Origin of the sequence: Paenibacillus harenae DSM 16969 (assembly GCF_000422465.1) — a bacterium.
In the GTDB taxonomy this organism is placed as follows: domain Bacteria; phylum Bacillota; class Bacilli; order Paenibacillales; family Paenibacillaceae; genus Pristimantibacillus; species Pristimantibacillus harenae.
Genome location: NZ_KE383846.1, coordinates 350,787 through 408,457 on the forward strand (window position 1 = coordinate 350,787; position 57,671 = coordinate 408,457).

47 protein-coding genes, 2 pseudogenes and 1 other annotated feature (2 of these 50 cut by a window edge) are annotated in these 57,671 nt (G+C 51.7%); of the genes and pseudogenes, 12 read left to right on the plus strand and 37 right to left on the minus strand.

All coding sequences use genetic code 11. From position 1 onward, the window contains the following. Positions 1 to 649 carry the 5' portion of an aspartate-semialdehyde dehydrogenase gene (asd, locus tag H581_RS0132100; RefSeq protein WP_029192826.1) on the minus strand. It extends 437 nt beyond the left edge of the window, so only the first 649 of its 1,086 coding nucleotides appear in the window; it begins with the start codon at positions 647 to 649; its stop codon lies off the left edge, out of view. 180 nt (positions 650 to 829) lie between these two features. Then, positions 830 to 1,092 (minus strand) — a binding site (T-box leader). Between the two features lie 117 nt (positions 1,093 to 1,209). On the opposite strand from asd, the gene H581_RS38550 reads away from it, so the two are divergent. Beyond that, positions 1,210 to 1,362: a hypothetical protein gene (locus H581_RS38550; RefSeq protein ID WP_169507566.1), complete on the plus strand. Its 153-nt coding sequence runs from the start codon at positions 1,210 to 1,212 to the stop codon at positions 1,360 to 1,362. 81 nt (positions 1,363 to 1,443) lie between these two features. Here the strand turns inward: H581_RS38550 and H581_RS0132110 are convergent, their stop codons facing one another. Continuing rightward, on the minus strand, positions 1,444 to 1,962 hold the full coding sequence (locus tag H581_RS0132110; protein WP_029192827.1) for a cupin domain-containing protein: 519 nt from the start codon (positions 1,960 to 1,962) through the stop codon (positions 1,444 to 1,446). A 179-nt stretch (positions 1,963 to 2,141) separates the two neighbouring features. After that, positions 2,142 to 3,062 (minus strand): DMT family transporter, encoded by a 921-nt coding sequence (locus tag H581_RS0132115; RefSeq protein WP_029192828.1) that lies wholly within the window; start codon positions 3,060 to 3,062, stop codon positions 2,142 to 2,144. Positions 3,063 to 3,188: 126 nt separating this feature from the next. Here H581_RS0132115 and pdxR point away from each other — a divergent pair, with 126 nt between their 5' ends. Continuing rightward, on the plus strand, positions 3,189 to 4,592 hold the full coding sequence (pdxR, locus tag H581_RS0132120; protein WP_029192829.1) for a MocR-like pyridoxine biosynthesis transcription factor PdxR: 1,404 nt from the start codon (positions 3,189 to 3,191) through the stop codon (positions 4,590 to 4,592). A 212-nt stretch (positions 4,593 to 4,804) separates the two neighbouring features. After that, on the plus strand, positions 4,805 to 6,424 hold the full coding sequence (locus H581_RS0132125; protein WP_051251522.1) for an S-layer homology domain-containing protein: 1,620 nt from the start codon (positions 4,805 to 4,807) through the stop codon (positions 6,422 to 6,424). Positions 6,425 to 6,599: 175 nt separating this feature from the next. Here H581_RS0132125 and H581_RS0132130 read toward each other — a convergent pair whose 3' ends face one another. The 16 genes from H581_RS0132130 to H581_RS0132205 all read right to left on the minus strand — a co-directional run bounded on the left by H581_RS0132130 (position 6,600) and on the right by H581_RS0132205 (position 28,694). Then, a complete protein-coding gene (locus H581_RS0132130) occupies positions 6,600 to 7,616 on the minus strand; it encodes a LacI family DNA-binding transcriptional regulator (protein WP_029192831.1) in 1,017 nt (338 codons plus the stop codon). A gap of 94 nt (positions 7,617 to 7,710) precedes the next feature. Continuing rightward, a complete protein-coding gene (gene iolB, locus H581_RS0132135) occupies positions 7,711 to 8,520 on the minus strand; it encodes a 5-deoxy-glucuronate isomerase (protein WP_029192832.1) in 810 nt (269 codons plus the stop codon). Next, entirely contained in the window at positions 8,517 to 9,569 is a 1,053-nt protein-coding gene (gene iolG / locus H581_RS0132140) for an inositol 2-dehydrogenase (RefSeq protein WP_029192833.1), read from the minus strand. Before iolG ends, iolB begins: the two co-directional genes overlap by 4 nt. A gap of 63 nt (positions 9,570 to 9,632) precedes the next feature. Next, on the minus strand, positions 9,633 to 11,093 hold the full coding sequence (locus H581_RS0132145) for a CoA-acylating methylmalonate-semialdehyde dehydrogenase (protein WP_029192834.1): 1,461 nt from the start codon (positions 11,091 to 11,093) through the stop codon (positions 9,633 to 9,635). 20 nt (positions 11,094 to 11,113) lie between these two features. Next, a complete protein-coding gene (gene iolC / locus H581_RS0132150) occupies positions 11,114 to 12,118 on the minus strand; it encodes a 5-dehydro-2-deoxygluconokinase (protein WP_029192835.1) in 1,005 nt (334 codons plus the stop codon). A 3-nt stretch (positions 12,119 to 12,121) separates the two neighbouring features. Then, the gene (iolE, locus tag H581_RS0132155) at positions 12,122 to 13,042 is read right to left on the minus strand and encodes a myo-inosose-2 dehydratase (RefSeq protein WP_211231519.1); all 921 of its coding nucleotides are present in this window, start codon (positions 13,040 to 13,042) and stop codon (positions 12,122 to 12,124) included. Positions 13,043 to 13,100: 58 nt separating this feature from the next. After that, positions 13,101 to 14,963 (minus strand): 3D-(3,5/4)-trihydroxycyclohexane-1,2-dione acylhydrolase (decyclizing), encoded by a 1,863-nt coding sequence (gene iolD, locus H581_RS0132160; protein ID WP_029192837.1) that lies wholly within the window; start codon positions 14,961 to 14,963, stop codon positions 13,101 to 13,103. A gap of 626 nt (positions 14,964 to 15,589) precedes the next feature. Next, a complete protein-coding gene (locus tag H581_RS36115) occupies positions 15,590 to 17,842 on the minus strand; it encodes a glycoside hydrolase family 88/105 protein (protein ID WP_036720745.1) in 2,253 nt (750 codons plus the stop codon). Positions 17,843 to 17,846: 4 nt separating this feature from the next. Continuing rightward, positions 17,847 to 19,616, minus strand: coding sequence for a hypothetical protein (locus H581_RS0132170; protein WP_036720746.1), 1,770 nt, complete (start codon positions 19,614 to 19,616; stop codon positions 17,847 to 17,849). 73 nt (positions 19,617 to 19,689) lie between these two features. Then, positions 19,690 to 20,562 carry a carbohydrate ABC transporter permease gene (locus tag H581_RS0132175; protein WP_029192839.1) on the minus strand — a complete coding sequence of 291 codons (873 nt, stop codon included), beginning with the start codon at positions 20,560 to 20,562 and terminating at the stop codon, positions 19,690 to 19,692. 57 nt (positions 20,563 to 20,619) lie between these two features. Then, on the minus strand, positions 20,620 to 21,522 hold the full coding sequence (locus tag H581_RS0132180; protein ID WP_029192840.1) for an ABC transporter permease: 903 nt from the start codon (positions 21,520 to 21,522) through the stop codon (positions 20,620 to 20,622). Positions 21,523 to 21,606: 84 nt separating this feature from the next. Then, positions 21,607 to 23,220: an extracellular solute-binding protein gene (locus H581_RS0132185; RefSeq protein ID WP_029192841.1), complete on the minus strand. Its 1,614-nt coding sequence runs from the start codon at positions 23,218 to 23,220 to the stop codon at positions 21,607 to 21,609. A gap of 220 nt (positions 23,221 to 23,440) precedes the next feature. Then, positions 23,441 to 25,702 (minus strand): helix-turn-helix domain-containing protein, encoded by a 2,262-nt coding sequence (locus tag H581_RS0132190; RefSeq protein ID WP_029192842.1) that lies wholly within the window; start codon positions 25,700 to 25,702, stop codon positions 23,441 to 23,443. Between the two features lie 171 nt (positions 25,703 to 25,873). Next, the gene (locus H581_RS0132195; protein WP_029192843.1) at positions 25,874 to 26,761 is read right to left on the minus strand and encodes a sugar phosphate isomerase/epimerase family protein; all 888 of its coding nucleotides are present in this window, start codon (positions 26,759 to 26,761) and stop codon (positions 25,874 to 25,876) included. Between the two features lie 20 nt (positions 26,762 to 26,781). Then, positions 26,782 to 27,639: a sugar phosphate isomerase/epimerase family protein gene (locus H581_RS0132200; protein ID WP_029192844.1), complete on the minus strand. Its 858-nt coding sequence runs from the start codon at positions 27,637 to 27,639 to the stop codon at positions 26,782 to 26,784. Beyond that, positions 27,636 to 28,694 (minus strand): Gfo/Idh/MocA family protein, encoded by a 1,059-nt coding sequence (locus H581_RS0132205; RefSeq protein WP_029192845.1) that lies wholly within the window; start codon positions 28,692 to 28,694, stop codon positions 27,636 to 27,638. Before H581_RS0132205 ends, H581_RS0132200 begins: the two co-directional genes overlap by 4 nt. Before the next feature lie 174 nt (positions 28,695 to 28,868). Between H581_RS0132205 and H581_RS0132210 the strand changes: the two genes are divergently transcribed. Beyond that, positions 28,869 to 29,750, plus strand: coding sequence for an AraC family transcriptional regulator (locus H581_RS0132210; RefSeq protein WP_029192846.1), 882 nt, complete (start codon positions 28,869 to 28,871; stop codon positions 29,748 to 29,750). A gap of 32 nt (positions 29,751 to 29,782) precedes the next feature. Here the strand turns inward: H581_RS0132210 and H581_RS0132215 are convergent, their stop codons facing one another. The 10 genes and pseudogenes from H581_RS0132215 to H581_RS39835 all read right to left on the minus strand — a co-directional run. Beyond that, positions 29,783 to 30,682, minus strand: a complete 900-nt coding sequence (locus tag H581_RS0132215) for an alpha/beta hydrolase fold domain-containing protein (RefSeq protein ID WP_029192847.1) — start codon at positions 30,680 to 30,682, stop codon at positions 29,783 to 29,785. A gap of 388 nt (positions 30,683 to 31,070) precedes the next feature. Beyond that, positions 31,071 to 32,333, minus strand: a complete 1,263-nt coding sequence (locus H581_RS0132220; protein ID WP_051251523.1) for a serine hydrolase domain-containing protein — start codon at positions 32,331 to 32,333, stop codon at positions 31,071 to 31,073. A 257-nt stretch (positions 32,334 to 32,590) separates the two neighbouring features. Next, positions 32,591 to 33,943: a sensor histidine kinase gene (locus tag H581_RS0132225; RefSeq protein ID WP_029192849.1), complete on the minus strand. Its 1,353-nt coding sequence runs from the start codon at positions 33,941 to 33,943 to the stop codon at positions 32,591 to 32,593. Next, a complete protein-coding gene (locus tag H581_RS0132230; protein ID WP_029192850.1) occupies positions 33,936 to 34,619 on the minus strand; it encodes a response regulator transcription factor in 684 nt (227 codons plus the stop codon). Before H581_RS0132230 ends, H581_RS0132225 begins: the two co-directional genes overlap by 8 nt. A 482-nt stretch (positions 34,620 to 35,101) precedes the next feature. Continuing rightward, positions 35,102 to 35,248, minus strand: a complete 147-nt coding sequence (locus tag H581_RS38245) for a hypothetical protein (protein ID WP_156889748.1) — start codon at positions 35,246 to 35,248, stop codon at positions 35,102 to 35,104. A 793-nt stretch (positions 35,249 to 36,041) separates the two neighbouring features. Then, positions 36,042 to 36,122 (minus strand): annotated as a pseudogene (locus H581_RS37565) (IS200/IS605 family transposase); the annotation flags it as partial. 330 nt (positions 36,123 to 36,452) lie between these two features. Further along, positions 36,453 to 37,724, minus strand: a complete 1,272-nt coding sequence (locus H581_RS0132245) for a 5-methylcytosine restriction system specificity protein McrC (protein WP_029192851.1) — start codon at positions 37,722 to 37,724, stop codon at positions 36,453 to 36,455. A gap of 76 nt (positions 37,725 to 37,800) precedes the next feature. Further along, positions 37,801 to 39,444 carry an McrB family protein gene (locus H581_RS36825; protein ID WP_051251525.1) on the minus strand — a complete coding sequence of 548 codons (1,644 nt, stop codon included), beginning with the start codon at positions 39,442 to 39,444 and terminating at the stop codon, positions 37,801 to 37,803. Continuing rightward, positions 39,434 to 40,564, minus strand: a complete 1,131-nt coding sequence (locus tag H581_RS36130; protein ID WP_084134901.1) for a DNA-methyltransferase — start codon at positions 40,562 to 40,564, stop codon at positions 39,434 to 39,436. Before H581_RS36130 ends, H581_RS36825 begins: the two co-directional genes overlap by 11 nt. A 563-nt stretch (positions 40,565 to 41,127) precedes the next feature. Next, positions 41,128 to 41,539 (minus strand): annotated as a pseudogene (locus H581_RS39835) (IS4 family transposase); the annotation flags it as partial. A gap of 352 nt (positions 41,540 to 41,891) precedes the next feature. Here H581_RS39835 and radC point away from each other — a divergent pair. The 4 genes from radC to tnpB all read left to right on the plus strand — a co-directional run bounded on the left by radC (position 41,892) and on the right by tnpB (position 44,037). Further along, positions 41,892 to 42,500 (plus strand): RadC family protein, encoded by a 609-nt coding sequence (gene radC / locus H581_RS0132260; RefSeq protein WP_029192852.1) that lies wholly within the window; start codon positions 41,892 to 41,894, stop codon positions 42,498 to 42,500. 378 nt (positions 42,501 to 42,878) lie between these two features. After that, a complete protein-coding gene (locus H581_RS37575) occupies positions 42,879 to 43,262 on the plus strand; it encodes a helix-turn-helix domain-containing protein (protein WP_245600219.1) in 384 nt (127 codons plus the stop codon). A 98-nt stretch (positions 43,263 to 43,360) separates the two neighbouring features. Continuing rightward, entirely contained in the window at positions 43,361 to 43,690 is a 330-nt protein-coding gene (gene tnpA, locus H581_RS0132270) for an IS66 family insertion sequence element accessory protein TnpA (RefSeq protein ID WP_029192853.1), read from the plus strand. Then, a complete protein-coding gene (gene tnpB / locus H581_RS0132275; RefSeq protein ID WP_029192854.1) occupies positions 43,684 to 44,037 on the plus strand; it encodes an IS66 family insertion sequence element accessory protein TnpB in 354 nt (117 codons plus the stop codon). The genes tnpA and tnpB overlap by 7 nt, the downstream gene beginning before the upstream one ends. Before the next feature lie 93 nt (positions 44,038 to 44,130). Here the strand turns inward: tnpB and H581_RS0132280 are convergent, their stop codons facing one another. Both H581_RS0132280 and H581_RS0132285 read right to left on the minus strand, forming a co-directional pair. Continuing rightward, a complete protein-coding gene (locus H581_RS0132280; protein ID WP_029192855.1) occupies positions 44,131 to 47,325 on the minus strand; it encodes an FtsX-like permease family protein in 3,195 nt (1,064 codons plus the stop codon). After that, positions 47,312 to 48,082 (minus strand): ABC transporter ATP-binding protein, encoded by a 771-nt coding sequence (locus H581_RS0132285; protein WP_036720749.1) that lies wholly within the window; start codon positions 48,080 to 48,082, stop codon positions 47,312 to 47,314. Before H581_RS0132285 ends, H581_RS0132280 begins: the two co-directional genes overlap by 14 nt. A 139-nt stretch (positions 48,083 to 48,221) precedes the next feature. On the opposite strand from H581_RS0132285, the gene H581_RS0132290 reads away from it, so the two are divergent. Then, positions 48,222 to 48,893, plus strand: coding sequence for a response regulator transcription factor (locus H581_RS0132290; RefSeq protein WP_029192857.1), 672 nt, complete (start codon positions 48,222 to 48,224; stop codon positions 48,891 to 48,893). Further along, positions 48,890 to 49,900, plus strand: coding sequence for a sensor histidine kinase (locus H581_RS0132295; protein WP_029192858.1), 1,011 nt, complete (start codon positions 48,890 to 48,892; stop codon positions 49,898 to 49,900). The genes H581_RS0132290 and H581_RS0132295 overlap by 4 nt, the downstream gene beginning before the upstream one ends. Positions 49,901 to 50,021: 121 nt before the next feature. On the opposite strand, the gene H581_RS37580 is transcribed toward H581_RS0132295, so the two are convergent. The 4 genes from H581_RS37580 to H581_RS0132315 form a co-directional block, all read right to left on the minus strand. Continuing rightward, the gene (locus tag H581_RS37580; protein ID WP_281169598.1) at positions 50,022 to 50,192 is read right to left on the minus strand and encodes a GNAT family N-acetyltransferase; all 171 of its coding nucleotides are present in this window, start codon (positions 50,190 to 50,192) and stop codon (positions 50,022 to 50,024) included. Positions 50,193 to 50,478: 286 nt separating this feature from the next. Further along, positions 50,479 to 51,537, minus strand: a complete 1,059-nt coding sequence (locus H581_RS0132305; RefSeq protein WP_084134905.1) for an ABC transporter permease — start codon at positions 51,535 to 51,537, stop codon at positions 50,479 to 50,481. Continuing rightward, the gene (locus tag H581_RS0132310; protein ID WP_051251526.1) at positions 51,518 to 52,531 is read right to left on the minus strand and encodes an ABC transporter ATP-binding protein; all 1,014 of its coding nucleotides are present in this window, start codon (positions 52,529 to 52,531) and stop codon (positions 51,518 to 51,520) included. Before H581_RS0132310 ends, H581_RS0132305 begins: the two co-directional genes overlap by 20 nt. 2 nt (positions 52,532 to 52,533) lie before the next feature. After that, positions 52,534 to 53,697, minus strand: a complete 1,164-nt coding sequence (locus H581_RS0132315; protein WP_029192861.1) for a COG1470 family protein — start codon at positions 53,695 to 53,697, stop codon at positions 52,534 to 52,536. Between the two features lie 178 nt (positions 53,698 to 53,875). Here H581_RS0132315 and H581_RS36140 point away from each other — a divergent pair, with 178 nt between their 5' ends. Beyond that, on the plus strand, positions 53,876 to 54,472 hold the full coding sequence (locus H581_RS36140; RefSeq protein WP_036720751.1) for an RNA polymerase sigma factor: 597 nt from the start codon (positions 53,876 to 53,878) through the stop codon (positions 54,470 to 54,472). Beyond that, the gene (locus H581_RS0132325) at positions 54,469 to 55,242 is read left to right on the plus strand and encodes an anti-sigma factor (RefSeq protein ID WP_029192862.1); all 774 of its coding nucleotides are present in this window, start codon (positions 54,469 to 54,471) and stop codon (positions 55,240 to 55,242) included. The genes H581_RS36140 and H581_RS0132325 overlap by 4 nt, the downstream gene beginning before the upstream one ends. 308 nt (positions 55,243 to 55,550) lie before the next feature. Here the strand turns inward: H581_RS0132325 and H581_RS0132330 are convergent, their stop codons facing one another. Further along, entirely contained in the window at positions 55,551 to 56,918 is a 1,368-nt protein-coding gene (locus H581_RS0132330; protein ID WP_051251527.1) for a (Fe-S)-binding protein, read from the minus strand. Then, a protein-coding gene (locus tag H581_RS0132335) for an FAD-binding oxidoreductase (RefSeq protein WP_029192864.1) crosses the window boundary here: on the minus strand, positions 56,911 to 57,671 show its 3' portion. 655 nt of this gene lie beyond the right edge of the window; 761 of the gene's 1,416 nt are visible here — the last part of the coding sequence; its start codon lies beyond the right edge, outside the window — the gene reads right to left on this strand; its stop codon occupies positions 56,911 to 56,913. The genes H581_RS0132330 and H581_RS0132335 overlap by 8 nt, the downstream gene beginning before the upstream one ends.

Consider the following 57,671-nt stretch of genomic DNA (forward strand, 5'->3'; position numbering starts at 1 on the left):
CCTGCTCGCTCTTCTCTTCCTCGCCGCCGATATAAGGGATAACGTTGTCCAACATATCCGGCCAATCGGTAAAGTTTTTCCCCGCGCCGGAAATCGCCTGATAGGTGGAAGCGACAACCTTTGTTGGCTTGAAATCAAGCAGCGCATGGAGTGCCGGCACATAGCTCTGAATGGAGCAGTTCGGTTTGACGGCAATAAATCCGGTCGTTGTCCCGAGCCTTTTTCTCTGCGCCTCGATGACTGCAATATGTCCCGGGTTAATTTCCGGAATGACCATCGGGATGTCCGGCGTCCAGCGGTGAGCCGAATTATTGGAAATAACAGGCGTGCCCGTTCTGGCGTAAGCCTCTTCCAACGCTTGAATTTCAGCTTTCTTCATATCTACCGCACAAAAAATAAAATCGACCTCGGCCGCAAATTCCTCTACCTTCGAAGCATCCTGCACGACGATTTGCTTCACGTCTTCTGGAATCGGACCGTCCAGCTTCCATCTGCCCTGTACGGACTCCTCATACGATTTGCCTGCTGACTTGGCGCTGGCCGCAATAGCCGTTACTTTAAACCAAGGATGCTGATCCAGCAGCTGAACAAAACGCTGGCCGACCATACCCGTTCCTCCGACAATACCCGCTTTCAATTTTCCCGTCATAACCTGTTCCTTCCTTTCATCCTGTTATTATTAAAATGTTCGAATCGGATTAGGCATACAATATTCCGCTACTAATTAACTATTCAAACCGCTTCATTTGGTGTTACGAATGTGGTATAAGCAAGCGGTTTAAGCTTCCTTAGCGAACAATAAAAAAAATCCCACCCCCAAGACACTTGTCTCAGGGACGAGATTTGTATGCTCGCGGTACCACCCCAGATTTGCTAATATGTCGCCATATTAACCTCTTCAAGTACGGCATGGCCAAACCATGCTTATACTCTAGCTCTGTAACAGGAGCTCCTGGCACACCATCCTCGCTAAGATGATTCCGACGTGCTGCTCAGAGTCTTTTTTCAATAAATATCCCTTTACTCCTTTTCAGCTGACGGAGCTCTCTGTGAAAGATTTTATTTATCTACTCGTCTCTTCATCGCATTTGAATGTTGCGATTATATTACCAAATATCTACCGCGAGGTAAACCTTATTTTTGAAAATTCCAGAATATTTTAATAGTCCGGGGGAAATGCTACTCCTACCAATAAGGAGGTGGGCAATCATGCCAAATCATAAAATAACGATCGAAACCGACGGCGACCAAAAAACCGCGTATGAAGACACCGCTCCTCATGAGCGGGAGGGTTTTATTATCGACGATACGGAGCAAGCGGGTCAAGAAAACAAAACACCCGGCGAACCGAATAACTCCTAAAATTTCGGGCTGCCTACATGCAGCCTTCTTCAGATTGTCTGCGTCATTACGATTGTTTATCGTTAACTCTCCTCCGAGTTTTCATATTCGATAGCGAAGAAGCTCGGCCAGCCGGCCCAATCCGCCCAAGAATACCGTTTGCACCGCTCTCGGCGGACCTGCCAGGTAACCATCCATGCTTTTCCAAGCGATACCAAGCCATAGCGGGTTGGTTGGAATCCCCTTTTTGTTCAGTTTACCCTCGCATTCCAATTTGTGTATGAGCTCAAACATCTTCCAATGCTGTCCCGGCGGACGGACTTCGTGCAAGGCAACTAGACGAGTATCACTGATATTCCAGAACTGATGCGTCTCCTTAGGATGAATGGTGACCTGTCCTCCTTGTTCCACTATGGTTTCTTTGCCGTCGATCACAAAACGCATTCTTCCTTCCTTCACCATGAAGGTTTCTTGAAGAACCGGATGCCAATGCGGGCCGTTCATAGCGCCTTGCTGATTGATCGCGTGCTCCACTAACAGAAATGGCCCTTGACTGTCTGTGCCGCTATCGAGCAGGGTAACGGTTCGGCCGTCCGGATGAAGAAGGGATTGTTTTCTCATGCGTTTCAGTTCCGCCTTTCCATGTCCATTATAATAACGATTTCGTAGCCAAACGTTCTTCTCGATCAGGCAGCGGGCTCACCACTAACATACCAAATCCATTCATTGATTCAATTGTAGCATGCCGGATCGTTGCTCTCCTATTTGCAAATTCTCCACTTTCAAGTAAGGCACATCCTTCATCGAACCTGACTGCTGCTGCCTCCGATCAGGACCATTCCAAGGATAACCAGACCGCCGCCCGCCCACTGCTGCCAACCGGCAGCTTCCCCCAGAACCGCCACGGACAGCAATAACGCCGTAAACGGCATCATGCCTGAGAAAGCGGCGGCCGTCGAGGCATGGCATCTTTTTATGCCTGCATACCAGAAAATGAACGCCAATGCCGTAACAAACGGCCCATACCAGATCAATGCCAGCCATTCCCTCCATCCAATGACGGAGAGTGCGGACACCGGATCCTCATATAGCGAAGGAATCAGGCAAAGAACCAGCGCCGCTGCGGATACAAGCGCGGTCTGTACAAACGGATGAACCGGTTCGCTTCGCGAGAACATGGTTTGAACGGCGGCCGTTCGCGAGAATAAATTGAATAAAGATTCGCTTACCGCAGCGCAAAGCACAAGTACATTGCCCGCAATATGATCCGCCGAGAATTTGCCGCCCGCTGCGAATATCCCTTGAATGAGAAATATACCTCCGACGGTACTGAGAATACCTGCAAATTTTGCCCGATTGACCGATTCCTTCAACAAAACCATTGCGAGAACAACGGTGACGGCCGGCGTTGCTCCGGTTAAGATCCCTGCTTCTACAGCACTGGTATGCAGCAGACCGTAAAGCAAAAACATCCGGAACAAAAAGATTCCGAATAGAGCCTGCAGCAGCAATAGCAGCCAATCCTTCACATTCAGACGGATGACCGATTTCACAAGCTCCCTCCCGACCAATGGCAGCAGGAACAACAGCGCAAAAAACAAACTGACGGCCGTTATGGTAAAGGTTCCAAGCTTATCGTTCACAAACCGTGCGGCAATCACAGACGTGCCCGCAAGCGAAAATGCGCAAAACAGGTAAAGCCTTCCCTTCAAACGCTCCAAAAAAACACATCCCCGTCTATTTCTGTTATCTTCTAAATAGAAAATGATGTTATAATCGTAGTCAATGAACTGGTAGGGGTAAAGAACCAGTCCAGCACGAATTCATACAGACCAGTTGGAGGCCATATGTGGGGAATTGAATTACGGCGGCAAAGCGAGGTTTCCTTGAAACGTCAGATCTATCAGGTGTTAAGGGACCGGATTTTGAACGGGAGGCTGAAAGCGGGAGAAACCCTGCCTTCCACCCGGGAGCTTGCGGCGGAGTTGAAGGTATCGAGGAATACGGTAAATGAAGCTTATGAAATGTTAATTGTCGAGGGCTTTGTCCTGAGCCGCCAGGGTGCTCCGACACGAATTGCCGAAGGCCTGAGCTTGGAGACAAACGCTGAGCTCCCCTTACCGGGAAGGGAAGCGCCTGCACCGGCGTTTCTGGCTGATTTTCGGACGGGACAACCTGATTTACAGCACTTTCCGCGATATCTATGGCAGCAGATCCTGCTAAAGACTTTCAATGAGATGCCTCTAACCGAATTAGGCTATAGCGGCCCTCAAGGCTTGCCAAGACTGCAGGAAGAAATTGCCGCTTGGCTTTACCGAAGCAAGGGTCTTGCGGTGGATGCCCAAGATATCTTCATAACGGCAGGCGCCACCCAAGCGCTTCATTTGGTTGCCGGCTTGTTGTATGAAGAAGGAAAGAAAATCCTGATTGAGGATCCGTGCAATATCGGTATTTTGCAGACGTTTCTCCATAAAGGTTATCCCATTGCTCCTATTCCCGTGGATGCGCAGGGGCTGCGGACGGAATACCTGAACGGCAAAGAAACCTGCGCGGTCTATGTCACGCCATCCCATCAATTTCCGCTGGGGGGTATCCTGCCGGCCGGCCGCCGCGCCGCCTTGATCCGATTTGCGAGAGAGAACGGGATCTACATTATGGAGGACGATTACGACAGCGAATTCCGGTATTACGGCGAGCCGGTGGCGCCGCTGTATGCCATGGATCCTCAACAGGTCATATATATAGGCACATTTAGCAAGGTATTGTTCCCGGCGCTTCGTGTCGGCTATGTGATTCTTCCCGGCCGGCTTCATCAACGTTGGCGTTCTTTACGCACCCATACCGATGTTCAGAACCCGCCTTTTGAGCAAGCCGCATTAGCCGAATTTCTGCATACCAGAAAGTTTGACCGGCATATCGGGAAGATGAGAAAGGTATATGGAGAGCGCCGGCAGGTACTGTTAGCAGCGCTGAAGGAGTATTTCGGCGATACATGGCGCTTATGGGGAGACGCCGCCGGGCTGCATCTGGCCGTTGCGTTTCCGGGCATGCGTTTCGACGAAACGTTTATGAGAAATAGCAGGCAAAGCGGGATTCGCGTTACTCCCGTGGATCATCACAGTATCCGAAAAGGCGAGCATCTAAACAAACTGCTGCTTGGCTACGGCCATTTGGAACCTGATGAAATTCGTAAAGGAATTTCGTTGTTGCATCGTTTTATGAAAAGTCAGCCCCGAGACCCCGAGACCTAAGGAGCAAAACACGGGCTGGCGATCGTCCCGTAAGAACGCTATTTCCGGTACACTCAACTCGTTTTCAAACTTAGGCGATACTTTGGATTATAATCAGGACTGTACGATTATGAATCGCAGATATAATCTACCAGTATTTTAGCAGTGATTAACAATAGAATCATTGGTATAATTCCAAAATTGGAATCAACCAAGGAGGAATTGTAAATCACGTGAACCGTACGCTGGGCAAAATCGCAGTGATGATCACCGCAGCTATCTTCGCAGCAGGCCTGTTCACGCAGGGAACGTCTGCCGATAAGAAGCTGCCATTTGATGATATTAGCAATAGCTATGCGCGCAATGAAATCATAGATTTATATAAAAAGAAGATTATTACCGGCACTTCGGCTGCAAGCTTCTCACCAGCCGATTCGATGACGAGGGCTGAATTTATTACGGCTATGGACCGCCTGCTGAAGCTCGAGCCCGCGGCAAGCCCGGTATCTCCTTACACAGACGTCGCGAAGAGCGCCTGGTATTACGGCTGGATACAAGCGGCAGTTCAGCTTGAGCTGGCGAGCGGCACTTCGGCAACGACCTTTGCCCCGGCTAAGCCGGTTACCCGGCAGGAAGCGGCTGTCTTATTGGCAAGAGCGCTAAAGCAAACGGGAAGCGCGACCGTGGGCGCCATGACCTACAAGGATAAGCGGCAGATTGCCGATTGGGCAATCCCTTCCGTCGCCGCAGTGCATGAGCTGGGCATTATGAAAGGCGATCAAGCCGGCATATTCCGGCCGACCGATCCGATTACGAGGCAGGAAGCGGCAAGCCTGCTTGCACGCGTGCTGCAGCAGAACGGTTGGGAGGCAGAGCTGGAGGCAAAGCCGAACGAACGAATTGTAATGGGATGGCAGTACGGCCAGACGACGGCACAATATGAGAGTACGATTGTGAAGTCGAATGTGAACACGTTATCCCCTCGTTGGTACTTCGTGGGAAATACGGGCGCAGTATCGGATTCGACGGATGCCGCGCTCGTTGCATGGGCGAAGAACAACAACAAGAAAATATGGGTTATGGTCGGCAACCGCTCCAATCAAGAAGCAACCCATCAGCTGTTGTCCAGCTCGTCGGCCAGATCGAAGGCGGTTACTCAACTGGCCGCGCGGGTCAGTCAATATGGGCTGGACGGACTCAATATCGATTTTGAAAATATCGCTCCCGCCGATCGTACGAACTTCACGAAGTTCATCGCGCAATTGGCGGTCAAGCTTCATGCCATGGACAAGGTGCTGTCGATCGACGTTTCTCCTGATCTTGGAACCGACTGGACGGAAGCGTTCGATTACGCGGAGCTTGGCAAGCAAGCCGATTATATGGTGTTGATGGGCTATGACGAGCATTATGGCGGCAGCTTGTACCCGGGGCCGAATGCTTCGCTTCCCTATGATCGGAAAGCCGTCAAGGCGATTCTGGAGGTCGTGTCTGGCAAGAAGGTGATATTGGCGCTGCCCTTGTATAATCGCGACTGGTCGTTGAATGCGAACGGGACCGTTTCTTCCTCTGCTTTCGTAACGTTAACGGAACAAAATCAGATCCTCGGCAGCTATTCGCTTAAGCCTGTTTGGAATCCGTCTTTAGGCCAGTATGTGGCCAGCTATTCGAACCAATCCATCAAGCATACGATTTGGATTGAGGACGGCCGCTCGTTGATCGCGAAATATAACTTGGCGGTTCAGCAAGGCTTAGCCGGGGTGGCCTATTGGCACATAGGCGGGGAGAGTTCGGATATATGGGCGAGCATGAGGAACGCGGCGAAATATTACGATTATTCGTTTGGAAATGAATAAGTAAAACTAAAACGCATGCGCCACTGGAATCAAATTGGACTTAATTGAAGGTTCCATATCAACGTCTTGAATATAAAGATTTCTTCCGGTAAATAATAGTTTTCGGGTCATAAATGAAAAGAACGCCCCCTTCGCTCCTTCGAGCAACCGGGGACGTTCTTGTTGTGCGAGCATTTCAATCAGCCGGCTTGACGCTTGCCGTGGATGACCTTACGATCAGCTCCGTCCGCATCGCGATGCGGCGTTTGGCGGCGGAAGGAGCATCTTGCTCTAGCTGCCCCAGCAGGAGATCGACGGCGGCTGCGCCGAGCTGCTCCATCGGCTGGGAGATCGAGGTGAGCGGCGGATCGGTTACGGAAGCCAGAATCGTATTATCGAAGCTCACGACAGACAGTTCGGCAGGAATACGGATCCCCGCCTCCTTGGCCGCTTGAAGAGCGCCGACGGCAAGCAGATCGTTGCAGCAGAAGATCGCGGTTGGATGCTCTTTGCCCTCCAGCATGCGTGCTGCTTCCCGCTTCCCGTCCTCCATCCGGTGCTTGCATGGCCGCACATGGTTCTCTTGCAGCATGACGCCGTCTTCTTCAAGACGCTCCTTGAAGCCCTTCAGCCGATCCCGGCTGCTGCTGACCGCCATGCTCTCGGACAGTACCGCCACGCGGCGATGCCCCAGCTGCAGCAGATGCTCGGCCGCCATACGCCCCCCTTGCCAATCGTCCGCCACCACCGTATGAACGGGAACGTCCGGCAGCTCGCGGCCGATAGCCACAACCGGCATGGATGCGCCCAGCTCTCGCAGCGTATCGGCGTTGCCCATCCCCGTTCCGATCATAATGCCGTCGATCCTTTTTTGCTTGAGGACCGATATATACTGCTCGATCCTCTCGTCCCTGTTGTCCGTGCTGCAAATAATAACGCTGTAACCGAGCTGATGCCCCCGATCTTCAACCGCCCGCGCCACTTCCCCATAGAAAGGGTTCGCGATGTCCGGGATGAGCAAGCCTAACGTGTAGGTATGCTTGCCGGTCAACGCCGAGGCGATCACGCTGGGCTGGTATTGAAGCCGCTCCATAATGGCGAAAATCTCGCGCCTTCTTTCCTGACTTATCTTCCCCTTCGCGTTAATCACCTTGGATACGGTCGCTATCGATACGCCCGCTTCACGGGCTACGTCATAAATTGTCGCTTTCATGTGTTTTCCTCGCTCACTCAAGTCCTGCTCTCTATTATGCTTGGAAAAAGGCTCCATTGGCAATGACATTCGCGGATAGGGGCGGGACTGCGGCTTACTTCTTCAACATCCACTCATGGTCGGGATCGTTGCAGAACCGCCATGTCCGAACCGGTCCCGCCATGACGTTCAAGTAGTACACCTCGTAGCCGGCAGGGGCCGACACCGGATGGTAGCCCTTCGGTACCAGCACCGCCTGGCCGTTCTTCACCGTGAGCGTTTCATCGAGCGAACGGTCATCGGTGTAGACGCGCTGGACGGCGAAGCCCTGTTCAGGCTCTACGCGAAAATAATACGTCTCCTCCAGCAGCGATTCGTCCGGCAGCGCGTCGCGGTCATGCTTATGCGGCGGATAGCTCGACCAGTGGCCCTCCGGCGTGAACACTTCCACGACCAGCAGACTGTCGGCCGGCTCCCGCTCCGGCAAAATATTGTGCACGAGCCGCTCCATGCTGCCGCTTCCGCGCTTCTCGACGCCCACCTGCTCCGGCGCGATAAGTCGGGCTTCATGCCCGCCCTTGCCCGGCGCCGCGCAGACAGCCAGCTCCACATCCGTCAAGGCGGTTAACTCGTAACGGTCTCCGCTTGGCACGTACACCGAATACGGCGGTATTTTCTCGAATACGCTCATCCGCCTGCCAATTTCCGGCCAAGACGCCTTCGACGTCGATACGCTCGCTCTTCCGCTAAGCAGCACGAGGCATACTTCATTCTCTCCCGTCTCTCTGCGGAGGCTTTGACCCGCTTCCAGCTTTACCGCTTCAAAGCCGACATACTGCCATCCTGCCGATTCCGGCGTAATGCGGAGCATGCTGCCGTCCTCCGCTGGGCGCTCACGCAACGGTACGATCAACTTCGATGTCATTGGATTCCCTCCTTTACGAGTAATTGACTCGCAAGAGCATAAGCCTCGGCAAGCTTCACCGGCCTGCCCAGCCGCAAGGAGCATTTGGCCGCCAGCGCCATCAGCTCGGCCTGATAGCCGTCCTGCCCGCTAACCGGCACGTCGCGGCGCTCTAGCAAACAGGAGATAAATTGCAGGGTCTCCTGAATATAAGCATCGTTGTACCTCTCCAGGAAGAAGTGAAGCGGTTTGTCGCGGTAGACGCCTTCCGCCGTATGAATCTCTGCCGTATTCGGGTAGTCGTTCGCCGCTGCGGCGCTGCCGCCCGAGCCGAACACCTCGACGCGCTGGTCGTAGCCGTACACCGCTTTGCGGCTGTTATCGATGACGCCAAGCGCCCCGTTCTCGAACCGGATCGTGACGATCGCCGTATCCACGTCGCCAAACTCCGCGAATACCGGATCCACGAGCACGCTCCCGTACGCGTGCACCTCCTCCGCCTCGCTGCCGGACAGAAACCGGGCCATGTCGAAATCATGGATCGTCATATCCATGAACATGCCGCCCGACGTGCGGATGTAATCTTTGCCCGGAGGGGCCGGGTCGCGTGACGTTATTTTCACAAGATGAGGCTCTCCGATTTGTCCCGACCGCACCAGCTCGCGCATCCGCTGGAAATTATGGTCAAAGCGCCGGTTAAAGCCTACCTGCAGCATAACCCCGGCCGCCTCCGCTGCGCCTAACGCCTCCTTGGTCTGCGCGATATCCATGCTGATCGGCTTCTCGCAGAAGATATGCTTGCCCGCTGCCGCGGCCCGCTTAATTAGCGGGACATGCGTATCGGTAGGCGAGCAAATGAAAACCGCCGTAATGCCTTGATGGTTCATTACATCCTCGCTGTCCTGCGTAACGATGCCGATTCCTCTGGCAGCCGCCCACTGGCGCAAGCTGTCGTCCGCGAAAGGGTCGCAGATCGCGACGACCTCCGCATTCGGCATACGCAGCACGTTGTCCGCGTGAATTTTCCCGATCCGTCCAGCTCCAATAATTCCGATTCTGACTTTATCCATAGCGTCCTGCTCCTTCAACGGTTAATGCAAAGCAGCCGTAAATTGTGACCTGCGCCAAGCAAACTACCAACGCGAGGTGACCATTTTCTTTCTCGTATAAAACTCGACGCCGTCCGTGCCGTTCGCGTGAAGATCGCCGTAAAACGATTTTTTCCAGCCTGAGAACGGGAAGAACGCCATCGGCGCCGGAACGCCGAGATTAATGCCAAGCATTCCTGCATCAATCGTCTCGCGGAATTGACGGACGCTGCTGCCGTCCTGAGTGAACAGGCATGCCCCGTTCGCGAATTCCGACTGATTGGCGAGCTCAATCGCCTCATCCAGCGTTTCCACGCGGACAATCGCCAGCACCGGCGCGAAAATTTCGTCCTCCCATATTTTCATCCCGCGTTCAACCCGGTCGAAAATCGTCGGTCCGACGAAGTAGCCCGCCTCGCCCGTCGCGGCGTCCTTGCGTCCGTCGCGCAGCAGCAGCGCGCCTTCCTTCTCGCCGATATCGATGTATTTCAGCGTTCTTTCCTTGTGCGGCCCGCGAATGACGGGACCGAGGAAGACGCCTTCATCCATGCCGTTACCGATGGCAATGCCGTCTGCCGCTTCCTTCAGCTTGCCGACAAGCGCATCGCCGACCTCGCCGACCGCGACCACGACCGCGCAGGCCATGCACCGCTCGCCGGCCGAGCCGAAGGCTGCGCCCACGATCTGCTGGACGGCTGCGTCCAGATCGGCGTCCGGCATGACGATCGAGTGGTTTTTGGCGCCGGCCAGCGCCTGCACTCTTTTGCCATGCGACGTGCCGGTCTTATAGACGTACTCCGCCACGGGCTGCGAGCCGACGAACGAAATCGCCTTTATATCCGGATGCTCCAGCATGCCGTTGACCACATCATGGGCGCCATGAACGATATTCAGCACGCCCTCCGGAAGGCCCGCTTCGGCGAACAGCTCGGCAAGCCGGTTCGCGAGCAGAGGCGTACGCTCAGACGGCTTCAGCACGAAGACGTTGCCGCACGCGATCGCCAGCGGAAACATCCAGCATGGCACCATCATGGGGAAATTGAACGGCGTAATGCCTCCCACGACACCGACCGGATAACGATACATCGCCGACTCCAGATTCGTCGCAATGTCCGGCAGCACCTTGCCCATCATCAGCGTAGGAGCGCCCGCGGCGAATTCGACGCATTCGATCCCCCGCTGCACTTCCCCATACGCTTCCGCGTAGCTTTTGCCGTTCTCTCTCGTAATGATGGCGGCCAGCTCCTCCCAATGCTCCACGAGCAGCTGCTGGTATTTGAACAAAATCCGGGCCCGTTTCGGCACCGCCGTCCGGCTCCAAGCAGGGAAGGCTTCCTTGGCCGCTTGAACGGCGGCATCCAGCTCGGACTTCGAGGATAGCGGAACATAACCCAAAATCTCCTCCGTCGCGGGATTGAAGACCGGCTCCTTGACCGCTGCGTCCGAGGCTGTCCACCTGCCGCCGATATAATTATGGATCGTTTGCGCGTTGCTCGTATTCTCCATCGTTGATCAATCTCCTCTCGTCAGTTCAGGCTTGCTGCGTTGCTCATTCGTATAAAATCATTGACCTGCCCGGCGGTCGGCATGGCGTCGGAGCAGCTGTGGCTGGATACGACGATTGCCGCCGCCGCGCTGCCGTATTCCATGCTTTTCGCAATCGGCCATTGCTGCATGAGTCCGTACAGGAAGCCGGCCGCATAGGAATCGCCGGCGCCGAACGTCTTGACGACATTCGCTTTGAAGCTTTTGGCGCGGTGGCTGGAGCCGTCCTTCGCATACGCGATCGAACCGTCCTTGCCGTGCTTGATGATGACGATTTGAGCGCGGTAATCGAACCATTTGGACGCGGTCACATTGTCGTCATGGCCCGGACCCGCTTCAAACCGCTCCATCATATCGAACTCTTCGCGCGTGCCGATGATGATGTCGCATTTTTCCGCAGCCAGATTGTAGTAAGCCGCCGTTTCCTCCTCCGAGGTCCAGGTGTAGGGACGATAGTCGAGATCGAACGCAATGACCGCCCCGTGCCTTCTCGCGTATTCGAGCGACTGGAACACGGCCTCCCGGGAAGGGCTCTTCGCCAGCGCCGTGCCGGAAATAAGCAGCAGCTTGGCGCCGGCAACGACATCCTCCCTCACCTCGCCGGCTGTCAGCAGCAGATCGGCAACATTGTCGCGGTACATGAGGATGCTGCAATCCGCAGGGCTTTTAATTTCGGTAAAAGCCAGTCCCGTCACCGCTCCGGTATGATCCGTCACGACATTGCCCGTATCGATCCCGTTCTGCTCCAGGTAACGGACAATGAATCTGCCCATCTGGTCATTCGCCACTTTGCCGATAAACCCGGTCTTCAGGCCCAGCCTCGCCATGCCGATGCATATATTCGCCGGCGAGCCGCCTACGTATTTCGTAAAGGTCACCGTATCCTCCATCGGGCGGTTGATTTCGTTCGCGTTCAAATCGATGCAAAGGCGCCCTACCGCCACAAAATCCAACGTCTTGTCATCTGGAAATCGGATGCTGCTCATACTCTACTCCCCTCTCTGCCCGGTGACGGGCACCAGCGAGTCGATATATTGCAATGCGCGAAGGGCGTATTCATAGGGAGGATGCAGAGCCGGGTCCTGCTCGCCTTCCAGCATCGCCCAGCCATTGTAGCCTCTTTCCTGCAGCTCCGTGATGATCGGAAGAAAATCGAGACAACCGTCCCCCGGAACGGTAAACACGCCTTTGCGGATGCAAGTGATAAAGTCGGCATTCCCGGCGCGGGCTTCGTCCAATACGGACTGACGGACATCCTTCAAATGAACGTAGGCAATCCGGCCGTAATGCTTGCGGAGAACGGCAAGCGGATCGGCGCCGCCGTAATACGCATGACCGGTATCGTACAGCAGATAAACAAGCGAAGGATCCGTCTGCTCCATCAACCGGTCAATTTCCTCCGGGCGCTCCACGACCGTTCCGCCATGGTGATGATACGTCAGCTTCAGCCCATACTCCCGGGCGATACGGCCTGCGGCGTTCAGCCCATCGGCCAGCGACTGCCAGCCCGCTTCGTCCAGGCGCAGCACCTCTTTCTCGTTCGGGGTACGACGCGGATCAAAGTGGAGCGAACCGCCAACCTCCGCCGTGCTGATCACCGTGCTGCCCATGCTGCTTAGAAACGCGGCATGCTCCCGGTACGAAGCCAGCTCCTGCTCGCGGTACGCGGGATCGGAGAACAGCACCGATTTCCACTGCGACACCAATTGAATGCCGCGCGACGCCAGCTCCCGCTTCAGCAGATCCTTATCTGCCGGATACTTTCTGCCCATTTCCGTTCCCTTCAGTCCGAGCCTCTGTATATCGTCAAGAATCGTTTCGTAGGCCGTATCCGCCCCGTGCTCGCGAACGTCCTCCCCAACCCAATTGATCGGATGAGCTCCGATTTGAAAAGTTAACCGCTCCAGCATTTCGCTTCCCCCTCTCGGGTTTGCCGAGCAAACCCGTTTCGTCAATGCGTCCTTTCGGCTACAGAACTCTCGCCTTTCGAATTTGCTCCGCCATCTCCCGGCGGGAGGCGTTCACTTTATCGCTCTCCGACACTTCCGGAACCTCGACCCGCCACCAGGACTCGTAACCGGGAGTGTTCGTGCCCGGCACCACCTTGATTTCGATCAGCGTCGTGACGGTTTCCTCACGCGCCTGAAGCAGCGCTTCGCGAAGCTCCTCCGCCGTGCTTGCCTTATAAGCCATTGCTCCCATACTCTGCGCATGGGCGGCAAAGTCGATCGGCATAAAGCCGCCGTCCAGCCGTCCCGTCCCGGCGTCACGGTAGCGGAATTCGTTGCCGAAGCCGTCGCTGCCGTGTCCGCGCTGCAGGTTATGAATGCACTGGAAGCCGTGGTTGTCGAACAGCAGCACCGTTATTTTCCGTCTCTCCTGAAGGCTCGTCACCAGCTCGGAATGAAGCATCAGATAGCTGCCGTCGCCGACGACCGCATAAACGCCGCGGTCCGGCTCGGCCAGAGCAGCGCCGAATGTTCCGCTAATTTCGTAGCCCATGCAGGAGAAGCCGTATTCCATATGGTAAGTGCGCGGCTCCGAAGACCGCCACAGCCGGTGCAGATCTCCGGGCAGGCTGCCTGCGGCGCAGACGACGACGTCCGACGGTAGCAGCGTCTCGTTAATGACGCCAAGCGCCCGCGTCTGCGCCAGCCCGTCGGCATGCTCCAGCGCGTACAGCCGGTCGACCTCCCGGTCCCATTCCGCCTTCCTCTCCCGGATCTCCGCTTCGCCGTAGCCGGTGCGGTACTGATTAGCTGACAGCTCCTCCTGAAGCGCAGCCAGTCCTTCCCTGGCATCGGCCGTCAGCTGCAATCCGTTCAGCTTGGCTGAATCGAAACCGCTTACGTTAAGATTGACAAATTGCACGTCATCGCCGAAAGCCGATTTTGACGAGGTCGTAAAATCCGAATACCTCGTCCCGATGCCGATAATGACGTCTGCCTCCTGCGCGAGCCGGTTGGCTGCCAGCGAGCCGGTCACTCCGATCGCCCCCATGTTCAGCGGGTGATTCCACGGCAGAGCGCTTTTGCCCGCCTGCGTCTCCGCCACCGGAATGCCGAACGCCTCCGCGAACCCGGCCAGCTGTCTTGCGGCGTCCGCGTAATGAACGCCGCCGCCCGCTATGATGAGCGGCCTCTTCTTCCCGGCGAGCAGCGCCGCAGCGCGCTGCACCGACTCGCGTGACGGAGGGCGCCTGTCGATGACATGCACCCGCTTCTCGAAGAACGACGCCGGATAATCGTATGCTTCCGCCTGTACGTCCTGAGGCAGCGCCAGCGTTACCGCTCCCGTATCCGCCGGATCGGTCAGCACCCGCATGGCTTGAATCGCGGCGCTTATCAGCTGTTCGGGCCGGACAATCCGGTCGAAATAACGGCTGACCGGCCGGAAAGCATCGACAGCCGATACCGTGTAGTCGGCTTGAACCTCCAGCTGCTGCAGCACGGGATCGGGCTGGCGGCAGGCGAAGTTGTCGCCGGGCAGCAGCAGCACCGGTATCCGGTTCACTGTCGCCGTTGCGGCGGCCGTCACCATGTTCAGCGCACCCGGACCGATGGATGACGTGCACGCATAAATTTGCCTGCGCCCTTTCTGCTTCGCGAATGCCGCCGCGGCGTGCACCATCCCCTGCTCGTTTTTCCCCTGGATGAATGCAAGGCTGCCCGCGCTTCGCTCCAGCGCCTCTCCGAGCCCCGTCACGTTGCCGTGGCCGAAAATACCCATGACCCCTTTGACAAACTTCATTTCCACTCCGTCCATCGAGACATACTGCTCGTCCAAAAACCTCAGCAGCGCCTGCGCCATCGTCAAACGTACCGTTTTCATCCGCATCCCCTTCCGGTCTTCTTATTCGCCCGCCCTGGCGGGACATGAGGTTAAGCGCTTAACTTCGTAAAAAAAATCAAATTGGATCGTTTGCTGTGGACTTCATCTCAAGATAGCCAGCAGCTAGTTTCAATAATTGAAGCTAAATCGACTTTCTGTCCATACTGCACCTATTTTGTTTCAACTTTTGAAGCTAATTTTCTTAATACGCTCAACAAACCCCGAATTCCTTCTAGTTCGTGTCAAAATATGAAATTAGACCCACAATGTGCAGCGTCAGCCAACGTCTAATTTCAAATTTTGAAGCTAAGCGCCGCGTGCAGCACTCGCTCTAACAATAGATACACGACAACAGCACTATTACTCAGCACCAGGTCCTCTGCAGCACCGGCACTCGGCACTCGGCACTTCTGCACCAGCACTCGCACCCGGCACCAGTACGCTGCAGCCTCGATACTTGCATATAGCGCTCTGCATCTCTGCTGCAACACTCAGTACCCGGCATTCAGGGAACCGCGCACCTGATCGCAGTCCCCTGTGCCGCTTCTGCTTCACTATACGATCCTATGTTACGGAAATTAGATAATATGCCTGTTTCCATCCATACCCGCCAAGGTTTTTTCGCTTCACAAGCTAAGGCGAGTCTCCTCGGCAGCCGCCCGTTTCAGGCAGCCGATCTCCACTCCCGCCAGCAGCATAATGCCGATGCCGTGGTTGTCGTTCACGACCGTTCGCAAATCGTGCATGTAATACTCCGGAGAGAAGGAATACCGCGAACCGCTGCATACGCCGTGCACATTGCCCTGCCGGTCGATCGCTCCCCCGGTCAGTCCACGCCAGGCATTATACGCCGCGGCGGCATAACCATCCTTGTCCTCCAGCCAGCCGAAACGCACGCCTCTGGCAAATGCATACGCGAACATCGCCGTACAGGATGCCTCCTCGTACGCTTCCGGCTGATCAAGCACCTGGCGCCACAGGCCCGAATCCGCCTGAAGCGCGGAAATGCCCGCGCACAGCTCGCGGAACATGACAAGCAGCGCCTCCCGATCCTGGTGGCCGTCAGGCAGCTTCTCCAGCAGCTCGGACAGCGAGAACAGACACCAGCCGTTGCCGCGTCCCCACGGCACGCGCGTCGCCTTGCCGTATTTAAAGTCGAACACATGGGACATGACGCCCTCCGGCTCCATGAATAAGTAACGCTTATACAGCAGAAACTGTCCCGCAGCCGTGTCCAGCGCTTCTTGCTTACCGGTTGCCGCGGCATAACGTATCAGGAAAGGGGCGCTCATATACAAATCGTCCGCCCACATCGTATCGGCCGCATATTCGCCCGGGCACAGCCGGTAGAAAGCGCCGTCCGGCCGGCGCTCCAGCTTGCGGAGCATGAATTCGGCGATAACGTCAGCAATGCGCAGGAAGCTTTCATCCCCCGTCTGCAAATAAGCCTCAAGCATCGCGGACCCGAAGGAGCCGCAGTTGTCCAGCATCCGGATCAAGACGAGCTGGTGGTTCACCGAAGGGAAACCGTATTCGTCCCTGTCCCATAACGAATAAGCGTACATATCCGTACAGCTGCGGATGTGGCCGAGCGCGTAATCGGACAAATCCTTCCGGTCAAGCTCGCGCGCTGTACGCAGCAGCCCGTACATCGTTACGCCGAGCGGATAATCCCAGCGCCCGTAATTCGTGGCGCTTCCCGTTGTCCATTTGTTGCTCAGCATCGCGTTCTCATAATAAGGGCGTACCCAAGTCTGAGGAGCATCGACCCTCCAATAGGTGTGACCGGCGGCGCGGCCTTCGGAATCGACGACGGGATAAAGCGATGCCGTCGTGCACACCGCGGACGGCTCCAGCTCGGCGGCCGGATCCATCGGCCCGGCGTACAGCCATGCACCTGCATGCCCATGTACGGCGGCCGGCAGTTCCAGCTGCAGCGGCCTTCCGCCGGAATACGCGCTGCAGGCAAAGCCCCAGCCGTCCGCACCGCTTACGCAGCGCACGAGCAGCTGGCGAAGCCCGGGGGCTGCAGACACCTGCACCCGGTAAGTACCGGCAGACTCCAGCTCTACGATCTTCCTGCCGTCGAGCCATATGGCGGCCGGTCCGAAAACACGGCCTTCCAGCACGAGAGGCTCGTCCGAGACCGGCACCTGCAGACCGCACCAGCCGTAGGCGGCGGCCGGCCCGCCGGGACGCCCGAACAGCCGCTCGCAGTTCGGAAGCGCCGCTTCCTCCTCCGTCCACTTCATGCGCGGATGCCAGGCCAAGCCGGTCTCTTCTTCCGCCTGCTTGAAATCGGGAAACTCTGCTTCACTCCCGAACAGCCGGCTTTTCACAGCCTCCGTATACACCCAGCCCGCGCTCCCCGCTCTTCCGGCAAAAGGAGCCAGCACTTGCATAATGCGCACCTTCGCTTCATCCGCCCCAAATCGGCAGCCAAAGCCCGCCTCCGTCTTGCGCGCCTCCACGAGAACGGCGTTCCAGCCCTTGCGCAGCAAGAGCGGAATCACGGCTCGCGCATCCGGCTTCATCTCGTCTACCGCATTCGACCTATACAGCATCTCTTCGTTGACGAACAGCCGCACCGGACTAAGCGGCTCGATGACACCGTCGATCGAGCGCTCGTCGTCGCTCCACACAAGCCCGTATGCGTAAGCATAGTCGCCGTTAACCGCTCCCGGCAGCTTGACGGATAAATCGATATCGTAAAGTCCGCCGCCCGTCTGCAGCACACCCGATTTGGCGAAAGCGCGCAGCGCGAAGGGGACGGGCGGATTCGCGCCGGCGTAACGGCCGGCGAGCACCTCCAATATACGGCGCTCGTCTTCGCCGAACCAGTACCGCGAGCTTTCGCGCGGCTCCATGTAATCGTTCATGCCCTCAATCCTCCCGCCTGCCGTCATGCCGATAATCCTGACGCGACAGCCTGATGTCGAACGTCTTGTCGTACGGCGTCGTCAGATTTACGATCAGCGTCTGGCAGTCCGCCGGATAGCTGGTATTGTTAAGCGACTTGGCCCGGTGCTCGTGAACGCCTCCGTCCAGCTCGATCCAATCGCCTCCGGCGCCAAAGCGGACGGTCCCTTCTTTCCAGAACAGGGTTCCGGCAGCTGCCGGCTCAAGTCCTTCCCCGGTTAACGCGCCTTCCTTACTGAACACGAATGAAATTTGCGTCAATAACATTTCCGGCTGCCCGCAGCGGACGCGAATCCGCCAGCCGGTCACGTTCTCCGTCAGCTCGATCTCGACCTGATGCTGCTGCTCGTGCGTCACTTCACGCAAATGATGAGGCAGCAAATACCAAGGACTGACCGGCCCGCCGGCCGTTTCCGGCAAATCCCGCTCCGCGACGGGGCCGTAGTACCCTTTCTTCTCCGTCGCCGTTAACCGGTACCCGTTCTCCTGCTCCTCCAGCCGCTTCAGCTTGACGAAGCCGGGCTCGAAGGAGGTTGCCAGCTGCACGGCAAGCAGCCGGGCGGCGCCGTGCCGCAGCGCAAAAAACGAATTCGTTTCCGTAATGACGGTCGCGCTCGTCGCCCCGCTCCTATGCCGCGCGACGGGAGCTCCGTAGTCCGGATGGAGCCGGCTATGGTAGATTCGTCCGCCGTGTCCGGCGGCCTCCATCCCGCTCAAGTAACGCTCGCGAGGAAACCCTCCGTTCACGACGACTTTGTAATTGTCCGGCAGCGTTGCCGGCTCGACCGGGCAAGAGCGAAGCTCCGGATAAAGCAATAATCCGAGCAGCGCGTTATTGGGCAGCCCCCCCGGATGCTTCAGCGCTTCGCCCGCAAGCTCAGCTATGGCGGCAAACAGCGGCTCTCTGTCGCGGCTTGCCATCAGCTTGGCCGACAGGAAATAGTTCCCCATATCGAATGTGCTGCCGAAGTCCTGACGGCCGGAGTAATCCGTCACGACCTCGCCGTCCGGATGGATCATATATGCCATCATCCGCAAGTTCCGGCGCACCGGCTCGAGCAGCTCAGGCTTATCGAACAATTCGGCCGCATAGATAAGGACGATATCGCTGACGGCGTTATAGATGCCGTTGCTCCGCTCCGTCCACTCACCGTCTTCCGTGCAATCGATGCCTTCCGCGAGCCACTGCTCCGCTCTCTCCTTCAGCTCCGGCTGCCCCGTCAGCTTATAGAGAAACCCAAGCGCCGCGGTAATAACCCAGCGGTGATTCGGGGTATGGCATCCGCCTGTAAGCAAAGCGGGGATCGTTCGCAGAAGGAACGTCCGGATATCCTCCGCCGCTTGACGGGCCGGCTCCCAGCCGTGGCCGTCAAGCAGCTCATAGACCTGCGCCAGTCCGCTCACGACGAATGCCGTATCCGGCGGCGAGTGCATATTCGTCCATGGCGGCGAAATCGTTCCGTCGCCGTGCTGGAACCGCAGCATGTATTTCGCGCTCTGCTCCAGGCGGAGCAGCAGCTCGCGGTCATGATAGAAGCGGGAATCCTCATTGACGAGAGCGGATGCCCACAGAGCCATCACCATAGGCGTTCCGCCATGGCTCGGCCAAGCGATGCCGTTCACGGGATCGGTAACCCCTCCGTGAAACCGGCTTTCGCTATCCATCACCTGATGCTCCATTCCGTCTTGTACCCAATGGTCGTTTATTGAGACCAGCTTATCGTATATGTCCATTGTTCTCCCACTCTCTTCCCAGCCGTCTTATTCAGCCGTCAGGCTATGCTTGATGTTCAAGCTTCGGGATTCCCTACCCCTTCACGGCGCCGAGCATGACGCCGCTTACGAAGTAACGCTGCAGCCACGGATACACGATCAGAATCGGAACGGTGGCGAATATGACGCTGGCCGCCTTCAGGCTTTCCGGAACGACGGTCGCCATCTGCGCCCCTTCCATCTGCAGAAGATCCGTGATCATGTTGTTCTGAATGAGCTGATACAGCTTCAATTGCAGCGGATACAGCTCCGGACTGTTGATGTACATCAGCGTGTCCGTAAATCCGTTCCAGCGGCCCACCGCATAGAACAGGCTGAGCGTCGTAATGACCGGGAGCGACAAGGGCAGCATAATGCCGAGCAAGGTCCGAAAATGGCTGCTGCCGTCGATTTCCGCGGACTCTTCCAGGCTTTCCGGAATGTTATTGAAGAACGTAATCAGAATGATCAAATAAAACGGGTTGATCAAGCCGGGCAGCACGAGCGCCCAGATCGAATCGAGCAGATTCAGGTTGCGGATCAGAATATATTCCGGAATGATGCCGCCGCTGAAAAACATCGTAATGACGACGACGATCATGAAGCCCTTGCGGCCTCTCAGATTTTTTTTGGACAACGGATACCCAAGCGCAATCGTCATAAGCATGCATAACAGCGTGAACAAGCCGGTCAGCAGCACCGTAAATCCAAGCGACCGTATCATCGAGGCGTCGGAAAACACCTTCGTATAGGCTTCAACATTAAAATCGACAGGAAGCAGGCTTACTTTCCCGGACAGGATCGGCCCTGCCGAGCTCAGCGAAATGGCTGCTATATGAAGAAATGGAGCCAGACAAACCAACGTGCTAACGAGTAAAACGATAAAATTGGCGGTATCGAACACGCGATTGGCGGTTTGCTCTCTCATAGCGTCCGCTCCTTTCAAATGATCAAAATCAGAATAGCTGTGGAGTAACAATCACTCTTACATAATGCCTTCATCCGTAAGCTTCTTGGAGGTATAGTTGGCGCCAAGCACAAAGACAAGTCCTACGACCGCCTGAAACAGGCCGACGACCGTTGCCAGCGTATATTGGCCGGATTGCAGGCCGATCCGGTAGACGAACGTACTGAGCACGTCGGCGTATTCGCGTACGGCCAAATTGCCGATGACATAAGGCCGCTCGAAGCCGATAGAAATCATATGACCCAAATTAATGATAAGCAGCACGACGATCGTCGACCTCAGGCCGGGGAGCGTAATATGCCAAATGCGCTTCAGCCTGCCCGCTCCGTCGATGCCGGCCGCCTCGAACAGCTCCTTGTTGATGCCGGTCAGCGCTGCCAGGTAAATAATCGTTCCCCACCCGGCGCTTTGCCACACGCCAACGAGCAAATAAGTAATAAGCCAGTCGTTCTTGTCCGTCAGAAACGGGATGGCTTCAAAACCCAGGGACGTAATCACATTGTTAATCATGCCGGATTGCGTGCCGAACACCTGATAGACGATTCCGCCTATGATGACCCAGGAAATAAAATGCGGAATATAGAGAATGGTCTGCGAAAGCTTCTTGAACCAGAGCGTTTTCATCTCGTAGAGCATAATGGCCAATATAAGCGGCGCCGGAAACGAGATAAGCAAATCGAGAAAATTGAGCATCAGCGTATTGCGCAGCGTGATATAAAAATCGCGCATGCCGAATACTTCCCTGAACGCTTCGAAGCCGATCCATTCGCTGCCCATAATGCCCTGAAAGAAATTAAAATCCTTAAACGCGATTTGGATCCCGTACATCGGCCCGTATTTGAAAATGATGAAATAAGCCATCGGCAGCGCAAGCAGCGCGTACAGCTGCCAATATCTGCGGAAATAGGCGTTCCAACTCACAGCGGTCTCCTCCTTATGCAATCCGTTGAGGCGCAGAGACGAAGCATGGCTTCGCCTCTTTGCCGTCACCCGGACTAATCAGCCTTATTGTGCCTGCATCTCTTTATAAACAGCTGTGCGCTCGTCAAGAATCGCCTGACCGCCGCTTGCCATGTAGTCCTTCAGCATACTTTCATAAACGCTGTCGAACTGATCCGGCTTCGACATCGTCGTTTTTACGATCATCTCATTAAACTTGTCGAGCAGCGTCGTGCCGTATTTCGTCTGCGCCTCGATCGGTCTGTCCATTAACACGGGCGCGATCACATCGGAATTCGCGATCTTCTGCGCGGCTTCCACTTGCTCCTGAAATTTCTTCGGCATTTGCATGGCTCTGGCTTTCAGGTTCTTCTCCAAGCTGCCAAGCTGCTTGCCGTTCGAAACAATGATCATGTCGCCCCCGTTGTACATGCGATTCAACGCTTCTTCCGTCGGGTTTTCCACCGCTACCGGTATATCTTCAACCATTGTGTAGTTTTCGCCCTCGATGCCGTTTTGCAGCTTGAACAGATTGTCGCTGGTCGCCATCCATTCCAAATACTTAATGGCTTCGACCGCGCGCTCGCTAGATTTCGGAATCATGATGTACATGCCGTTCGGCGCGTACATCGGTTTGGCATGCTTGCCTTCTTCGTTCGTATACACGTCTACGGAAGCGAGCTGCGCGCCCGGAACGTTTTGCTGCAGCGTATCCAAAGTTCCTTTCTCGTAGAACGGATTAATGTCGTCTTCGCTGTAGAAACCGACTTTGCCCGTAGCCACGTCTTCGCCCAATTTTTTCTTATCCTTGTCGAGACCAAAATCCTTGCTCATCAAGCCTTCGTTGTACAGCTTGTTCATGAACTGCAGCGCGTCCTTAAAGCCCGGCAGAAGCGTCGGATAATCGTTGGAGCCAAGCTGCTGCACCAGCGTGTGTCGCTCTTCCTCGGACACCGGCTTAATAAACGACCAGATCAACGGCTCATATTGCGCGGAAGCAATCGTCATTCCGAGCGGAATCACTTGGCCGCCCGTCTCGCCCGGGTCTTTCTCCTTAAAGGCTTTCAACGTTTCATAAAGTTCTTCGGTCGTTTGCGGAACCGGCATCCCCAGCTTATCCAGCCAATCCTGACGGATGAAGGAAGCATACTTGCCTACGTACGAGCGTTTGGCCGGTACGGCAAACTGCGTGCCCTCGAACTTGCCGTAGCCGAGAACGTCCTCGCCCAGGAAAGCCTTTAAATTCGGCGCATACTCATCGAGCAGCGGTCCGACATCGGTCAAGCCGCCTTGCTTCGCATAGCGGTTAAATGTATTGGGATCATAAGTAAAAACAATATCCGGCACGTTGCTGCCGCTGGCCATCAGAACATTCAGCTTCTCGACCTCTTCCGAACGCGGTACCGGCACATATTCCAAATCGATGTTATTCGGATCGCCGAAGTTTTCTTGAATGAAGTTCGTCAAGTAGTTGTCTGTAATCGTAGAGCCTGCCGGCGAGTTGCCTCTGTCGAACACCTCGACCTTCAGCGTGACCCTCTCCTTCGAAGCTCCGTCATTTCCGCCCGAAGCTTCCGGCTCCTTGTTAGCCGAGCATGCCGTAAACAGTAAAGAACAAGACAAGCCTAGCACCAACATAGCTTTCTTCGAGCCCAGTTTACTTTTCTTTTTCCCAAACATCGTTCCAACCCCTTCTATGAATGATGTATTGCATGACCGGGCGGGCTGCTCGACGGTTAAAGTTAACGCTTTCAGCAATGCTATTGCAGCCCGAATCGGAATGACCACAGTATGGCATGACATTCGCGAAGGGGGCAATAAACTAGTTTCCAAACGATAAACCGCTGCGATAATTACCATAATTTGCATATAGCAACCGTTGTCGCATGATAAACTATTTTCAAATATCCCCGGCAGGACGGGCATTTCCGGGCTTCAGCTTCAGCCTTCGATAGTCTCCCGGCGTTACGCCGACGATTCGCTTGAACACGCGCCCGAACGTAATCGAGTTGGCGTATCCGACCTGCAGAGCAATATTCTGCACCGACTCTTCCGTTTCGGCCAGCAGCTTCTCCGCCCGCTCCATGCGAAGCTGAACGATAAAATCAACGAACTTCATATTGAATTCTTCCTTAAATAAATAGCTGACGTATTTCCCTGAAATATGAAAACGGTCGCTCAGGTGTTTGAGAGATAAATCCGGGTTTTCAAAATGTTCTTCAATGTAAGCCTTCAGCTCGTTAATCATCGCCCGATGGTTTTTCGTTTCGCTGTGCGCGACATAGGCACGGTAGATTTCCGTCAGCCGTTCGGAATAAAGCGACTTTAATTCGTCAAGCGTCGCCGTTTCGTCGGCTGCAAGCTGCTTGGCGCCGGCCTCCGGTCCTTTGAAATGCCCATGCAGCTCATCGGACATATCCGCCAGCTCGCTCTCCAGCATATCCATCATCGTCTGCAGCACCATCCGGATATCTTCATCCTTCAAGCGATCCTTCTCCAGATGCCCGAACAAACTGTCCAAATGGGCGCGCCATTCGCCGGTCAGAAGCCTGAACTCCCTGACAAGGCCGGAGCCGTACTGCACATAGGCGTACCACTTCCGTCCGCCTTCCTCAGGCAGATCCTCGCTCATGATGACCGCTTGCTTGCCGAGTGACATTTTGTGCTGCAGCACGTCCACGGCCGCCTTGTAGGATAGTCCGACCCGTTCCCACCCCGGCACCGGATGTCCGACACCGAATAGCAGCGACAGCCGCAAATGCTCGTCCACCCAGCTCCGACCTTTGTCCGCGAAAATCCGGATGCTCTCCTTCGCAGACGAATGCTCTCCGCTCAGTCCGAGGATCATGCCCATCCGGTTCTCCGCGATCCACTCCGCCCAGCCGTACATGCCGTCCGCTTGCGCCAGCTCCTGCAGCACGTTGGTTAACGCAAATTTAAGCGTATGCTGATCTCTGACGGAGAATCCGCTGCGGAAATCGCGATAATGGCCGATCTCAACGACAACGAACGCCAATTGCCGCGGCATCTCTCCTGCGGGGAGAAGGCCGAGCTTCGCCAATCGGTCGGCCACGCGCTCAAGTCCGTTGCCCTGCAGCATATCGTGGAACAGCTGCCGCCGGCTTACGAGCAGGTTCTCGCGCTGCTGTTTCTCATAATCGGCGGTTTGCTGAATCAGGCTTTCCAGCGTATGATCGATCATCGACAGCTCGTCCATCTTCAATCCGAACGCATCTTCGCGAAGCTGGATCGATTCTATCCGGTTCATCATGACCCGAATCGGTTTATAGTTTTTTCTTGTGATATAAATGATATACAGGATCGCAAACACGACCGTCAGAAGGCCGATCACGACCCACACATAAGAGATGACGGACACCCACACGAACAGCTGCCCGGCGGCGATTCCGCTCTCGAACGTCCAGCCCGTCAGCTCCAAAGGCACGCGGTTCAGCAATTTACCGCGCGAATCCTTGATGTCCTCCTCCGAACGGGTTGAAAACAGCAGAGTCCCGGACGCGTCGCGAACATCCACAAACGAGACGTCGCCGTTCGTCATCGATCTGATCATTTGTTCAACCGCATACATATCGACGTTGATGACGATGAGTCCATCGGTTCCGAAGGGCAGCGGCTCTCTTTTGAAAATAGAAATGACCCGCTTATTCTGCTCAGTACTGAATTCACGATACGGCCGCACCGCCGACCAGCTATAGCTGGTCGGATTCGCCAGCGCCCGCTCGATGAATCCTTTGTCGGCGAATGCTTCCCACTTCACAAGCCCGCTGCGCGTCAGCACCTGCTTGTCTTCATGACGATAGACATAAATCGAATCGAGCAGACTGTCATTCGCGGTAAGCGTGCGCATGCTGTCGACGACATCGAAGATGACCTGGCGGTTCTCGCCCGTCAGCCCGATGTTCAGGAAGTCGCGGTACCGGTCGTTTTTCTCCACTTCCTCGAGCACGTCCATTTCGATCCCTTTCAGCGACCGGGTCAGCCGGTCCTCCATGTAGCCGGTCGTAATCCGGTCGGCCTTGACGGTTTCCTTATGCGAGATGTCATTGACGACAATAAAGGATAAAAAGATCAAAATCGTTACCGTAAACAAAAAGATCGGAAAATAGGATAGCAGCATGCGGCGGTACCAGTTCCTCTTCAACTCCATCACTCCTTATATAAAGGCAGAAATGCCCGCTCTTTTAGAGAAAGCGCTTACCCTCCTTATTTTAAGAGATATCGGAGAAGTATTCAATGGAAATAGACGTGGTTGCTATAAAAAAAACGGCAGCTCCAGGCAATCCCTGTAGCTACCGTTGTACTGAAAACCGCTTTATTTGTATTGCTTCAAAAACTGTACCGCCCGGCTGATATCCCCTTCCGGATTCGTGCCGACCTCGCGTTCGATGGTCAAATAGCCGTTATAGCCGATCTCCTGGAGCGCACCCAGGTACGCCGGCCAGTCTACGCTGCCCTCGCCGAGCGGAACCTCGCGGAAGCCAGCGCCGGATTCGGCCATGGCCGCAACCTTCTCGTGATCGAGCGACTTGTCATAGCCGTAGAAGCCGTATACATCGCGCGGATCCATATCGCCCAGCTTCAGGCCGTCCTTCGCGTGCGTATGGACAATGTAATCCTTAAGCGTGTGTACGCCAAGCACCGGATCATCGCCCGTAACCATGACCATGTTGGCCGGGTCAAAGTTAACCGCCACGCCCTTGGTGCCGAGAGTGTCCAGGAACGATTTCAAGTGAGCCGACGTTTCAGGACCGGTCTCGATCGCGAAATAAGCATTCATGTCATTGGCAAAACGCGCTAATTCTTCACATGCCGTATGCATCGTCTCGTATACGCGGCTGTTCTTGTCATCCGGCACGATCCCGATATGCGTCGTAATAATGTTGGTGCCGAGCTCCGCGCCCAGCTCCATGATCCGTTTGGACTTATCGATCTTCGCGGGGTTTGCTTCCGGGTCCTGGAAGCCGTGGCCGCCCAAGTCGCCGACTAAAGCGGAAATTTCGAGACCAAGCGAACCGATATATGCCTTCCACTCTCTCCTTGCCGAAGCCGACAGATTAGCCGGATCGAGCTCGCCGCGAACCGCGTACATCTGCACGCCGTCCGCTCCGACCTGCTTCGCTTTCAGCAAGCCTTCCTTAACCCCTACTTTAAAGCTGTCCACAATAACGCCGATTTTGTTCGTCACGACAGGCATCGTCATCCTATCCACGCTCCCCTAGGTTAAAGTTCGTTCCACACGCGCTTTACATACTCGAAGCCAAGCTTCGTTCCCAAGCGGCAGTCTTCCATTCCTTCGAATTCAATCGAAATAAAATCATCGTAGCCGCTTTCCTTCACCTTGCGCAGCACGTTCCGCATCGGGATATCGCCGTGTCCGACAATCGCGCCGCGCAGCCAATTGCCGCGCGACGTGTTGAACCAGCCGTCTCCCGGGCGTTCCGCTGCAGGACGGTAATAGAAGTCCTTCACATGCACCATCGAAGCGATGCCGATGTTGTTCGCCAAGGCTACGAGCGGGTTCTCGTCCGCACATAAAAAATTGCCTACGTCAAGCGTCGTCTTAAAGTTGGGCCGGCCGACCACCTGGACAAGCGCCTGCACGCGATCGCTGTGTTGAATATAGAAGCCGTGATTCTCGACGCTCGTCGTAATGCCAAGCGGCGCGGCGTAATCGGCGATGATCCGGCACGCCTCTGCCAGTCTTGGCAGTTCCGCCAGAAAGTTCGTGATCGACAGGTCGCTCGACGATGCCACGTCATGGCGCATCTTCTTTACGCCCAGCGCAGCCGCGTTATCCACCTCGCGCTTCAAGCGCTCGATTTCCCGCTCGAATTGCTCCTCGTCCAAGCCGGAGAAATTGGCGCCGACTGCGTAATTGGACAAGGTTATGCCGCTCTCCTGCGCCTGCCTCTTAATGACTTCGATTAGTTCCGGATTTGCCGTCAAATTGAAGCCAAGCGGTACGATTTCCACATGCTCGGCGCCAAGGGAGGCGATGTGACTGATTACTTCTTGAATGGACATTTCGCCCGATGCGAACGCCTGATGAAGGCTGTACGTGCTTATTCCCAGTTTCATAGGCGAACTTCCGCTCCTTTGGCTGCCGATTCATAGATGCCGATTAATATTTTCATGATCTCGACGCCGTCCGCGACAGGGCTGAGCGGCTGCTTGCCGGTTGTCACGCAGTCGACGAAATGGTTGATTTCATTTTGGAAAGCGCTTTGGAAGTGAAAGCCTTTATGATCGGTCTGCGGAGCTGCGTTAAGGATCGTGTCATGCTTCTCCGTCACGATCACCGTCTCCGGGTCGATCTCGAAGCCGCCTTTATCGCCGTAGAGCTTAACGGATCCCTCATCGGACTTCGCATGAAGCGTGAAGCTGACATCCACGAGCAGGGAAGCACCGTTCTCGAAACGGATTAGCGCGTTCGCCATATCCTCTACCGTATTTTTGCTTGCGTCGTAGTCAGCCGCTTTGTAGAATGAAAGATTTTGCACATTCGAGCGGTTGCCGAGCTTCCGGTATGTATTCGCGCTGACCGATACCGGCTTCGGACGGCCCATCATGTACCAGCACAGGTCGATGACATGTACGCCGATATCGATAAGCGGGCCGCCGCCAGAGCGCTCGATGTCGGAGAACCAGCCGCCGGGGTTGCCGAGACGCCGGATCGTCGTTGCTTTCGCGTAATAAATGTCCCCGAACTCGCCTTTGTCGGCGAGCGAACGAAGCAGCTGGGCGTTCGTGTCATACCGCCGGACGAATCCGACCTGCAGCAGCTTGCCGGATTTGGCCACGGCCTCTTGAACGCGGAGCGCTTCCTCAACCGTGCGGCAGAGCGGCTTCTCCACGAGCACGTGCTTGCCCGCTTCCAGCGCGGCAATGCTGATCTCGGCGTGCGTATTATTCCATGTGCAGATGCTTACCGCTTCGATCGCCGGATCGGCGAGCAGCTCGCGATAATCCGTGTATACGTTGGATGCGCCGTACTTCTCGGCCGCCTTCCGCGCGCGTTCCTCGTTCAGGTCGCACACGGCATAAAGGTTGGCATTCGGATTGTTCTTATAGGAATCTAGATGACAGGACGAGATGGAGCCTGTTCCTATGACTGCGACTTGTACAGGTTTCAAAGCGTATTCCTCCTATTCAGTTGTGACGGCAAGCCTGCTTGTCGGGCAGTCCTCCACGATTGTGAAGTTTTGCGCGCCTATACTTTCGTATTATAATGATTTCAACGGGCAACGCCATGCAAAGCTGTGCGGTTTGTTTGTACGATTGTGCGGTCTAAGGGAGAGTGGATGAGGATGGCTGACAAATACGAAGAACTGCGGGAGCCGATGGACATGCCGGACCCGCATTTTCCGATCAAGGTGCATCGCAACGCCTTCGACCGGCAAGGCCTGGTCACCTTTCAGCATCACTTTCACGAGCATCTTGAATTTCTCTATTTCGTTAGAGGCGAGGCGATGATTGAGTGCGGCTCCGCGACGATCCAAGCTTCGCCGGGCGACCTGGTCGTGGTCAACAGCAACGAGCTGCATTACGGCATCAGCCTGTCGAGCGACTTGTTCTACTATGCGCTGATCGCCGATATTTCGCTGCTGCACAGCCAATCCGTAGACGCCGCCGAGACGAAGTTCATCACTCCGATCACGCAGAACCGGCTGCTGCTTCGCAATCATATCAGAGGCGACGACCATGCCGAGGCTTGCGTCCTCGCCATTATAAAGGAGCTGGAGCAGCGCGAGTTCGGTTACGAGCTTGCGGTGAAGTCCGAGCTGTACCGGCTGCTGACGCTGCTGCTTCGCGGTCATGTCGCGACGGTGCTCACGCAGGGCGAATATGACGAGCGGATGAAAAACATCGAGCGCTTCGCGCCTGTCTTTCAATATATCGAGGACCGTTACAAGGAGGAGCTGTCCGTTGACAGGCTCGCCCGCATGACCCGCTTGAGCCGCTTCCACTTCAGCCGCCTGTTCAAAGAGCTCAGCGGCCACACCGTCACCGAATACGTGACGATGACCCGTCTCAACAAAGCCGACTACCTGCTTCGCCACAGTCCGCTGACGGTCTCGGAGATCGCCGCGGCGACCGGCTTTAACGACATCTATTACTTCAGCCGCACCTTTAAGAAGCATAAGAAGGTGGCCCCTTCGGCGCTTCGGACCATTCCCTTTTCCGGGTAAGTAAATATGTGGTGAAATACTTCCGTTTTTTTTCAAGAGATCAAATCAATGATTTGTCTGATTGCTTTTTTGGCTTCTGGAATCGGCATCGCAGGAAAGACATGGTTCATTTTTGGATATTCGTAGTAATTGATCATGACACCTTCCTTTATAGCTCGGTCTCTAAACTTTCGCGCATCAGCTAACATCAGATCATGAGTTCCGATAAATAAGGAAATTTCCCCTAAGCCTTGTATATCACCGTTTATTGGGCTTAAAAGATAGTGATTCGGGTCTGTGTCGCCAGCATATAGTTTTCCGATGATGGCGAGTCCATATGAACCTAAGACGGCATCATTTTTCTCGATTTTCTGAATATCTGGATTCGACAATGTGATATCTAACCATGGAGAGATTAATATAATCCGACTCGGTTGTGGTAGATCTTTTTCCTTTAACAATTGAGCTAATGCTAACGCAAATCCACCGCCTGCCGATTCTCCCATAAATATAATATTTTGCGGAGAGGTTTTCATTAACAGCTTTTCATAAATGGGGAGTACTTGATCATATGATTCACGATACTGGTGATGAGGGACTTTTGGATAGACAGGCACAATAATCGTATAATTGCTAATTTCCGATATCTTATTTATAAATCTCCAATTAGCGCCAATAGGTCGATTTATATGACCTCCGCCAAGTAAATAAATAATATATTTTTCATTGTCTTGATTGTTTCCTTGTAAAACATAACAATCCTTTCCATACGATTGCTCCATCGCAATACCCAGTTTCTGTTGGATTCCTCTAGGCAAAATATATGGTTTTGCATTCTCGATTCGCTTTTGTTCGAGGAATTTCGCAAACTTCACTTTGTCTGAATAATGTTGTTTTGTACCTCTCAATAATAAAATATATTCTACCAGTTTGCTCTGTATACTTCGCTTCATCTCAAAAAACCTCCCTTATTGTTTTTATCATACATATGGAAGGCGTTGCCGCCGTAAGATTCACAGAGTCATTTATTTGTCATTGCTCTCCCTCCCAATATCACAACATTGCGCTTGGTTCAGGATGTCGCCGACGACAACATGCACAATTTCCTCCTCGTGGATTTAACTCTCCTGATCCGCTTTCGCAACCGATACTACGCGCCTAATGTGAACGTAATATGAACCAAATGGGAACAAATGTAAAAAATGCGAACGAATATTTCACCTTTTAGCTTCGGGGTAGGAGCGCTTATTGTGGAGGAAGGGTTTATGTTCCTCTTCGACAAGCCCAGGACCAGTAAAAACCAGTAAAAGAACCTCTCTATTTTAGAGAGATTCACAATTATTAACGCTTTTTCGATACCGCTTTTACAATTTCTCTAAAAGCAGTCATTTCTTCGTAAATATTATCACCATTGTCTGGATCAGCAGAAACCTTTGCGATGACTACCCCTGCATCTTTGTCTACGTAAACATACTGGCCATAGACTCCCATAGCTGAAAACTCATGACCAAGTTTTGCTCCTTTCGGAACCCACCACTGATACTGATAGCCAAAGTGAGGGTAAGAGACATTAGGCTGTAAATCTGCATCAACCGGCGTTGTTGCTTCTTTTACCCATTTTGCGGAAACGATTTGCTTTCCTCCCCACTTCCCATCTTGCAAGAATAGCTGACCGAGTTTAGCCAGGTCGCGAAGCGGTGCATTGATGAAACTCAGACCAAAATCGTTATTGTGTAAATCTTGGTTCAAGTAAGCATCACTTGTCATGCCGAGCGGTTTCCAGAGCTTTTCGGAAAATACCTCATGCAGTGGTTTATTGTTAACATTCTCGACAAGAAAAGCAAGAACCTGAGCATCTGTGCTCTTATAGTTGAACGTATGCGGTTGGCCGCCTTCCAAGTCCTTAATAAAGTCCTTAACCGGCATATTATTGAACACTACATCCTGCAGCATACGCCAGATATCCGCATTTTCATTGCTGTAATCCTCGTCCCAATCTACCCCTGAAGACATTTGAAGGACATCGCGAATTGTGGCCTCCTCGTAGCCTGAACCTTTAAGCTCAGGAACATAATTTGTGATGATGTCGTCAATACTCTTAATTTTGCCTTCATCTACTGCGATACCTACAAGGGTAGAAACGTAGGACTTCGCTATTGACCAAGATGTGAAGCGGGTGCAGGCATCGTTGCCATTGAAATACTGTTCGTTTACGACCTTACCGTCTTTGATTACAAGAAGACCGTTTGTTCTACCGCGTTCCATTAAATCCGTGAACCTGCGAGTTTCACCGTTGAAGTTATAGGTAAGATTGCTAAGATCAACCTTTTTGCCCATTTTATACGGATGAACCATACTACCCTTTTGAATGATAGAATGAGGTAGAATTTGATCCATATTAACAAAATTCCAAAGTATTTTATCGTCATCAAAAATTGTCGCCATCTTAGATACATCGTAAGTATCGCTGATCGGATCACTACACTGCGCAGGCTTAGCTGCAAGAACATTATTCTCAGGTTCTGCTGCCTCAGCTGATGCACCCAGTGCCGAACTAAGAAGTAATATAGATGCTACAGACAAACTTACAACCTGTTTCTTCATTCTGTCCCGCTCCTTCAAATAATGTTATTTGTAAATTGTGTGCCAACTGGATGCCCTATTAAGGTTTTTAATCAAACAAGCATCACACAGCATATTTAACTTCACCTCCTCGTGGATTTACCTCATGTTCCGATTTCACAACCGATACTACGCATCCTATGTGAACGTAATATGAATCAAATGGGAACAAATGTAAAAAAAGATGAACGGATCGTTCATCTTTTCGCTCGCTCGGGTTTTCGATTGTTTAACTTGGGTTACATGACCGGCAGAAAGACGGTTACCGCCGTTCCTTTTCCTTCAGCGCTGTCTATCTCGACCCTGCCGCCATGCAATTCGACAACGCGTTTTACGATCGCGAGTCCAAGCCCGCTACCCCCCGCTTCGCGGTTATGCGATTTATCGGCCATATAAAAGCGTTCAAAGACGCGTTTGCGGTCTTCTTCGGCAATGCCGATTCCCGTATCCCGAAAGACGACTCCAATCACACCATTTCCGGACTGAAGCTCGATGAAGATGTCACCGCCCTCAGGCGTAAATTTGATGCTGTTGCCAAAAAGATTTAGCCATACCTGGCTCAGCAGATCTTCGTCCGCATGAATCGCCGTTTTTGGAAGCTCGAGGTGAATATTTAAGTGTTTGGCCGACCATTGCGGCTCTGCGGATACGACAATACGGCGCAGCTGCCTGTCAAGCTGAACAGGCGACGGATGGAAGGGATGATGGTTCGAATCAATCGTGGCCAATCGGAGCATGTTCTCGCTGAGCCGGGACAGCCGCATGCTTTCGTGCCGGATAACGTTTAGACAGCGCCGTTGCTCGGCTTCATTAAGACCGTCCGTTTGCAGGATGGAGACAAAACCCGAAATGGACGCCAGCGGTGTTTGAAGTTCGTGGGACACGTTGGAAACGAACTCCTGCCGCATCCTTTCGACCTGGCTCATCTCGTGGGCCATTTGCTGAAATTGCTCCGACAAGACGCCCAATTCATCCTTGCTCTTCGTCTGAAGATCGATGTTATAGTCTCCTTTGGCAATTTTTTTGGTTGCGGCCGTCAATATTTTTAAGGGCTTCACCACTATGCGTGTAAAGAGAATGAACTTGAGACTGCCGATCACGAGGGCAATCAGAATCAAGGCACCCAAAATACTGAACAGCAGCAAAATATTAGATCTTTCCGGATGGATGACGAGCGCCAATTGCTCATCCGCTGTTTGTAAAGGGAAACCCATGTGCAGACTCGTCGGTATGGGCAGGACGGATGTGCGCCTCACGACTTCGGCACCGTCCTGAACGCGGCGTATATCCCCGTCGGAAAGGTTGGGCATGCTTGTCGAGCCATAAGCGTAGCGCAAACCGTTCCGATCGTATATCCATAGGGATACCTTCTGCTTTTCGGACAACTGTTTCAGAAAGAGGCCGCGTTCGGTTGGCGCCAATCGGGAAAAAACATCCGATATCAGCCAGCTTCGCACCGCATACTCGTTTTGGATGGATTGCGTGATTTGGTCTTTAAACAAATAAACGGTTATCGGGATGGAGCCTCCGAGACCTATCGCTACTGCAACGGTAAAGATCAATAAAATTTTTAAATTCAAGCTCTTAATCATCGCTTTCCGTCTCCAATCGGTATCCGAGACCGCGAACTGTTACAATGCGAAAAAGATGGGTATAATCGGCGAACCGCTCCCGCAGCCGCTTGATATGAACATCGACCGTCCGCTCGTCCCCATCGTGATCGAATCCCCATATCGCTTCGATTAACTGCTCTCGCATAAAGATTTGGCCGGGATAGCTTGCAAGCTGATATAACAGCTCGAATTCCTTGAGCGGCAAATTCCAATTCACGTTGCCGTCCGTAACGGTTCCCCGAAGCCGATCCAGCTTGAAGCTGCCCAATATAATCCTCTTATCCGCCGCAATCCGGTACCGGCGCAGCACCGCTTTGATTCGGATCACCAGCTCCTGCGGATCGAAAGGCTTGACCAGGTAATCATCGGCGCCTAAGCCGAATCCTTTCACCTTCTGACTCGTCTCGTGCTTGACCGTAATCATGATAATCGGCAGTTCGGGGTACAAAAGCCGCAGTTCGCGGCACGAATCCCACCCGTCCATGACAGGCATCATGACATCAAGCACAACCAAATCCGCAGGCGAGCTTTCCATTTCTGCAAGCGCCTCTTTGCCGTTGACTGCTCCCCGGACACGATATCCTTCGTGTCTTAAAACTATTAAAATCATTTCCAACATATGCGCATCATCTTCTACAACAAGAACACTTGTCATTGCTTATGCCTCCTTACTAATCCAGCCCAATTATAGCATTAGGAGATTCGCATAAGTATACATCTGTAGAATACCAGGGCGAGGTGAGATAGCAAATGAGTGAATTCCAAATGTCCAAAGCACCAATGCCTACGCTCAGTAATGCCGTAAAGTTGATAGCAATGGCGTAGATGATAAGGCGCCGCCCCCTTAGAGTAAAAAACACTAAGCCGGCCACATCCTGTAGAGTAGTGAACTGAAATTGTTCAGAGGGCTGAGCCCTCCTTGCTTTTTCAGTTCCCCCTTCAGTTTCACTTCTTATTCCAAAACAACGTCAAACCCAGAAAATCGAATCCTACTTCGGAATCCGTAGGAGAAATCCTTGAAGTCCGTTTCGAAGATCGGTTCAATCACCATTTTCGTTACCATCTGCACCACACAATCGCGTATTGCTGGATACCAAGCGGTCGAAACTTTCCATCTCCCTTCGGTATCTCCTTACGTCATGCTGGCAGAGGACGGTACGTTCCTGAAATTAATTGTTCCCGAACCTCTTGGACGAACCGCTTCTCGCCATATTCGTTTGAGATCTGGTCGAAGGTAATGCCATTGATTCCTCCACTGCCTCGGTTTTTTTTACTCGTCTCCATCCCCTCCGACTCCCTTCCCGAGCTTGCCACTTCACCTTTCGGGCTTATAGGTCTGCTCCTTACGAAAAAAAAGAACTCCGTACGGGGGAGGGTCTCCCTGGTTCCAAGCACAACTTTCTCAACATGCCGATCCCCATACGCCGGAGAGTTCTTCCGCGCTGCACTTCCAAGAGCTTCGCGCGTTCCTGGTGGAGCCAAGGGGGATGTCAAATCTGGATTAACTTTCTGAAGAAGCTAATTCCACGATGCAGATCGCTAAGGTAAAATTAGACGCCGTGCTCGCTTACGCTGTACGCGGGACGAACTCTTCGGGTTCTCTCCCTACTGCCCAGTAAATGCAAAAAGCCGACCTAAAGGTCGACTTTTGGCATTTATGGGGCCTAGGGGGATCGAACCCCTGACCTCATCGCTGCCAGTGGAGAGATGGGGGGTTCTGAGTTAGGGAATTAGCAGTAGAAAGCCTTGCGTGACAAGGCTTTTTTGAGTTTAATGATTCTACGTTCGAATGCGCCGCGGCGCTTAGGAATAAAAAAGTGTGACCAGAAATGTGACCAGAGAATCATCAGATCGCATCCCTATACTTTTCTTTAAGAAATGGTGTACGATGCCTGCTTCACCGTAATCCAATTCCGAATCGTTTCTGCGCCGTAGGCTTTGTCGCCAAGAATATGGCTTCCCATAATATCAAACACCTGAAGCAAATCGATCACTGGAACGGAATCATAGACTTGACCACCCGTCAGAAGAAAAGCGAGGGCCCTAATCCATCGACTACCGTATGAAGTTTGGTTGTCTGTCTATGATTCGGGGTGAAGACGATGTGGTATTTGCACATCCATTTCGTGTGAGATAGACTGTAATTTTTCATTGCCATCTAAGACCATTTTTCTCATTGAGCCTGAACATCTCAATGAAAGGAATGGTCTTTTTGGTCAAACCCTTGATCCCTCCACCCGCAGGTGGTTTTTTGTTTCGCGCGTTTCACGCACTCAACCGGCTACAGCCTATAATAAAAAACGCATCTCTGCCGTTTGTGTGTGGTGTTGGGAAGTTAGATGAACATAGATGTCGCAAAAACACGCCATTCACCGATGTTCATCTTATAGTAAAAATGTAATTATTTATAATAATCCCCGTCGATTCCTCGGTGTTCCCGCTAGCATCCACCTGATAATCGAAGATTTTACCATATGACCAAATTAGTTTAAATAGTCAACCCTTCTATTGCTTTGGTAAAATGAACCTCTTCAGCAGGTAAATCATGTGCGCTTAGATTAAATAGCCCTATATACACCGAAATATCACCAATTGTCCCTAAAAGCGTGACAGGAATATCATTATGGCTACTCGCTGGGTAAAGTAACATTACCTTTGGAGCATTATATCGTTGGGCATAACATATAATCTGATTAATATCAGCCCTGTCTGGAAGTTTTTTAACAGGCTTATATTTCACATCGATTATCAATTTTGTTGTACTTTTATCATTAACCACAATATCTGGAGTTGCATTAGGCGAAGTTCCTCGTACAAAAAATGTAGAAAAAAGTGGAAGTGCCGCGCCAGTAGGCGCTGCTTTATTACCATCTAGAACGCTCACATTAGGATTAGAAAACTTATTAGCAAGGACATCTCTGACATACCCTTCAAATATTTCAGACATGTCAACCAAAATAGAGGGAAGTATAGCTAAGCCCCCCTCACCACGTAGCGATATACTTTGTCCACTAACAATTAGTTGGGCTAGTCGTAATGTGTCGGCATAGCTATCTTTATGAATCGGAAGTTTACTTATTGTCAGAGCCAACGAATCGCTAGTAATGTTTGATTTGTTAGGCAGGGAAACGTTTTTAAAATGCATATAATGATTACTAATGCGAGATAACCTACTGATATAATTACTGCTTTCGTGCATCGTGTAATAATGTGATTGTAAACATTCTAAAGCAAATCGAATAATTTGATTTTCAAGCGTATCTTCTGTTCTAGTATAAGTTGAATAAACGGCTGAAATTTTTCCGAAAAAATGCGAGATATAAGACGTACGCAAAGGATCAATTCGCCCAGTCGGAGAGGGTGAAATTCTTTGCTCACGTCTATAGTTTTTGATGAGGCCGTCATGTCTTATGATATCCAAAGTATCCAAAAATTGATCAGTCAAGACATCAAATAAACTCTGTGCACGTATCGATGTGGAGAGATATGAATGAGTATATCGAATTGTTTCTGCTATTTTGAATGGACTTCTCGATAAAATTCTCTCAATATTGGAAACTGGCATACGGGTATCAATCGACAGAGCATAACGATCATTTATTGGGACATGACCGATCCAACGACTACCTCTTATAATAAGTTTTTTATACTTAGCCTTATATTCGATTTGGAACCGACTCTGTATGTCCTCATACAAATCAAAGCTTCCATCAGGTTTGATTATGTCCAAAGGAAGATTAATCTCCTGATGTTCTACCATCAGCAGAACTTCCCGTTTTTTATGTTTTGCAGCGGTTATTCCCCGATTAGACAGGAATCTCATAGCATTTGTCATGTTATTCATTGACTTTTAGCGATTGTTCAGCAGGTGACAACACTTTGTCTGGTTCAGCGTTACCTACATCTCCGTGGGAAGCATCAACGACAATATTCTGCCAATCTAATTCTATCTGCTCAAAAAGCGCAGCATTAAATCGACATGCACGTTTTAATGTGGGTTTTATCCGAAATGACCATATGTCTAACGCAGCTTCTAAGTCTATGCATCCGAGGAAATAGGCATGTCCCAGTCGAATTTCTTCAGATTCATACATGTTTAACTTTTCGAAAAATGCTATTATTTTATTGATAAAAGGTTCCGTTGTTTTCTTTGACAGTAGTTTGCGCAAAACGTCTGCACTAGGGTTGATATCGATTTGAGCAAAACGTCTTTCCAAAGCAATATCTATTTCATCGACTCCTCTATCCCATGGATTCATAGTCCCTATAAGCATCAAGTTTGATGGAACAGATAATTCTTCGCCCGAAGCTGTTTTAAAAGGTTGATCACGTTTGTCTCGCTCAAGGTAGGTTAGCACCTCTCCAAATACACGTATGATGTCCGTTCGAGAGATTTCGTCAATGATTAAGATATGTATCCTATCAGGGTCAACGGCTGCTGCTCTGCATGCTAGGACAAACTCTTTCGCGGAAATAAGGAACGTCCCGTCTTTTTGGGCAACATAACCAAAGATAAAGTCTTCGTACTGATAGCTTGGATGAAATTGAACAGTTCGCACAGCTTCCCATGAGCCGCTAAGTGCGACGCCAATTTGTTGAGCATACCAGCTTTTTCCGGTTCCTGGCGACCCAGAAATCAAAACACCTGCATATCCCAGTTCAAAGGCACGATTAACTTGTTTTAACACATTATCGTTTTCGTCAAGTAATGTAACATCTTTAATTTCCATTTTTTGATGAGAACCACGGGTGTTTCCCATCGCATTCAAACGCAACAAGTTACTTAAATCAAGATCAGCTAGTTTTAAATCCCTAATTTTAATGATATTGTCCGATCCACTTCTTTCAGGTTCTACTTCAAGAAAGTGCTCATCCGAATATTCCGAAAAATCATCACGGAATATAGTTTCATAAATATCGTCTCCGTTTTCATCTTCTGTTAATATTGAAAACTGAGCCCTGAATACTAAAACTAAATTTTCCAAGTTAGGGTTAAACATACGGAAAGCGTAATCTCTGAATAAGAATACTATGGTAGATACAATCGGAAGCCTATGCCCAGAGAGCATTTCGCTAAGCACGACTTTCCAATGTTCATCAGACAACTTGTAGGATAATGCTCCTGATGGTTGCTCTATATTAATGATTTTGGAGAGCGGACCTTTTTCGCGGATCGAACTCGGCGCATAAGATCCCGCTACATTTTTTTGATATAATGTTAAAGGATTGCCCACCCCTCTGGAACGGAAGGGACGCAGATAAGGGCTTTTATCAGGTGCATCAACAATCTTCAGGAATTTTTTATAAAAATTTACAATGTCATCCGAATTGCTTACTATATTTGATGTGCTTCTATCCCGCAGTAAAGCGAGATAGCCAGGAAAATGCTCGTGACTACGTACACTCCCTAAGGTTGTCAAAGCTTTTTTTACAGTTATGATGTCGAGGCAATAATACTTACCGCTATCATTAGTTGTCATTTTCATCATCCTGAATTCGTAATTTGGGATCTAAGTCCACCCCTATTGAACTACGTCCAATTGCAGCGGCAGCGCGTAACGTTGTGCCTGTTCCCATGAAGGGATCTAAAACAATCCCTGGCCTAAATGGCCCTCCACAACCGCAATCACTCCAACCAACTGAACGTCGCTTAGCAAAAGTAAATTCACGAAAATATCCGCCTAGCGCTTGCTTGGCTTCAGCTGCCAATTTCTGTACAGTAGCAGAGTTTCGGCCTGTGCCATTTTGAGTCTTCATTGCCTTCCCAGCGTCTGAAATTCCTGTAGCTTGGATTGCTGAGATGTGCGATTCGGTCAAACCATGTTGATTAGCAAGTTCCATTGCTCTCTTTGCCTGTGGGCGAGACGGATCAAGTTCCGCTGTCCTCTCAACAATACGTCTACGAGGTTTTCCACATAGCGTACAAACCTGCTCGGGACATCCAAGCGTCAGAATACGGTCTACAAGTTCTTCGGGATACGGAGCTAAGTGTTCGCTAACATCTCTTCTCAATCCAATTTGCCATACATCACTTGGGCCTGTACCATTCCCATACTTCTCCGCGTAGCCGAACTGATCATAATAGTAATCCCGTCGTTGCATAGTAAAGTGAATAATATATTCATGGCGATTCTTCAAACGGTCTTTGGCGGGATCTGGCATTCCAGCATCTTTGATCCAGACAATTCGGTTGCGCACCGTCCATCCAGCATTTCGGGCAGCGAATTCTAACCGCCCAGGAGTATTAGCAAGCGATCCTTTAAAATAAGTATCACCTATGTTGATGAAAACGGATCCCCATTTGGGCAAAATCGTTTTCCAGTTTTCCATGCAATCGATTAAGTTACCAACATAACCTTCAACTGTTGCTTCTTGACCAATTTGCTCACTAATTCCATAATCACGTTTTAACCAATATGGAGGTGAGGTAATAACCATATCTGCCTCGCCATACTTCAAAGACACATGTCGAGCATCTCCGATAATCCTCTCTGTGAAGATAGGTAGGAGTTGGCGTGTATCAGTCAAACTGCTGTTATTCGAAAGTACATCTGCTTCGTGAAGAGATGAATTATTTAATATTTCGGATGTCTTTTTCACATTAATGCTCTCCTCAAATTCCTCTTTAATGAATGTGACAACTGCCCTTTATGTTGAAAAACAATCTTTTTATGATATAGGCTCAAATAACAATCCACTTTCCTGTGTGGCAACACTACAAATTCAAACGGCCATGAGGAGTGAATATTATTTCCAAGGGCCGCCTTTGACGATACGGCCTAAAGCTTAAGCGCAACCATACAGGGGCACATGCGGGATAAAATGTCCACCCTAAGAACATTATATCATGTTCTGTTGGGAAGCAACAATACGAATACCCATCATGATAACTATTTACAATGAACATCACAATCCAGCCTCCAAAATCCAAATAAACTTAAACCCACGCGAATAAAGGGTTTGAGTATAGAAAACAACAGCTGATTTTTGGTGAAAATCAAGCGCCCCAGCTTTCCCGCGGAGAATCTAGCTATGCTTGAGATGCGATGCATCATGCTGCAAGTCGATGATAACACATACATTAAAGGCACCTAATATCAAATATGAAGACGAATGGCCGGGCAACAAAGCATTAAAGATCAGAAAGAACTACGTTAAGGATTTACAAGCTCGGTTTGAATGGAACGAAGTATTCTGCGTTTCTTGCTCACGACGGGTGATGCTGCTGAGTACAATTCTCTGAGCGATTTTTTCTGGCCTTGAACAAGGAAACGTTTGTTGTCATTCTTGACCATACCGATCACACATCCAGACCGCGAGCCATAATTTCGCCAATAAGCGGTGCGTGGGTAAACTATCTGTCCATCAACACGTAAGGAGCTGTAGCTCCAGCCTTTAGCGCTCGATCCATCATGGACACGATGACTGCCGAGGCTGGCAACAGCGACTCCTATCGGCGTTTGTAACCGTGTGATCGTTTGTCGATGCTGTCGTTGAGCCGTTATTACCCTACTTGTCCGAACTAAACAGAGCGAAATCCAGTGGCAGGAAGGTGTGACTGTCCGACCATCTGCTAATTTTCATTTCTTTTATCCTTCCTTTGAAATAGAGATCGTTGCATTATTTTACAGCCCCGCTATAAAGGATTTTGAATCTAACTCGCATGCAATTGATTACGTGTCTATGTAGTTAATAAGAATGGTTGCAAATTAGGAAATACACCTTTTTTACTATATAAACTGAAATCGACACATTCCTTCATTTTCCTTTTTTACAAAAATGAAAACTTGACAAGTTGAGATATATATTATATTCCTAGCCAATGCATGATAGGTAGTTCTCAAAAGATACTCATGCGGGAGCCGGACACAATTCCACTGTGTCCGGCTCTTTCTCTTTTCCAAATAACATATCAGGAGGAGTCCAAATGACTGTTCAGCACAAGGAAAACCTAAAGTCACTTCTATCCCAATCCCTCAGAGAGCAACAGAATAGCTACACAATCCAGCAGCTTTTTGAAAAGTTTCCCACGATAACAGAACTATTGGACATTACCGAACAGCAGTTAACGACGATTAAAGGCATCGGCATAAGTAAAGCACGTCAAATTTCAGCAGTGCTTAAACTGGCAAAAGCACTCACTATACCTAACGAAGATTCCTACACAATCCGAAACCCTCAAGATGCGCATTCCCTTCTCGCGCCGGAACTCAGCCATCTGACAAAAGAACATTTTGTATGCTTGTTTTTGAACACCAAGAATCGACTAATCACTAAGGAGACCATTTCCATCGGTTCTCTGAACGCCGCAATCGTCCATCCCCGTGAAGTATTTCGCGCCGCAATTCAACGTTGCAGTGCATCAATCATTTGTGCCCACAATCACCCCAGCGGGGATTCCACCCCATCCCCAGAAGACATTTCTCTGAGCAAACGGCTTGTGAGCGTTGGCGAACTCGTTGGCATAGAAGTGCTGGATCACATCATAATCGGATCAGGTAATTTTGTTTCTCTTAAAGAACGGGGACTGATGTGAAACCAAAACCCAAAACTTCTGCCTCGCAATTTGCTAGTACACTAACAAGCCAAATGATATATAATATATCAAGTGATGCCGCTTTTGCAAAGTTTCTTTCTTTTTCTTAACCTACCGATAATAAATAATAATTGACATTAGATACAGACACAGGACAACAGTAAAAATTCGTGAGTTGAAGCTTTCTTTCTCATGTATTTTTTCTGTTTCCTCGTTGTAGGTATCTTTTTTATTTGTAAAAAAGGGGGAATGCAATCTCTACTCACTTTATAAAGTGGGATACTACGGAAAATCGTATTTATAATCACTAATAAACCGCATATACCATATTGTGACACAGAAACGGAAAGTTTATCCTTTTTCTTAGAGGTGAGAAAATTGAATACTGTCAAAAAAATTGGCGAAAGCATCCGGCTATTGCGATTGAAGAAGGGGCTAAGTCAGGAGCAATTAGCTTTGCATTCCGGGGTTAATACTTCTTATCTCGGTCAGGTTGAACGAGGAGAAAACAACCCTACAATCCATACGCTAGAGAAAATTGCAACCGGTCTTGAAGTGCCTATCGGCAGTCTAATAGGTGACTCCGAGCTAACTGATTGCGTTGAGAAAAACAAAAAGACTATACTGGCCGTCCTTAATCCAGACGATTTGAAACAGCTTGTAATGGGTGCAATTAAGACCAACGCCATGAACTTACGTTCTGAATCGCATTCGACAACGGCACGAATTGATGAGGAAGACGAGAATAATGAGACCAATTGACTTTATTACGCACGTCTCCAATAATACTGGAATTCCAGTATTTACAAGGGATTTTCATAGAGAAAGGAGAACCTTGCCAATCAGAGGAGGATTTTTCTATGGGAAGAGAAGAAATTCGAGTGAAATGGGAAGCGCGTATTCAGGCTTTCCGTGCCAGTGGCGAAAAGGCCACTCAATGGTGCAAAGCCAATCAGATTAATCGTCGACAGCTTTACGCTTGGATCAAGAGGTTGGATGCAGCTCCGTCTTCACCACGAGTTAAGCCGGCGACCTTCCTTCCGGTTCAAGTGACTTCGGATGCTAAATCGGAATCTTCCAGCAGTCTTCGCATTCGAATCGGCTCTGCTGTCATCGAAGTGGAGCCTGGATTCGAGCCCGCCTTACTCCGCAAAGTTGTTTACGCATTGGAGCAAGTCCCGTCATGCTGAATGAGTTCTCCACCCAGCAAGTTTATCTCGCTTGCGGCAGCACGGATTTACGGAAATCAATAGACGGTCTTGCCGCGCTCGTGCAAGAGGGGCTCGGGCTAAACCCCTTCTCACCGGCTCTGTTCGTTTTCTGTAATCGTGAGCGCAACAAACTTAAAATCTTGTACTGGGAGCATAACGGCTTCTGGCTATACTACCGCAGGCTGGAGCGCGGTACTTTTCAGTGGCCGCAAGCCGGCGGAGAGCCTCTGGCCATCACGAACCGGGAACTCCGTTGGTTGATGGACGGACTATCGCTTAGTCAGCGGCATGCACATCGGAAAGTGCGGGCTGAAGTCGTCATTTAACAAATCATATTAAATCGTCAATCGAACCCCTGACCTCATCGCTGCCAGCGATGCGCTCTCCCAGCGGCAAAGAACGCCCCTCTATCAGTAAACCTATCTTACGATCTCCACTTCTTCAAAAGGAGATTCCTCCAGCTCAAAAATGTTCTGCGCAATCCCTTTTAAGTGAAGATCGAAAAATGCGGCAATATAGGTCCTTTGGGCCTCCAACATTTCAACTGCGTCCGACGTGCCGATAGCGCTTTGTACGATACCCGGCGCCAGGCTCAATTTACTGTCCATTTGCGGCAGGAGAACTTGATAATCCGTATAGGTGTAGTGCATTCCCTTCGGAACGGCTATGTCATATTTCCAGCCGGTAGACTGTTGCCAGAAGGACAATCTGTCTTTGCGCGTCAGATGCGAGTCGAGGTCGTTTTCGTCAGCATAGCCGGATTCCATCAGCATAAATGGTCGGTCCAATCCGTGTTCGGCAACCGGCAGCGGGTGGTCGGGCATATGGCCCATTGTGCCATCCATGTCGATGCCGGCGTCGAATCGATCATCCTCGTACATCGTTTGAGCCGCGGTCGCACCGCCTGCCGAATGGCCGTAAATTCCTACTTTCGAAAGATCAAACGCCGTTGCAAGACCGTCAGGCAAAGCGTCCTCCTCAACATCAGGATTGCCGCCGCCTGCGGTTATCTCAAGCTGATTCAAGACATACTTCATATCGTCGACCCGGACATCGTTCATTTTCAATATCGTCTTCCAGTCTCCGACTTGCGGCAAAGCTTCCTCCAGTAATCTTCCACCGGGAAATTCTACCGCTGACGTTTCGTATGTGTGGTCGGTTGTAACAACGATATAGCCCTTACTGGCCAGTTCTTCCACCACAACTGTGCCTAAATTTCTTGGGACGCTGCCACCCGGCGAATAAAAAACGACAGGAAAGCCGCTGTCCACCCGGTATGCCGGCGCATCTATCCAAGCATTGGTTTTCATGTCCTGCCAGTCGATCGTACCCGAGTCAAGTCCTACACTCTCGATTGTATTTTGGTCATAGTATTGCGCCGCAAGAGGATGAATATATGGCGCTTTCTCCGTTCCCTGTTCTGCAGCGGGATACCAAATGCTGATCATCAATTCCCGCTTTTGATCCGGAACCCATGGATCGTCGCGGTTATTATCTCGCAAATGGAGTTCGGTCGTGCCTATTTCATAATGGCCTGTCGGCTTTGGAAGAGAGAGTTCGATAGTCGGTATAGAAGCCATGTCCGAACGGTTTTGAGGCATTGTCTCCAAAAGCCAAATTCCTGTGCCGGCGATGAGCGGAATAAGCATAATCGTAACCCATTTTGATATATTCGACGCTTCGCCGGTGATCGTTTTATTCATGGCATTTACAGTAAAGAAGTAATAAAGCGTATAGATCAACATAAATGCGATGACGCAAAAGCCGATCGGAAAAGTTAAATCCACGGAAGCCATCCCGCTAAACATTCTTCTAAGCAAATTCATTATTGCAGCATAGTTTAATAATCCGATAATGAGAGGCAGCCCAAAGATAAACAGACCTTGCTTTAATAGTGAACGATGAATATCTTTGTTCGAAATACCGATTTTTTTTAAGATGTCATACTTCACCTTGTCTACGCTAGCTTCGGTAAGCTGTTTGAAATAGAGGATGCTTCCCGTGGCAATAATAAAAATAAGTCCGAGAAAGCCCAGAATAAATACGTTAAATCCCGCTTCCTCAATGCCGGCGCGATATACGGAGTAAAACGTGGAGAGCTTTGCCTCCGGCGTCTTGACTCCCGCTAGTGCGTTGGCGGTAGCTTTCGTATCCTTCTGATCAGTAACGGCATAACCGATATAGGTTAGCGGTGCAATCTGCGCTTTGACCCGCTCGAAATCCGAATCTCCAATCACAATCATAATATCGGGGTAGCTCCAGTTAATGATTCGCTCCACGGTCATACCGTCAAAGAAAAAGGAGCTGTCCCCATTCGGCAGATTTAAGGTAATGCGTTCGCCTGCGAAGTCGGAGGCGTCATAGCCCGTATACATAGGGCGTATGCCAATTGCTCTTCCTTCTTCCGGAGCGTCCAGAAGCGGCAATCTCAACTGATTCGCCACTTCGTTATAAGCATCGACCGATACGATTTTCACCGGGTTCTCGGCGGCGGCAGAAGCTTTTTCCGGGAGGATGTCGGAATTTGACGAATGGCCTCTGGATTCGATAACTGGTATTTCCGCTCTAGCGGTTATGCTATGCTCCGCGTCTGCACGGATAATCTCATCGATGTTCCTGTTAAATTCTGATCCCTGCCCGATATGCATATAGCTGAACGGCGCCGTCAGCCGCGCGGTTTCCCTGGCGCTGTAATATATACCGAAGCCTGTGGAAACAGCGCAGAGCGCCAATGCTGTCAGTATGGAAATCATGGCAAGCATGTTGGCATTGCCCTTAATACGGTAAACCAGGTTCGATACGCCGATAATGTTCATGCCCTTGTAGTAGCTTCGTTTTCTCTTTCGCATCGTCTTCAGAAGAAATACAACCAGAGAAGAGAACAACAGAAAAGTTCCGGCGACGATCCCCAACGTCATCACCGACAGATTGATTAGAATATCCGTGTTGTCGTCAAAGTCGCGATAGGCGTAAGCATAGCCGGCCACAATCAACACAGCTGCCAGAATGGCCGTAATGACGCTTGTCTTCGGCTCGCGCTCTCCTTCCTTCTCGGCTTGAAACAGCTCCACCAGCTTATATTTATAGATCAACCGGTAGCCCTGCAACGACGTAAACAAAATAATGACCGCAAATACGATGCCGGTGTTAACGATGGCGCGTATGGAAAATGCAGTTCCGACCGTAATGTCCACATCGAGAATACGGACGAACAGCATCGAAAACAGCTGAGAGAAAAACGCGCCGCCAATAATGCCGACAAATAAGACGGCAGCGCCCATCAGCATATTTTCAAAGAAAAACAGCTTGCCGACCGTTCTCTTCGGCAGTCCCAAAAGGGAATAGAGTCCTGCCTCTTTTTTGCGACTGCGGTAAAAGAAATGATTGGAATAAAGCATGAAAACCGTAACGAACAGCAGCAGAATGATCGAACCCAACATAAAAAGCGACGCCATACTTTGGCTTGATTCGATGCTTTTCGCGATGTCTTGGTTATACCCGAGCGAAACAAAGATATAATACACCATGACACTTGCGAGCATGGAAATAAAGTAGATCAAGTAGTTATTGAAATTCCCCTTTATATTCTTTTTTGCTACATCAAACAGCGTCATTGGCGTTTCCCCCCAGCACTGTCAGCACATCAAGAATTTTTTTGAAGAAGACTTTTCTAGGATGATCTCCCTTGACAATTTCCGTGAATATTTCCCCGTCCCGCAAAAACAGCACACGCCGGCAAAAGCTGGCGGCAAATGCGTCATGGGTTACGATCAAAATTGTCGCCCCATCTACCTCGTTCAGGCTGGTAAGCGCCTGAAGCAAATCTGTCGCCGCTTTTGAGTCGAGAGCGCCGGTTGGCTCATCCGCGAGCACAATCGAAGGCCGCGTAATAATCGCCCTGGCGGCGGCGGTGCGCTGCTTCTGCCCGCCCGAAATTTGGTAGGGGTATTTGGAAAGAAGTTCTGTAATATTAAATTTCTCCGCGATCAACGCCACCCGATTTTCCAGCTCGGTTACATCTGTTTTAGAAAGCGCCAACGGCAGAATGATGTTCTCCTTTACAGTCAAAGTATCCAGCAAATTATAGTCCTGAAAAATAAAACCGAGCTTGTTGCGGCGAAATTCGGAAAGCTCATGCTCTTTCATTACGTTTATGTTAACGCCGTCGACGATGATTTCACCCGACGTAGCTTGATCGATTGTCGCAAGAATATTGAGCATTGTCGATTTGCCCGATCCCGATGGACCCATAATTCCGATAAATTCGCCTTCATTCACCGTAAGATCAACGCCGCCTAGCGCGGGAAAAAGATTCCCCTTTCCACCATATATTTTTTTCACATGCTTGGCGGATACGATTGTTTTTTTCATAGATACCATCCCTTTGATGTTGAGTTATAAGTCTATCTTACAACGCCATCCGGCTTTCGTCCCTTTCCCAATCTTACAAACGCGTGCTAGCGCCTTACATTCTTGAAAGGTATAATGAGATTGATTTGGAGGTGGAATCGTGAATATTATGATTGTTGAAGATGACCCGATCATTAGCGACATGCTGGCCAAAACCGTCAAAAAATGGGGTTACGAGACCGCGGTTGTTACGGAATTTCATACGATACTCGATCAGTTTGTCAAATATACGCCGAAGCTTGTTCTCATGGATATTAACCTGCCCGTTTACGATGGATTTTACTGGTGCGAAAAAATCAGAGGTGTTTCCAACGTTCCGATTCTATTCCTTTCGTCAAGGGACACGCCGATGGATATGGTCATGGCGATGAATATGGGCGGCGACGACTATATGCAAAAGCCTTTTTTCGAGGACGTCTTGATGGCGAAGATCAAAGCTTTGCTGCGCCGGGCCTATTCGTATGCGGAAACGGTGTCTGATGCGATAGAGCATAACGGCCTTGTGTTGAATATTAACGGGAGCGTTGCGATCGTGAGCGATAAGAGCGCGGAGCTGACCAAAAACGAGCTGAAAATTCTTAGCATGCTGATGCGCAGTCGAGGGAACATCGTAAGCAGGGAAAAAATCATGCGAGGACTTTGGGAGGACGAAAGCTTCGTGGATGACAACACCCTCACGGTCAATATGACAAGGCTTCGCAAGAAGTTGTCGGAATTGGGCAAACCGGACTATATCGGCACCATCAAGGGAGAAGGGTATGTCATAAGATGAGTTTTCTTAAATACTTGGACGACAAACGACTCTTCATTTCTTTCTATGTCGTATTGATGATTTTTATTTCGCTGATGATTGCCGCGATATCCCGGGACAATGATGCGCCGAACATTGTTTATGTAAATATCGGCGGTCTATTCATATCCGCCGTTTATCTTGCTGCGGATTATTTCCGCATGTACGCAAGTCTGAAAACGCTGCGGGAATTAAGCGAAGATAGAGGGATTGAAAGCGCGGCGCTCATTCCGAAAGTGAAAAGTCATGAACAGGAGCTGTATTATCGCTTTATTAAAAAGCTGTATCATGAACATACGAAGGAAGTTGAAAAGCTGTTTGACGAGAAGCTTGATTACAAGGACTTTATCATGGCTTGGATTCACGAGGTGAAAACTCCCATTACAGCGGCAAGGCTCCTGATTCAAAATACGGATGACAAGAGCGCCGCCAATATCGCCGACCTGTTCGAAAACGAGCTGGATAAGATTGACCGGTTTGTGGAGCAGGCGCTTTACTACTCCCGGATTGATTCCTTCTCGAAGGACTATCTCATTCAAGATGTATCCCTGAACCGTCTTGTGAAGGAGACCATAAAGAAATACGCAAAACTGTTTATTGAGCGCAAAATCACCTTTTCCATGTGGGAAGGCGAGGTTTTTGTTTACAGTGATCCGAAGTGGCTCTCCTTTATTATCGGACAGATCGTCGCTAATTCACTGAAGTATACAAATGCCGGCGGGACCGTATCCTTCGACATACAACATAAGCCGAATGCAATTTGTCTTGTCATGAGGGATACCGGGATCGGCATAAGCTCGGAGGATATCGGAAGAGTGTTCGATAAAGGTTTTACCGGATCAACCGGCAGACAACAATCGAAATCGACAGGTATGGGGCTCTATCTGGCAAAACGGCTTATGCTAAAGCTGGGACATGAAATCGAAATTGAATCCAAGGAAAAAGAATTTACGCAAATCATCATTCGTTTTTTGCGCAGCGATCGTTAGAGTAAAGCCACCAGACAGTGTCTTGAAAGTAAACTAAAGGTGAAATTTACTCAGACTATTGATTACGTCTATTGCAACACCGACGAACGGCGAAAAATCCTTTTTTGTTCGTAATACCTTTCTACAGCACTTTAACCATTTTGACGACTTCGATTTCGTAGCCCAGATGCTTATAGACATTTACGGCCAGTTCGTTGTTATGGAAGACGTTGAGGATGAGCTGCTTATAGCCTTTTTCTTTGGCCCATTCTTCCGCTTTAGTCATCAGTCTCTTGGCAACGAACAAAATCACCTAACGGTTACTTTAATGAGGAGCTACACTATTTAATTAGCCAAAACTCACTATTTTAGAATGATTCGAGTAACTATTAGGATTTAATGAGGTAAACCTCACTCTATCTTCCGAGTTCTACCAAAGAGAATGAAGAATGAGGGTGCTTCATTATTTCCTAATTTCCTTTCCTACTTCCTACTTTCCTAAACAAAGAAAAACCTCCTAAGCAGGTACGGAACAGCGTCCGTGACCAAATTTAGGAGGTTCCGCATCTATGCGGGTAGTTTGAACCGGCTCCCTGCCGTCACCGGGAACGGATTTCCTGACGCATAAACAGCGCGTACGACAGGCCGAAGCAGATCATCGTTGCGGCCAGAAGGCCGACGAGCTGCGGCCAGGACAGCAGGACGCTCTGAAGAAGCGGAAGCGGACTTGCAATCGCCATGGCGACTTGCTCGGTCGTCAGAGGACCGAGCGTACGGACGCTTGGCATAAGCAGCGTGCTCGTCGCTTCGGAGAACAGGAAGGCCGGCGACAGCCGATCCAGCAAGAGCATCAGATTGTAATGGCGAAGCAGAACGGTGAAGGCAGACGCGTCCGCCGGTGCCGTCGCCTTATCGATCAGCCCCGTAATCATGCTGTAGAAGACGGAGAAGAACAGCCACAGCGCGATGCCGGACAACGCCGACGTTGCCCCTTGGCGGAAGCAGATCGAGAACAGAATGGACAGATTAAGCCAGAAGCCGACGTAGATGACGGCGACCAGCAGAAACAGACTAACGCGCAGCACCTCTTCGGGCGTTGGCGGATAGCCGATTATCACGAGGCCGAGGCCCATCACCGAAAAGCCGAGAGAATAAAGAACGACCGCGATTAAGAGCAGCGCGGCGGCGAATTTCGCCAGTATAAAATCTCCGCGATAGATCGGCTGGGACAAGAGCCGGCTTAACGTCCCTTTGTTCCGCTCCGAATTGACGGCGTCAAAGCCGAGCGCAATGCCCATCAGCGGACCTAGAAAAGAAACGAATGTCACGAACGTCGGCAGCGAGCCGTCGGAAGCGGTGAACATCCGCAGAAACAAGAACGAATCGTCCGTCTGCTGCGACTGGGTGCCGGCTTGAATCGCCGTCACAGCGGCATATATCGACCCAATGCAGGCAAGTACGATGATGCCGAGCAGAATGCCGAATCGCCAGCTCCGCATATGGTCGCCGAATTCCTTGCGAACAATGGCCCAAAACGGAGACACGGTACCCAGTTCGCGTTTTGCGAATTCGGATTTCGGGCCCGGGATTCGCAGGACGCTAAGCTGCTCGGTCAGCCGTTTCCAATAGCCGCCGCGGTTAGCGGTTGTTTCGCTCATGCGAACCGCCTCCTTCAAAATAACGATGGTAAATATCATCGAGTCCGTATTGCTTGCGGCGGATGGCTTGCAGCTGCGCGCCGCTTTCGATGACGGTCTTGGCTGCTGCGGACGTCCGATCGCCGCTGCAAATGAGTACGGCATGGCAGATCTCTCCCGAATCGGCAGCCGCCGGCTCCGGTCCGCGGTACTCGATTACCCCTTCCAGAGATGCCAGCCGCTCGGCTAGCGCCGCCGTCCAGCCCGACGCTTCGATTTCGACCGTAACCGAGCCGTCGTCGTCGAGCTGCTCCGCCAAGCTTGGAACATCGCCGCAGGCAATAAGCTCGCCGCGCACGAACAGGCCGACCCGGTCGCAAATTTGCTGCACCTGATGAAGATGATGCGAGGAGAGCAGCACCGTAAGGCCCTCGTTGCGGCTGAGATCATGAATCAGCTGCAGCAGCTCGCGCACCCCTTCGGGGTCGATGCCGAGCGTCGGCTCATCGAGAATGACGACCTCGGGTTTCTTGATGAGAACGTCGGCGATCCCGAGCCTCTGCCTCATTCCTCTGGAGAATGCGCCGGCTTTCTTGTATACGGCTTCCCCAAGCCCTACCCGGTCAAGCAGCTCCAAGGCCCGCTCGCGGCCCTCCCTTTCCTTCATCCCGTTCAGGCTTGCCGTGAACAGTAAATTATCAAGAGCGGTCCGGTCATCGTAGAAGCCGATGTCATCGGGCATGTATCCGACACGCCGCTTCACGTCGAGCGCCTGTCTGGCCGGATCTAATCCGCATACGCTGGCCGTGCCGCTCGTCGGCTCGGTTAAGCCGAGCATCATCAGAATTGTCGTTGTTTTACCCGCGCCGTTCGGTCCGAGAAGGCCGAATATTTCCCCGCGTTCAATCGTCAAGTTCAAGCCGTTGACCGCGGTTTGCTCGCCGTACTTCTTGGTGAGCTGCCGCAGATCGATGACGGACGCCCCGGACGGCGGACATTCGGTTGCTCGTTCCATGATTACCGCCTCCCATATTTACGGAATAGATAATACAGCCCGGCAATGACAGCAAGGATAATCAGGATGCCGATCCAGCCCCAAAGAACCGAAGATTTGACCGCAACGCGGAACTGCGCGTCAGCCGTTTTCTCCGGCGACGAAGCCGTCATGCTGACGACATAGTCGCCGGCGAGCGCTTTTTTATCCGCTTTGATTGTCGCTTGGACGCGGGCCGTTGCGCCCGCTTTGATGGAATCGACCGTAGATGGCTCGAACGAAACCTCCCAGCCCGATGGACTGCTGGCCGACAAGCTGACTTTGTTCAGCTCCGCCGTTCCGGAATTCGTCACGACCAGATCAAGCTTCCGTTCGGAGCCGGCGGTGACTTCCGTGCTCAGCAGCTCATTCGGCGTACTAAGCACGAGGTTGTACGTGCCCGTAATTACGGCTTCGAGAGTTGTCTCTCCCGCTGTAGAATTATTCGATGCGGATATCGGAATCTGGTATGTGCCTGCATTTACCGATTGCGGCGGTACGGCGCTGATACTGATCGATTTCTCGCTGTTCGGCTCCACTTCGACCGACGTCACGCTTTTGCCGCCTTCACTGAAGGAAATATCCCAGCCCGGCTCCGCCTGCGCGGCAAGCGCGTAAGTCTGCTTCTCCGCCGTCCGGTTGCGGAGCGTTGCGCTGAAGCTGAAGGTTGAATCGGCATGGCCTTGCATATTCGGCTGATCGGTAGTCAGCTCGGTGCGGAACGTACCCTGCTCGGATACTTGAACCGCAAGCGGCAGAACACTGTCCCCCGCTTTTACTTGAAACGGGTACGATCCTTTGTTCACTTCAAGCGGAACATCGAGCCGCAGATTGACCGATTGCGATTCGCCGGCTTTGATCGCAAGGCGGCTTACGGCACGGCCGCCGGACGTAAGCTCATAGGCCCAATCGTTACCTTTGGCGTCGAATCTAAGGTCAACGCTCTGCATAGCGGTCCCATGGTTGATTACCTCGATAGAATAAGAGATGGAATCTCCCGGCGGCGCCGATAGTTCTAGGTAAGGCGAGTAGAGTTCGACGGTAGATGCAGCTTCCGCCGGCTCTGCGATAACGCCGGCCGCACCTCCCCATACCAGACTTATGGCCAATAGCCATTTGACTGCTGACTTGCGGCATGCACGAAGCATGTGAACCCCTCCTGAATAGTTTTTTTGGCCGCTCTCCGCGGCATTCATAATCGGTACGAACGAAAACGCGGGATGGATTTATCCCGCTGTCAAAAATTTTTTATTTTCGTTTAATTATTTTTTTGGTAAAACAATAAATAACGGGAGTCGGTAAATCAGATGCCGGAGGAGGATTGAAATGAACCGGGGGAACGATTCGATGTCCGATGCGCTTCGGGAGATGTGCGGCGGCTCGGTCGACGCATTCGACCGTTTTTATGCCCGCTATGCGCCTTTCGTTTTGCAAATCGCGCACCGGACGCTCGGCGAACGAATGGAAGCCGAGGACGTATGCCATGATGTATTTCTTGAGGCGCTTCGCCGCGGGGACAGCTTTGATCCGGGCCGCGGCTCGATTGAGGCTTGGCTCGCGGTCATGACAAGGAGCCGCTGCCTGGACCGCCTGCGACGGTCGAAACGAATCGTGCAGACTGGCGAGCCGGAGCTGAAGCTGGCGCATGCAACTGCCGTCGCGGCTGAGGAGGATGCGGTAGCGCGCCTGGAACGGGAAGCGCTCCGGCATGCGCTGGGCAGCCTGCCCGCCGAGCAGCGGATGGCGGTCATCGGGAATTATTTTGACGCAGAGACGCAGCGCGACCTGTCCGACCGGTGGAAAGTTCCGCTGGGCACGGTGAAATCCTGGATCAGGTACGGCATTCGCAATATGCGCAAGCAGCTTGAGAAGCACGGGTGGAATCGGGAAGAAGAGAACGGCGCAAGGGAGGTTAACCGATGAGCGGAACGGAAACAACGGCTCAGCTGTGCAAACGGATGTATCAGGAGGAGGACTGGATCGATTGGCTGCTCGGAAATAAACCGCCGGAGCAGGCGGAAGCGATGAGGCTCCATACGGCAGGCTGCCGGAAGTGCCGCGACGCGGTTAACGTATGGAAGCCGCTGCTTGCAGCTCGGCAGCCTGCCCTTGACCCTGGCGGGGAGATCCCCATGCCTTCCCCTTCCGTCCATCGCAGCCTTCGAGCCCATGTTAAAGCAAGGAAATGGCGGATGCAGGCAACAAAAGGGATATTATCCGGGAGAAAATGGATCTTTGCGGCGGCCGCATGCGCAATTATGCTGGGCGTTGTCGTCCTGCAAGGACAATCGAACGAGCCTAAGGTGAAACGCAGCCAATATGTGGCGGAATACGAACCGCGCGCGGTCTCTTTTATGAACGATCCTCAGACGGACAGCTTTTCGGTTCATACGTTGAACAGCGAGCTTGGGAAAGGATATGTCTGGTACAACCCTCTTTCCGGAGAAGTGTTATTGCTTCTGGAAGGGATGTTTCCAAGCGACGGCTTCGTCATCCAGGCGTGGGTACTCGACGGCCCCACGCATCGTAACCTGGGCGTATTGAGGCAGCTGGAAGCAAGCCGGGCTCATTTGTATTTCAAGGACGAGACGATTGCAATGGCGCGAAATATTGCCCTCACCGTCGAACCGCACGGCGGAAGCCAGGCTCCGACCTCGCCCGACGCGTTCGTCATTCGCCTGCAGCAGCCGTAGTCGCAGGCGGTTCGGCTGGTAGCCGTACCACACCTTCCTGGGATGGTGTCGTATCTCAGCTCGGATAGAATGGGAAAGTTTTGAATGCAATAGTTAGCCAAAACTTAACTTTCACATTCAAACTTAAAAAGGTTTCTCACCAGCCGTCTTTTATACGTATTTTCTTATGTACTCCTTTTTTGGGGACACAAAAAAAGACCAAGAACAGAAAAGAAAAAAATTGTCCTTCTCGATGGGTTGGCATTCAACAAGCACTAGGGCTGCCCAAAAGCCTTTAAAGGCATTGGGGCAGCCCTATTTTGTACAGATCATTCGTCCTTACGGCTTATTCTCTCATAAAGAAAATCCACGACATGCATCACTTTCATGTCCGCTCGGGCATTGTGCTTCTTCGCGCCAAGTATCATCTGGAGGAGGCAGCCGGGATTGCTCGTTAACAAATAATGGGCATTGGCCGCTTTGACATGCTCCATTTTGTGTTTAAGCAGAGTGCCTGCCATCTCCGGCTGCATGACGTTATAAGTGCCCGCCGAACCGCAGCACCGGTCAGCTTCCTTCATCTCGTTGAATTCGGCGTTTGCGACCCGCTTCAGCAGCTGCCTTGGTGCGGAACCGCTCTTCATCACATTTCTCAAATGACAGGAATCCTGATACGTCATCACGGCCGGCTCGGCCGCAGTCGCAGCTTCGTCGGCGAACGGCAGCTCTCTCCCCTTGTCCACGAGCAATTGGCTGATATCGATCACCCGCTGGGCGAACCAAGCTGCATTCTCTCTCCAGTCGGATTCGTCCTGCAGCAGGTGGTCGTATTCGACCAGCAGCGCGCCGCAGCCGCCCGCATTGGAGACAATGTAATCCATGTCCAGCTCCTTAAACGCCTTCACATTCGCGCGGGCCAAAGCTCTCGCCTCTTCCAATTCGCCGCTATGGGCATGCAGGGCGCCGCAGCAAACCTGTTCTTCGGGAATATAGACGTCAAATCCCGCTTCGGACAGCAGCTTTACGGTATTCACATTCGTTTCGGCAAACAGCACGTCCATGATACAACCCCTGAACAAGGCGACTCGCGCAAGGGGTGACCCTTTGGCCGGGAATAACGTGCCGAGCTGCTCGACGACCCCGCGGCCGGTGGCGTCCGGCAATATCTCCTCCATCTCGCGCAGATGCGGCGCGAACAGCCGCATCATCCCCGTTCCTCTGACGATGCGCCGCAAACCTGATTTCTGATAAAACGCCAGCGACTTCCCGATCCATTTCAACCGGCTCCGATTCGGAAAAACGCCTTGAAAAAGCACCTTGCGTAAACCGGCTGCAGGCAAACCGCGCTCCGGGTGATCTTCCAAGGCGTCTCTCGTCTGTTCTATTAATTGCCCGTATTTCACATCGGCGGGGCAAGCCGGCTCGCAGGCTCTGCAGCCGAGGCAATGGTCCATCTGCACTCGAAATGCCTGATCGGGATTCATCAGCCCGTCCGCGACAGCCTTCATAAGCGCAATTCGGCCGCGAGGGGACTCCTGCTCCAGTCCGGTCTCCCGAAAAGTCGGACATGCCGGCAGGCAGAAGCCGCAGCGCATGCAGTTCGTTAATTGATCGTAATCCAGCTTCCGGAGAATCGTTCGGGATAACGGATTGTCATGCGCGATGGCGGGCTTACCCGCAACGAATGGATTATCCATGATCGATGACCACCCTTTTCCGTGTTTCCTTGGCGAACAGCTTGCCCGGATTCAGCAGATGATGAGGATCAAACGCTTGCTTGATTCCTTTCATCAGCTCCATCCCCGGCGCTCCGATTTTCCACTCCAGGAACGGAGCTTTCACCATGCCGACGCCATGCTCCCCGGTAATAGTGCCTCCCAGTTCGATCGCCGCGGCGAAAATATCCTCGAATGCCCGCTCCACCCGGCTAATTTCATCATGATCCCGCGCATCCGTCGTCGCCGTCGGATGAAGATTGCCGTCTCCCGCATGCCCGAAGGTCGCGATCGAAATGTTGTATTTTTTCGCAATTTCATTGATGCGCAGCACCATGTCGGCGATTTTGGAACGGGGAACGGTGGCGTCCTCCAGAATCGTAGTCGGCCGCAGCCTGGCAAGCGCGGTAAAAGCGCTTCTCCTGGCCGTAAGAAGCTTCTCCGCTTCTTCTCGGCTGGAAGCGATTTCGATCCGGTCGGCACGCTCGCGTTCGCATACCTCCCGGATTCGTTCCATGTCGCGTTCGACCTTCTCCGGATCGCCGTCCTGTTCGATCAATAGAACAGCCTCCATGTCGAGAGGAAGCCCCAGCTTGGCATAGGCATCCACGACCCGGATCGTTGGATTGTCCATGATTTCCAATGTCGCCGGTATGATTTTAGATTCGATAATAGCCGATACCGTCCGCGCCGCGCCGTACAGGTCGCGATACATGGCGAGCATGGTCTTCTTGC

Excerpts from the sequence above, each read along its gene's own strand:
- H581_RS38550 (WP_169507566.1), top strand. The coding sequence starts at position 1,210 with ATGCCAAATCATAAAATAACGATCGAAACCGACGGCGACCAAAAAACC.
- H581_RS0132110 (WP_029192827.1), bottom strand. The coding sequence starts at position 1,962 with ATGAGAAAACAATCCCTTCTTCATCCGGACGGCCGAACCGTTACCCTG.
- pdxR (WP_029192829.1), top strand. The coding sequence starts at position 3,189 with ATGTGGGGAATTGAATTACGGCGGCAAAGCGAGGTTTCCTTGAAACGT.
- H581_RS0132130 (WP_029192831.1), bottom strand. The coding sequence starts at position 7,616 with ATGAAAGCGACAATTTATGACGTAGCCCGTGAAGCGGGCGTATCGATA.
- iolB (WP_029192832.1), bottom strand. The coding sequence starts at position 8,520 with ATGACATCGAAGTTGATCGTACCGTTGCGTGAGCGCCCAGCGGAGGAC.
- iolG (WP_029192833.1), bottom strand. The coding sequence starts at position 9,569 with ATGGATAAAGTCAGAATCGGAATTATTGGAGCTGGACGGATCGGGAAA.
- H581_RS0132145 (WP_029192834.1), bottom strand. The coding sequence starts at position 11,093 with ATGGAGAATACGAGCAACGCGCAAACGATCCATAATTATATCGGCGGC.
- iolC (WP_029192835.1), bottom strand. The coding sequence starts at position 12,118 with ATGAGCAGCATCCGATTTCCAGATGACAAGACGTTGGATTTTGTGGCG.
- iolE (WP_211231519.1), bottom strand. The coding sequence starts at position 13,042 with ATGCTGGAGCGGTTAACTTTTCAAATCGGAGCTCATCCGATCAATTGG.
- iolD (WP_029192837.1), bottom strand. The coding sequence starts at position 14,963 with ATGAAAACGGTACGTTTGACGATGGCGCAGGCGCTGCTGAGGTTTTTG.
- H581_RS36115 (WP_036720745.1), bottom strand. The coding sequence starts at position 17,842 with ATGAACGATTACATGGAGCCGCGCGAAAGCTCGCGGTACTGGTTCGGC.
- H581_RS0132170 (WP_036720746.1), bottom strand. The coding sequence starts at position 19,616 with ATGGACATATACGATAAGCTGGTCTCAATAAACGACCATTGGGTACAA.
- H581_RS0132175 (WP_029192839.1), bottom strand. The coding sequence starts at position 20,562 with ATGAGAGAGCAAACCGCCAATCGCGTGTTCGATACCGCCAATTTTATC.
- H581_RS0132185 (WP_029192841.1), bottom strand. The coding sequence starts at position 23,220 with ATGTTTGGGAAAAAGAAAAGTAAACTGGGCTCGAAGAAAGCTATGTTG.
- H581_RS0132195 (WP_029192843.1), bottom strand. The coding sequence starts at position 26,761 with ATGACGATGCCTGTCGTGACGAACAAAATCGGCGTTATTGTGGACAGC.
- H581_RS0132200 (WP_029192844.1), bottom strand. The coding sequence starts at position 27,639 with ATGAAACTGGGAATAAGCACGTACAGCCTTCATCAGGCGTTCGCATCG.
- H581_RS0132210 (WP_029192846.1), top strand. The coding sequence starts at position 28,869 with ATGGCTGACAAATACGAAGAACTGCGGGAGCCGATGGACATGCCGGAC.
- H581_RS0132215 (WP_029192847.1), bottom strand. The coding sequence starts at position 30,682 with ATGAAGCGAAGTATACAGAGCAAACTGGTAGAATATATTTTATTATTG.
- H581_RS0132220 (WP_051251523.1), bottom strand. The coding sequence starts at position 32,333 with ATGAAGAAACAGGTTGTAAGTTTGTCTGTAGCATCTATATTACTTCTT.
- H581_RS0132225 (WP_029192849.1), bottom strand. The coding sequence starts at position 33,943 with ATGATTAAGAGCTTGAATTTAAAAATTTTATTGATCTTTACCGTTGCA.
- H581_RS0132230 (WP_029192850.1), bottom strand. The coding sequence starts at position 34,619 with ATGACAAGTGTTCTTGTTGTAGAAGATGATGCGCATATGTTGGAAATG.
- H581_RS38245 (WP_156889748.1), bottom strand. The coding sequence starts at position 35,248 with ATGGAGACGAGTAAAAAAAACCGAGGCAGTGGAGGAATCAATGGCATT.
- H581_RS0132245 (WP_029192851.1), bottom strand. The coding sequence starts at position 37,724 with ATGGTAGAACATCAGGAGATTAATCTTCCTTTGGACATAATCAAACCT.
- H581_RS36825 (WP_051251525.1), bottom strand. The coding sequence starts at position 39,444 with ATGACAACTAATGATAGCGGTAAGTATTATTGCCTCGACATCATAACT.
- radC (WP_029192852.1), top strand. The coding sequence starts at position 41,892 with ATGACTGTTCAGCACAAGGAAAACCTAAAGTCACTTCTATCCCAATCC.
- tnpA (WP_029192853.1), top strand. The coding sequence starts at position 43,361 with ATGGGAAGAGAAGAAATTCGAGTGAAATGGGAAGCGCGTATTCAGGCT.
- tnpB (WP_029192854.1), top strand. The coding sequence starts at position 43,684 with ATGCTGAATGAGTTCTCCACCCAGCAAGTTTATCTCGCTTGCGGCAGC.
- H581_RS0132280 (WP_029192855.1), bottom strand. The coding sequence starts at position 47,325 with ATGACGCTGTTTGATGTAGCAAAAAAGAATATAAAGGGGAATTTCAAT.
- H581_RS0132285 (WP_036720749.1), bottom strand. The coding sequence starts at position 48,082 with ATGAAAAAAACAATCGTATCCGCCAAGCATGTGAAAAAAATATATGGT.
- H581_RS0132295 (WP_029192858.1), top strand. The coding sequence starts at position 48,890 with ATGAGTTTTCTTAAATACTTGGACGACAAACGACTCTTCATTTCTTTC.
- H581_RS0132305 (WP_084134905.1), bottom strand. The coding sequence starts at position 51,537 with ATGAGCGAAACAACCGCTAACCGCGGCGGCTATTGGAAACGGCTGACC.
- H581_RS0132310 (WP_051251526.1), bottom strand. The coding sequence starts at position 52,531 with ATGGAACGAGCAACCGAATGTCCGCCGTCCGGGGCGTCCGTCATCGAT.
- H581_RS0132315 (WP_029192861.1), bottom strand. The coding sequence starts at position 53,697 with ATGCTTCGTGCATGCCGCAAGTCAGCAGTCAAATGGCTATTGGCCATA.
- H581_RS36140 (WP_036720751.1), top strand. The coding sequence starts at position 53,876 with ATGAACCGGGGGAACGATTCGATGTCCGATGCGCTTCGGGAGATGTGC.
- H581_RS0132325 (WP_029192862.1), top strand. The coding sequence starts at position 54,469 with ATGAGCGGAACGGAAACAACGGCTCAGCTGTGCAAACGGATGTATCAG.
- H581_RS0132330 (WP_051251527.1), bottom strand. The coding sequence starts at position 56,918 with ATGGATAATCCATTCGTTGCGGGTAAGCCCGCCATCGCGCATGACAAT.